At 47.5% G+C, this 57,671-nt stretch carries 48 protein-coding genes, 5 tRNA genes and 2 rRNA genes (1 of these 55 running past the window's edge); 26 read left to right on the top strand and 29 right to left on the bottom strand.

All coding sequences use genetic code 11. The features are described from left to right. Positions 1–2,525 carry the 5' portion of a cation-translocating P-type ATPase gene (locus T494_RS0108100; RefSeq protein WP_037344340.1) on the bottom strand. It extends 58 nt beyond the left edge of the window, so 2,525 of the gene's 2,583 nt are visible here — the first part of the coding sequence; the start codon lies at positions 2,523–2,525; its stop codon lies off the left edge, out of view. A gap of 185 nt (positions 2,526–2,710) precedes the next feature. Here T494_RS0108100 and T494_RS0108095 point away from each other — a divergent pair, with 185 nt between their 5' ends. The 5 genes from T494_RS0108095 to T494_RS0108075 all read left to right on the top strand — a co-directional run bounded on the left by T494_RS0108095 (position 2,711) and on the right by T494_RS0108075 (position 6,637). After that, positions 2,711–4,027, top strand: a complete 1,317-nt coding sequence (locus tag T494_RS0108095) for a Mur ligase family protein (RefSeq protein WP_242836414.1) — start codon at positions 2,711–2,713, stop codon at positions 4,025–4,027. Further along, positions 4,014–4,754 (top strand): glutamine amidotransferase, encoded by a 741-nt coding sequence (locus T494_RS0108090; protein ID WP_028505861.1) that lies wholly within the window; start codon positions 4,014–4,016, stop codon positions 4,752–4,754. The genes T494_RS0108095 and T494_RS0108090 overlap by 14 nt, the downstream gene beginning before the upstream one ends. Positions 4,755–4,764: 10 nt before the next feature. Next, a complete protein-coding gene (locus T494_RS12705; RefSeq protein WP_028505860.1) occupies positions 4,765–5,106 on the top strand; it encodes a hypothetical protein in 342 nt (113 codons plus the stop codon). 125 nt (positions 5,107–5,231) lie between these two features. Then, a complete protein-coding gene (locus T494_RS0108080; protein WP_028505859.1) occupies positions 5,232–5,714 on the top strand; it encodes a flavodoxin in 483 nt (160 codons plus the stop codon). A 98-nt stretch (positions 5,715–5,812) separates the two neighbouring features. Next, positions 5,813–6,637 carry a hypothetical protein gene (locus tag T494_RS0108075; protein ID WP_028505858.1) on the top strand — a complete coding sequence of 275 codons (825 nt, stop codon included), beginning with the start codon at positions 5,813–5,815 and terminating at the stop codon, positions 6,635–6,637. 42 nt (positions 6,638–6,679) lie between these two features. Here T494_RS0108075 and T494_RS13450 read toward each other — a convergent pair whose 3' ends face one another. Continuing rightward, positions 6,680–10,033 carry an EAL domain-containing protein gene (locus T494_RS13450; RefSeq protein WP_051540239.1) on the bottom strand — a complete coding sequence of 1,118 codons (3,354 nt, stop codon included), beginning with the start codon at positions 10,031–10,033 and terminating at the stop codon, positions 6,680–6,682. A 363-nt stretch (positions 10,034–10,396) separates the two neighbouring features. Here T494_RS13450 and T494_RS13445 point away from each other — a divergent pair, with 363 nt between their 5' ends. Continuing rightward, positions 10,397–12,685, top strand: coding sequence for a GGDEF and EAL domain-containing protein (locus T494_RS13445; RefSeq protein ID WP_051540237.1), 2,289 nt, complete (start codon positions 10,397–10,399; stop codon positions 12,683–12,685). Between the two features lie 155 nt (positions 12,686–12,840). Here the strand turns inward: T494_RS13445 and T494_RS0108060 are convergent, their stop codons facing one another. Beyond that, complete coding sequence (locus T494_RS0108060; RefSeq protein ID WP_028505857.1) at positions 12,841–12,996, bottom strand: rubredoxin; 156 nt, start codon at positions 12,994–12,996, stop codon at positions 12,841–12,843. A 137-nt stretch (positions 12,997–13,133) separates the two neighbouring features. On the opposite strand from T494_RS0108060, the gene T494_RS0108055 reads away from it, so the two are divergent. Further along, positions 13,134–13,856, top strand: coding sequence for a DUF3592 domain-containing protein (locus T494_RS0108055; RefSeq protein WP_028505856.1), 723 nt, complete (start codon positions 13,134–13,136; stop codon positions 13,854–13,856). Positions 13,857–13,998: 142 nt separating this feature from the next. On the opposite strand, the gene T494_RS14290 is transcribed toward T494_RS0108055, so the two are convergent. The 5 genes from T494_RS14290 to T494_RS0108030 all read right to left on the bottom strand — a co-directional run bounded on the left by T494_RS14290 (position 13,999) and on the right by T494_RS0108030 (position 17,387). Then, positions 13,999–14,124 (bottom strand): hypothetical protein, encoded by a 126-nt coding sequence (locus T494_RS14290; protein WP_278244661.1) that lies wholly within the window; start codon positions 14,122–14,124, stop codon positions 13,999–14,001. Further along, a complete protein-coding gene (locus T494_RS0108045) occupies positions 14,121–14,309 on the bottom strand; it encodes a FeoB-associated Cys-rich membrane protein (protein ID WP_028505855.1) in 189 nt (62 codons plus the stop codon). The genes T494_RS14290 and T494_RS0108045 overlap by 4 nt, the downstream gene beginning before the upstream one ends. A gap of 33 nt (positions 14,310–14,342) precedes the next feature. After that, positions 14,343–16,871: a ferrous iron transport protein B gene (gene feoB / locus T494_RS0108040; RefSeq protein ID WP_028505854.1), complete on the bottom strand. Its 2,529-nt coding sequence runs from the start codon at positions 16,869–16,871 to the stop codon at positions 14,343–14,345. 63 nt (positions 16,872–16,934) lie between these two features. Next, positions 16,935–17,156: a FeoA domain-containing protein gene (locus T494_RS0108035; RefSeq protein WP_028505853.1), complete on the bottom strand. Its 222-nt coding sequence runs from the start codon at positions 17,154–17,156 to the stop codon at positions 16,935–16,937. Between the two features lie 18 nt (positions 17,157–17,174). Beyond that, entirely contained in the window at positions 17,175–17,387 is a 213-nt protein-coding gene (locus T494_RS0108030; RefSeq protein ID WP_028505852.1) for a FeoA family protein, read from the bottom strand. Positions 17,388–17,994: 607 nt separating this feature from the next. Here T494_RS0108030 and T494_RS0108025 point away from each other — a divergent pair. Beyond that, on the top strand, positions 17,995–18,693 hold the full coding sequence (locus tag T494_RS0108025) for an ABC transporter ATP-binding protein (protein WP_028505851.1): 699 nt from the start codon (positions 17,995–17,997) through the stop codon (positions 18,691–18,693). 12 nt (positions 18,694–18,705) lie between these two features. Further along, positions 18,706–20,961, top strand: coding sequence for an FtsX-like permease family protein (locus tag T494_RS0108020; protein WP_028505850.1), 2,256 nt, complete (start codon positions 18,706–18,708; stop codon positions 20,959–20,961). Between the two features lie 57 nt (positions 20,962–21,018). Here T494_RS0108020 and T494_RS0108015 read toward each other — a convergent pair whose 3' ends face one another. Both T494_RS0108015 and bcp read right to left on the bottom strand, forming a co-directional pair. Next, the gene (locus T494_RS0108015) at positions 21,019–21,360 is read right to left on the bottom strand and encodes a phenylpyruvate tautomerase MIF-related protein (RefSeq protein WP_028505849.1); all 342 of its coding nucleotides are present in this window, start codon (positions 21,358–21,360) and stop codon (positions 21,019–21,021) included. Positions 21,361–21,380: 20 nt separating this feature from the next. Further along, positions 21,381–21,842: a thioredoxin-dependent thiol peroxidase gene (bcp, locus tag T494_RS0108010; protein WP_028505848.1), complete on the bottom strand. Its 462-nt coding sequence runs from the start codon at positions 21,840–21,842 to the stop codon at positions 21,381–21,383. A 150-nt stretch (positions 21,843–21,992) separates the two neighbouring features. On the opposite strand from bcp, the gene T494_RS12690 reads away from it, so the two are divergent. Next, complete coding sequence (locus T494_RS12690; protein ID WP_037344336.1) at positions 21,993–22,262, top strand: DUF4236 domain-containing protein; 270 nt, start codon at positions 21,993–21,995, stop codon at positions 22,260–22,262. Between the two features lie 17 nt (positions 22,263–22,279). Further along, the gene (locus tag T494_RS0108000) at positions 22,280–22,786 is read left to right on the top strand and encodes a hypothetical protein (protein WP_028505847.1); all 507 of its coding nucleotides are present in this window, start codon (positions 22,280–22,282) and stop codon (positions 22,784–22,786) included. A gap of 41 nt (positions 22,787–22,827) precedes the next feature. On the opposite strand, the gene T494_RS0107995 is transcribed toward T494_RS0108000, so the two are convergent. Further along, positions 22,828–23,346, bottom strand: coding sequence for a hypothetical protein (locus T494_RS0107995; RefSeq protein WP_155984066.1), 519 nt, complete (start codon positions 23,344–23,346; stop codon positions 22,828–22,830). 94 nt (positions 23,347–23,440) lie between these two features. On the opposite strand from T494_RS0107995, the gene T494_RS14340 reads away from it, so the two are divergent. Beyond that, on the top strand, positions 23,441–24,628 hold the full coding sequence (locus T494_RS14340; RefSeq protein WP_081777265.1) for an HAD-IIIA family hydrolase: 1,188 nt from the start codon (positions 23,441–23,443) through the stop codon (positions 24,626–24,628). Between the two features lie 45 nt (positions 24,629–24,673). On the opposite strand, the gene T494_RS0107985 is transcribed toward T494_RS14340, so the two are convergent. Then, entirely contained in the window at positions 24,674–26,191 is a 1,518-nt protein-coding gene (locus T494_RS0107985; protein WP_028505844.1) for an O-antigen ligase family protein, read from the bottom strand. Between the two features lie 73 nt (positions 26,192–26,264). Beyond that, positions 26,265–27,830: a ribonuclease Y gene (gene rny, locus T494_RS0107980; RefSeq protein ID WP_028505843.1), complete on the bottom strand. Its 1,566-nt coding sequence runs from the start codon at positions 27,828–27,830 to the stop codon at positions 26,265–26,267. Positions 27,831–28,606: 776 nt separating this feature from the next. On the opposite strand from rny, the gene T494_RS0107975 reads away from it, so the two are divergent. The 6 genes from T494_RS0107975 to T494_RS0107950 all read left to right on the top strand — a co-directional run bounded on the left by T494_RS0107975 (position 28,607) and on the right by T494_RS0107950 (position 36,739). Further along, a complete protein-coding gene (locus tag T494_RS0107975; RefSeq protein WP_155984065.1) occupies positions 28,607–29,035 on the top strand; it encodes a hypothetical protein in 429 nt (142 codons plus the stop codon). A 40-nt stretch (positions 29,036–29,075) separates the two neighbouring features. After that, entirely contained in the window at positions 29,076–31,022 is a 1,947-nt protein-coding gene (gene thrS / locus T494_RS0107970; RefSeq protein ID WP_028505841.1) for a threonine--tRNA ligase, read from the top strand. A 17-nt stretch (positions 31,023–31,039) separates the two neighbouring features. Next, positions 31,040–32,599: a sodium/proline symporter PutP gene (gene putP / locus T494_RS12685; protein WP_051540234.1), complete on the top strand. Its 1,560-nt coding sequence runs from the start codon at positions 31,040–31,042 to the stop codon at positions 32,597–32,599. A gap of 151 nt (positions 32,600–32,750) precedes the next feature. Next, positions 32,751–33,653: a ribonuclease Z gene (locus T494_RS0107960; protein ID WP_028505840.1), complete on the top strand. Its 903-nt coding sequence runs from the start codon at positions 32,751–32,753 to the stop codon at positions 33,651–33,653. A 248-nt stretch (positions 33,654–33,901) separates the two neighbouring features. Then, on the top strand, positions 33,902–35,263 hold the full coding sequence (gene trkA, locus T494_RS0107955; protein ID WP_028505839.1) for a Trk system potassium transporter TrkA: 1,362 nt from the start codon (positions 33,902–33,904) through the stop codon (positions 35,261–35,263). 12 nt (positions 35,264–35,275) lie between these two features. Further along, a complete protein-coding gene (locus T494_RS0107950; RefSeq protein WP_028505838.1) occupies positions 35,276–36,739 on the top strand; it encodes a TrkH family potassium uptake protein in 1,464 nt (487 codons plus the stop codon). 54 nt (positions 36,740–36,793) lie between these two features. Here T494_RS0107950 and T494_RS13440 read toward each other — a convergent pair whose 3' ends face one another. Then, on the bottom strand, positions 36,794–38,083 hold the full coding sequence (locus T494_RS13440; protein WP_028505837.1) for a hypothetical protein: 1,290 nt from the start codon (positions 38,081–38,083) through the stop codon (positions 36,794–36,796). Positions 38,084–38,371: 288 nt separating this feature from the next. Between T494_RS13440 and T494_RS0107940 the strand changes: the two genes are divergently transcribed. Further along, positions 38,372–39,967 (top strand): peptide chain release factor 3, encoded by a 1,596-nt coding sequence (locus T494_RS0107940; protein WP_028505836.1) that lies wholly within the window; start codon positions 38,372–38,374, stop codon positions 39,965–39,967. Between the two features lie 76 nt (positions 39,968–40,043). Here T494_RS0107940 and T494_RS0107935 read toward each other — a convergent pair whose 3' ends face one another. Then, positions 40,044–40,856 (bottom strand): N-acetylmuramoyl-L-alanine amidase, encoded by an 813-nt coding sequence (locus T494_RS0107935; RefSeq protein ID WP_242836413.1) that lies wholly within the window; start codon positions 40,854–40,856, stop codon positions 40,044–40,046. Positions 40,857–41,122: 266 nt separating this feature from the next. On the opposite strand from T494_RS0107935, the gene T494_RS0107930 reads away from it, so the two are divergent. From T494_RS0107930 to bioA, 6 genes are all read left to right on the top strand, one after another. Beyond that, on the top strand, positions 41,123–42,457 hold the full coding sequence (locus T494_RS0107930; RefSeq protein WP_028505834.1) for a hypothetical protein: 1,335 nt from the start codon (positions 41,123–41,125) through the stop codon (positions 42,455–42,457). Positions 42,458–42,680: 223 nt separating this feature from the next. Continuing rightward, positions 42,681–42,992 (top strand): heavy metal-binding domain-containing protein, encoded by a 312-nt coding sequence (locus T494_RS0107925; RefSeq protein ID WP_028505833.1) that lies wholly within the window; start codon positions 42,681–42,683, stop codon positions 42,990–42,992. A gap of 302 nt (positions 42,993–43,294) precedes the next feature. Then, the gene (locus T494_RS0107920) at positions 43,295–43,825 is read left to right on the top strand and encodes a biotin transporter BioY (RefSeq protein WP_051540230.1); all 531 of its coding nucleotides are present in this window, start codon (positions 43,295–43,297) and stop codon (positions 43,823–43,825) included. Between the two features lie 5 nt (positions 43,826–43,830). Further along, positions 43,831–44,799 (top strand): biotin synthase BioB, encoded by a 969-nt coding sequence (gene bioB / locus T494_RS0107915; RefSeq protein ID WP_197021142.1) that lies wholly within the window; start codon positions 43,831–43,833, stop codon positions 44,797–44,799. After that, positions 44,792–45,490, top strand: a complete 699-nt coding sequence (bioD, locus tag T494_RS0107910; protein ID WP_028505830.1) for a dethiobiotin synthase — start codon at positions 44,792–44,794, stop codon at positions 45,488–45,490. The genes bioB and bioD overlap by 8 nt, the downstream gene beginning before the upstream one ends. After that, positions 45,487–46,686 carry an adenosylmethionine--8-amino-7-oxononanoate transaminase gene (bioA, locus tag T494_RS0107905; protein WP_028505829.1) on the top strand — a complete coding sequence of 400 codons (1,200 nt, stop codon included), beginning with the start codon at positions 45,487–45,489 and terminating at the stop codon, positions 46,684–46,686. Before bioD ends, bioA begins: the two co-directional genes overlap by 4 nt. A 92-nt stretch (positions 46,687–46,778) precedes the next feature. On the opposite strand, the gene T494_RS0107900 is transcribed toward bioA, so the two are convergent. Continuing rightward, a complete protein-coding gene (locus T494_RS0107900; protein ID WP_028505828.1) occupies positions 46,779–47,294 on the bottom strand; it encodes a flavodoxin domain-containing protein in 516 nt (171 codons plus the stop codon). A gap of 17 nt (positions 47,295–47,311) precedes the next feature. Further along, positions 47,312–47,770, bottom strand: coding sequence for a MarR family transcriptional regulator (locus tag T494_RS0107895; protein ID WP_028505827.1), 459 nt, complete (start codon positions 47,768–47,770; stop codon positions 47,312–47,314). A gap of 252 nt (positions 47,771–48,022) precedes the next feature. On the opposite strand from T494_RS0107895, the gene T494_RS0107890 reads away from it, so the two are divergent. Further along, the gene (locus tag T494_RS0107890; protein WP_028505826.1) at positions 48,023–48,547 is read left to right on the top strand and encodes an S-ribosylhomocysteine lyase; all 525 of its coding nucleotides are present in this window, start codon (positions 48,023–48,025) and stop codon (positions 48,545–48,547) included. A 262-nt stretch (positions 48,548–48,809) separates the two neighbouring features. Here the strand turns inward: T494_RS0107890 and T494_RS0107885 are convergent, their stop codons facing one another. The 12 genes from T494_RS0107885 to T494_RS0107830 form a co-directional block, all read right to left on the bottom strand. Next, the gene (locus T494_RS0107885; protein ID WP_028505825.1) at positions 48,810–49,952 is read right to left on the bottom strand and encodes a nucleotidyltransferase family protein; all 1,143 of its coding nucleotides are present in this window, start codon (positions 49,950–49,952) and stop codon (positions 48,810–48,812) included. Between the two features lie 148 nt (positions 49,953–50,100). Next, the gene (locus T494_RS0107880) at positions 50,101–50,754 is read right to left on the bottom strand and encodes a class I SAM-dependent methyltransferase (RefSeq protein ID WP_028505824.1); all 654 of its coding nucleotides are present in this window, start codon (positions 50,752–50,754) and stop codon (positions 50,101–50,103) included. 2 nt (positions 50,755–50,756) lie between these two features. Beyond that, positions 50,757–51,197: a S24/S26 family peptidase gene (locus T494_RS0107875; RefSeq protein WP_028505823.1), complete on the bottom strand. Its 441-nt coding sequence runs from the start codon at positions 51,195–51,197 to the stop codon at positions 50,757–50,759. Further along, positions 51,190–51,597, bottom strand: coding sequence for a PqqD family protein (locus tag T494_RS13645; RefSeq protein ID WP_081777263.1), 408 nt, complete (start codon positions 51,595–51,597; stop codon positions 51,190–51,192). The genes T494_RS0107875 and T494_RS13645 overlap by 8 nt, the downstream gene beginning before the upstream one ends. Before the next feature lie 247 nt (positions 51,598–51,844). After that, entirely contained in the window at positions 51,845–53,575 is a 1,731-nt protein-coding gene (locus T494_RS0107865; protein WP_028505821.1) for a hypothetical protein, read from the bottom strand. A gap of 130 nt (positions 53,576–53,705) precedes the next feature. Beyond that, positions 53,706–53,781, bottom strand: a tRNA-Trp gene (locus T494_RS0107860). An 8-nt stretch (positions 53,782–53,789) separates the two neighbouring features. Further along, positions 53,790–53,863, bottom strand: a tRNA-Ile gene (locus tag T494_RS0107855). A gap of 78 nt (positions 53,864–53,941) precedes the next feature. Then, a tRNA-Glu gene (locus T494_RS0107850) sits at positions 53,942–54,013 on the bottom strand. A 164-nt stretch (positions 54,014–54,177) separates the two neighbouring features. Next, positions 54,178–54,250 (bottom strand) — tRNA-Lys (locus T494_RS0107845). Between the two features lie 8 nt (positions 54,251–54,258). Next, positions 54,259–54,375: ribosomal RNA gene (gene rrf, locus T494_RS0107840) — 5S ribosomal RNA — on the bottom strand. Between the two features lie 67 nt (positions 54,376–54,442). After that, a 23S ribosomal RNA gene (locus T494_RS0107835) occupies positions 54,443–57,277 on the bottom strand. A gap of 247 nt (positions 57,278–57,524) precedes the next feature. Further along, positions 57,525–57,598 (bottom strand) — tRNA-Ile (locus T494_RS0107830). Between the last annotated feature and the right edge of the window lie 73 nt (positions 57,599–57,671).

Below are 57,671 nucleotides of genomic sequence, written 5' to 3'. Positions count from 1 at the left end.
ATCACCAGCTGGGTACGTGTGAGAGCGAAGGTGAAAAACACTCCCTGCAAAACAGGCAGATATGTACACACAAACAGCACCAAAGCGGAGACTGCCACGGAAAATACCAGAAACGGATTTGAGAGAAGGTCCACGGAAAACAGCGTCTTGCGTTCCGACTTACACTCAAAAACGTGTATGAGCTGGCTGACAGTAAGGGTGCAAAGAGCAGCGGTGCGGGCAGCCTCAACAGAGCCGGAATACTTCAGCACCAGTGTGAAGCTTGCAAGGGTGCTCAGGGCGATAAACACACCTCTGATTATCATGCGCCACAGCAGACCGCCGCTGAAAAAGCTTTCGTCTGATTTCCTCGGAGCTGAGTGCATAAACGAATCCTCGGCAGGCTCAAGCCCCAGTGCCACCGCAGGCAAAGAATCTGTAACCAGATTTACAAGCAGTATCTGCACCGGCAGCAGTACCATAGGCAGCCCCATCACCATGCCTCCCAGCATGGTGAGCACCTCTCCGATGTTGCAGGATATGAGATACCTGACGAATTTGCGGATGTTGTGATATATGGTCCTGCCCTCCTCAACGGCATTGACCAGCGTTGCAAAGTTGTCGTCAAGCAGTATCATCTCCGCTGCCTGCTTTGTTACCTCCGTTCCCGATTCGCCCATAGACACCCCGATGTCCGCTTCCTTTATGGCGGGGGCATCGTTCACACCGTCCCCTGTCATGGCGCAGACGTGACCATGCTTTCTGAAGGCTCTGACGATACGCAGCTTGTGGGCAGGAGTCACCCTTGCAAATATGCTGCAATTCTCCACCATACCCTCCAGCTCCTCATCACTCATCCGGTCAAGCTCTGCGCCGGTGAGGATAAGCGAGCCTTTTTTATAGATACCCGTCTGCTCCCCGATCGCCTGTGCGGTAAGCTTATGGTCGCCGGTTATCATAACTGTCTTTATACCTGCCTTTGCGCAAAGCTCCACCGCAGACTTTGCTTCCTTTCTCGGTGGGTCCTCCAATGCGGCAAATCCAAGAAAAATACGCTTGTCGTCCCTTGTTTCCTCAAAGGCTATCACCCGAAGTCCCCTTGCACAATATGAATCGCACAGCTTTGCTATAGAAAGCCGCTGTCCGTTGTCAAGCATACGAGGTTCCTCGTCCGGGTATGTGAACATACACTCCGAAAGAATAATGTCACAGGCACCCTTTTTGTAGCTGAACGTACCCCGGGTGTCCTTGCAGATGACAGTCATACTGCGGCTTTGGCTGTCAAAGGGTATCTCGTCTGTCTTTTCTATGTCAAGCTTATCAGCAAACACCCCCATCTGTGCAGCAGCCGTTACAAGGGCAGCTTCGGTGGGATCCCCTTCGGCGTTATAGCTGATGTGCTTGCTGCCGCTGATACTCAGCCTGGCATCGCTGCACACACAGGCGCATTCCAGCAGCTTTTGCAGCGCAGTGCTGCGAGGGATATCATTTTCTCCTGACAGGTCGAACTGGTTTATCCCCTCCTGCGCAGTAACTATGTGGGTCACTCTCATACGGTTCCGGGTAAGGGTGCCTGTTTTGTCGGTACATATCACCGTGGCACAGCCAAGAGTTTCCACCGAGCGCAGCTTGTGTACCAGAGCCTTGTGTCTGAGCATCCTTCTCACCCCAAGTGCCAGCGCTATGGTCACCGTGGCAGGCAGCCCCTCGGGTATGGCGGCAATGGCAATGGTTATACCCGTCATTATCATTTCAAGCAGCGGCTCTCCCCTTAAAACACCTGCGACAAAAACGAGCACACAAACTCCCAGACATATCAATGCCAATACTTTACCAAGCTCACCCAGCTTTTTCTGCAGCGGTGTGGGCGGCTCCTCTATCTCCTCCAGCATGGCGGATATCTTACCCATCTGAGTGTTTTTACCTGTTGCAGTGCAGCTTATAACACCGCTTCCCTTGGTCACCACAGTGCCCATATAGCACATATATCCGCAGCCGGGAGAAGAAAAATCATTTTCTACCATGCGCTTTGTTTTTGCCGCCGGTTCCGACTCCCCGGTAAGCAGCGACTCGTTGCATTCAAGCCCCTTTGCGCTGACCACAAAGCCGTCACATGGCACTCTGTCCCCTGCCTTCAAGGATACAATGTCTCCCGTTACCACACGGGACGCAGGGATCTTTACAAGCTTTGAGTCACGGTAACACATTGCCCCCGGGGCTGTCATATCCTTTAGCTTTTCAAGCGTCTTTTCACACCGCCACTCCTGGAAAAATCCAAGAAAAGCGTTGACGATAACTATAAGCAGGATCGGTATCGCATCGGTGTATTGCCCCAGTATCACAGATACCACCGTTGCTATCATAAGTATTATCACCATAACATCGTGGAACTGTCCTGCAAATATTTTCACAGCCGAGTTCTTCTTTTTATGCTCAAGGACGTTTTCACCGTCTCTTGCCAGCCTTGCGGCAGCCTCCTGTGAGCTCAATCCGTCAAAGCTGTATGTTTGCTGTTGCGAAATGTCATTTTCCAGCAGCTTTACCATCTTATCCTTCCCCCTTGTTCAATGGGCTTGTGTTACAAGCATATTCACCAAAGACAAGTTATATTACAACCTCTGCACACTTGACATTTTACGCCGTTTGTTTTATTATATACTGGTAAGTCAAAATGAAGGGATCGTTTGAAAAAATGGGTTTAAAAAACGGTTTGACGATATTTTTCGGCAAAATGATGGTAAAGGTCCTTCGCCTTATCGGCAAGGACGCCGGCAACGCTCCGGGGCTTGTGCTGTGGACGCTGAACAAGGACTGCCTTAAAGCCTTTAAGGTGGAGTGTCCCATTATCGCCGTTACAGGCACCAATGGCAAGACCTCGGTGACCAACTATCTTAATCATATATTCACAAGCGGTGACAAAAAGGACCTTAAAATAATCACCAACAAACAGGGCAACAACCTTGACACAGGCATCTGCTCCCTGCTTCTGGGAGAGTGCGATTTCCACGGCAGAGTCAAGGCGGATTATCTTGTGCTGGAAACGGACGAATCCCATGTGCCTGTTATATACTCAAAGCTGAAGCTGGAAACTCTTGTGGTGCTCAACTTTTTCAGAGACCAGCTTGACCGCAACGGCGAGGTGGAGACCCTTATTTTAAAGGTAAAGAAGTTCCTTGAAACATATGAGGGAAATCTGGTGCTCAATGCCGACGACCCCAACGTTGCAAGGCTGGGGCTTGCCAATCCCAACAATAAAAATGTCCACTATTTCAGCGTTGAGCGTTACTCCGGTGCCACCGACCAGCCCTATGAGGTGGGCGAGGGCAAATACTGTCCTTTCTGCAACTCAAAGCTGGAATATGAATACTATCAGTATTCACACATCGGAAAATTCCGCTGTCCTAACTGCGACTTTGGCAGCGCAAGACCGGAGGTCGTTATAAAGGACGTTGACCTTCAGGCACCTTCCTTTGTCATAGACGGGGAGAAATACAAACCCAGTCACAACAGCATTTACTACATCTATAACCTTGGGGCAGTATACACTGCATCCAAGCTTTACAACATCTCCAAAGACGTGCTCCACGATACCTTTGAGCATTTTGAGGTGAACAACGGAAGACTTGAAGTGTTTGAGGTGGCAGGCAGCAAGCTGCTGGTCAACCTTGCGAAAAACCCTGTGGGCGCAAACATGACCCTGCGTGTGATGAACGAACATCCCGGGGAAAAGGAGCTGCTTTTTGTGCTTAACGACAACCTGGCAGACGGTCACGACGTTTCCTGGATATGGGACATTAACTTCTCTGTCTTCAAAGACGTTACAAGAGTGGTCACCAGCGGCAGCAGAGCCTACGATATTGCCATAAGGATAAAATGTTCCGGTTACGATCCGGATAAGATCGTGGTAAAGCCCGATCTTGACCGGGCAATGGAGAGCTTCTTCTCCACCGTGGGCGACAAGTTTGCCATTGCCAATTATACCGCTATCCAGCCCACAAGGGCAGCAATCAGAAGATATAAGGAGGGTACCGAAGATGCAAACGATTAAGCTTATGCATATGTACCCCAATATGCTGGATCTTTACGGCGACAGCGGAAATGTGGAGATAATAAAATACCGCTGCAAAATGCGGGACATCGACCTTGAGGTATCCTCACACGTTATCGGCGACGATACCGCAGACTTTTCCCGGTATGATATAATTTATCTGGGCGGCGGCGCAGACCTTGAACAGCAGATACTGGCAGAGGACCTGCTCAAATGCAAAGACGCAATTTCCGATGCCTACAAAAAAGGCACTTTCTTTCTTATGATATGCGGCGGATACCAGCTCATGGGACAGTATTACAAGGACTCCAACGGTGAGAAAATACCCGGGCTGGGGCTTTTCGATTACTATACCGCAGCATCTACCGACAAGGGAAAACGCTGCATCGGAAATATCGTTATCAAGGCGACTCTTGACGGTGAGGAGTATAATGTCATCGGTTTTGAGAACCACGGCGGTCAGACTCAGAATGTGACCTCGCCTTTCGGGACTGTACTTGCCGGCAATGGCAACTGCTTTTCCAGCAAAACTGAAGGCTATATGGAGCCCAGCGTAGTGGCGACTTATCTCCACGGACCGCTGCTTTCCAAAAACCCAAAGCTGTGTGACTATATCATAAACTACGTGATGACAAGAAAGACCGGGGAAAAATACACCGCACAGCCTATCAACGACAAGCTTGAGGAAGAATGCAGACAGCAGCTTTTTGAAAGGCTGCTGAAGTAAGGTGGACAGTATGCTATCTTTTTTCAGAAAAGCACCCAAGGACCCACTTCGCCAAAAGGTGAAGGAGCTTAAATGCAGACAGATACACTATGTTGACAAGGACTTTGATACGGTAGCTGCCAATATGGACAGCGACTGTAAAGCCATTCTTTCCCTTGTGCCTGTAAACTATTATGCGGTCAAGGAAAAATACATTATGGCAAAGGTCTACTCAAACAAGGACTTTACAGAGAATTATGCTGAGTTTTTCAGATACGACTCGGATAAGCTTGTAAGCTCCACAAAGCTTTTTCCCCTTGATAAGGTCACAGCCTCAAAGGCGTTTGCCAAGGTGGGCATAATCATAAAATAACAGCTGCCGCTCCATACCCGGGGAGGTTTTGTTTTAGCCTCAGCTGTGCTTGAAAAATTCATAATTATGTGTTAAACTATGAGCGTAGGATAAAGTGTTTATAATATAAAGGAGCGTGATTGTTCATGAATTCATTTGTAACATATTTCAGCGCAAGCGGCACCACTGCAAAGGTTGCAAAAAAACTTGCACAGGCTATCAATGCCGGCTCTTATGAGATAAAGCCACAGACTCCGTACACCCAGGCGGATCTTGACTGGCGTGACAAATCATCAAGAAGCTCCGTGGAGATGAACGACGAAGCTTGCCGTCCTGCTCTTGCGGACAATGACGCAGCAGCAGATATCGCCGCAGCAGACGTTATTTTTGTGGGCTTCCCGGTGTGGTGGTACAGAGAGCCGTCCATTATCGATACATTCCTTGAAGCATACGATTTCAAAGGCAAGACCATAGTTCCCTTTGTTACATCCGGAAGCAGCGGGATCGGCTCCACCGGCGTGCATATGCAGTCGGTTGTAGGCAAGGGTGCAAAGGTGCTCGAAGGCAAGCGTTTCTCATCAGGCGTAAGCGAGGATGAGCTGAAAAAATGGGCACAGTCCCTGGTATAAAAAACACGCCCGCAGGAAATGCGGGCTTTTGTTTTGCCGGAGTTGACACCTTAACATGGGTGTGATATAATTTCTAAAAACACAAAAGGGGTGATCAAATGAGCGAGCTTATAAAGTATACCTGTCCCAGCTGCGGCGCAAACCTCAGTCCTGCCCCGGGAGATAAGACTGTCAGCTGCCACTTCTGCGGCAGTACATTCTCCGCCTCTGCAATTACCGACAGGTATGAACAGCTTTCAGCTGAAAAGCTGGCAAAGTCCACCGCAAAATACAAAGCGGACCTTATAAAATACAGGGAGCTGCGCTCAAACACTTCAGCCCTTGCCGATGAGGTCACTTCCCTTTCCCAGACACCTACCGCCCTGCCCATATGGGCTTGGCTTATTATACCCCTTCACTTTCTGGCTGTGGTCTTTATTCTTATAACGATCAAGTTCGCATGGGACAACACGGCTGCTATGACATTTTCATTTATCGTCTTTTTTTCGGCTATCATTGTACTAATTGCCATGGACTTAAAAAAGAAAAAAATCAAACGCACAGCCGAGGAAACCAACAGACAGCTGCGGATCAAACTGGATATGCTCAACAAGGCAAGAGGCGAGCTGGAGGAGTTTGAGAAAGGCTTTGAAATTGACGCTATTCCGGAAAGCTACCGAAGCTTTGAAGCTCTTGACTATATCACAGATATTTTCAAAACAAAGCAGGCAAGTAAGCTTGGGGACGCATTCAGACTTTACGACAAGCACCGCCACTACAAAACAATGGAGGAGCTTCAGAGCCGTCAGGTGGAATTGCAGCAGCGTCAGCTGGAAATAATGGACGAGCTTGCAGCCTATGACTTTGACGATACCTACGACGATGACGACTTTACCCTGCACGAAGCTGTGCAGACCTTCAAAAAGCTGAATCAGGACCAATAAAAAAGATCACGGACCGCTCCGCCGGGAGCAGCCCGTGTTTTTTTATTGTTTGTAATCGAAAACAAGCTCTCGCTGTATCTCCTTGTCGTTGACCACGATCTTTCGCCTGCCGTTTACTATACGCACGTTCTCATCCTTTGCGTAGGTGTCCCTTCCGCAGGAATTATGCACCACCGCTCTGGTGTCGGTGCCAAGCAGTTCAACATCAGTCTGCTCGCTGTAACCGCCAAAGACAAGGGATTTTTCTCCTGCCATCTCTATCCTGAGCGATGCGTCCTTTGCCTTAACCATAGAGCCTGCGTTAAGCGCACCCAGCGCAGTGGTCCTGTCCGCACTCATATTTATATCAAGCATCGAGTCGGATAAATGCACCTGTGCCTGTTCGCCGGTCACCGTGCCCACAGCAACAACGTCCGTTCCTGTTCCTGAAATGGATACAGAGGATTTTGCAATGTTTACCCTGCACTTTCCTGACTGAGAACCGATGCCTGCACCGTGTACCGTGGCAAGCTCAATGGAAATATTGCAGGTGGTTATGTCAAGCTCGCTCTCGCCTGATGTAGTACCGATAGCGACCCCGTTTTCTCCCGTTGCTTTCAGCTCATACTGTCCACGGTTTATCTTTATGATTCCGCCAAGACCCGAGCCTATGCAGGTGCCGCATACTCCCCGGCAGCTTATATCCACAATACCGTCCTGTTCAAATACTATCTCTCCGTGCTGCTGGTCGGTGTGACCGCCGATGCCGGAATAGTCTGCACTGTTGACGGATATTTTAAGGTTTCCGCCGCCCTCAATAGTAAGCCTTGAATCCTTGGGAACGAGGATGCCGCCGTTGTTGAGAATGTTGTCGCCCTCGATGGAAAGGGTAACATCGCACCCGGAGGAAAGCTCGATGCAGGGGCGATTTTTCACGTTGGAAAAATATGCGCTTTCAAGGTCGATCCTGCCGATATACCCAGGTTCAACTATAACGTGGATATTGGTTTTTGCACCAGGTGTTCCGAATATGGAGAAGTCCTTGTATACCATGGTTCCTCTGCCCACAACAATATCCGTACATCCGTCCTTTGACAGGGAGACAAGTGATATTCTGTTTGTCTTTCCGGCAACATATATCTGCTTGGTGCTGCCGTCCAGACGCTCCTGATAGAAGGACTTTATCTCCCCCCTTACCTTCTCGTCTATCTGAGGGATAAGGTTTGCCGACGGCTTTGCGGTATAGTAGCCCTGGATAAGGTCTGCACCCAGGTGTATCACCGTGCGCAGCTCCTCCACTGTTTCAACGCCCTCTGCCAGTGCCATTATATTATTGTCATGGCAAAAACCGATTATCTCTCTGACAAAGTGCTGTTTTTGCGGCTTTGTATCTATTTCGCTGAGAAGTGCACGGTCTATCTTTACATAGTTGGGCATATACCTCAGCAGATTGTTTACATTGGAATAGCCTGTGCCGTAATCGTCTACCGCTATCTCCAGATGCAGTCTTGTGAAAAAGTCCTTTTGTTTTTTAAGCTGCTCATCGTCCAGCTCGGCTTCTTCCGTAAGCTCCACCACCACAACATCCGAATTCTTCCCCAGATACTCCTCAATGCGCTGGTACTCGACACTGTTCACCGGAACGCCCGGTATGCTGTTGATAAACACCTTGGCTTTTCCGATAATGTCCCTGCTCTTGCTTATTATTTCCAGCACGTTAAGGAATGTGGCAGTTTCAATGTCGCTGAGTCTGCTTTGCATATTGGCATATTTTATCATGTCAAGAGGGGATATGCGCTTTAATGTGTTTGAACGCATAAGTGCCTCGTAGGAATAAATGCTTGCATCGGAAACCTTGACGATAGGCTGGAAGTAGTAGGTAAGAAGATTGTCGTCAAGTATCTTTCCGACTAGGTCGTAGTCCTTCTTTTCCTCCTCGCTGAGGCTCTCATAAGCCGCACCGCCTGCAAACTTGCTGCTGCGCATTTTATCCAGCTTGTCTTGCAGATTGTTGCTTATCATCCTGCATCGCAGAGCTTCAAAGCCCCTGGATACAGTTGCTATCCAGCGGCGGTAAACATCGTCATAGCTCCGTGCCTTGCCACCGTAATTCACCGCAGCGTAGCCGTAGCACTCGTTTGCAAAAAACAGCGGAGTGAAAAAGCAAGCCTGCGGGTGGTCGCTTTTCTCAAACAGTCCCGGCAGCAGTTCTCTGGTGTCAAACACCGTATCCAGTCCGACAATACCGTCCTTGCGGTCGCTGTTATATCTTACGGCACATATCATTCTGTCGGGATAGCCTGTGTTTTTCACATGGATCCCCGCATCTGCGCCCATATGCTCCCACAGGGGGCACAGGCACAGATAAAAGCTCTGTGCATCACTTATCTGGTATGCATAGGAGTATATGACGCTTAAAAACTCCTGCAGGTCTGTCTGCGCCATAAGGTTTTCCGCAATGGAATTAAAAACAGAGTCGTAGCCCTCCTCGGATATTTCGGTACCCCACTTTTCTCTGTTGGCACTGTACTGGGGTATTGTCATTTCCGTGCAGCCGCAGGTCTGACCGATAACGAGTTTTGGTTTGTGTTCAAAAGGCGGAGTCTGCTTTCCGCTAAGACTGTTATGTATATAATCCGCAGCATAATGCCCCAGCTCCACCGCAGGAACAAGTGATGAGGTTATCGGCTTGGGGCTTGTCTGTCCCTCGTATGTAGAGTCATAGCTCACCACAGCCACGTCCTCGGGGACTCTTACCCCACGCTTTTCAAATGCCTTGCAAAGACCGATCGCCATGGCATCGTTTGCGCAAACTACTGCCTGTGGCAGCTCTCTGCCCTTGCCCATAAGCTGGTCTGCGCATACCTCACCGCTGCTGTACCAGAAGTCTCCGTAGATAGTCCTGTCCTCTCTTGGCTCAAGCCCGTGTGCCTCCATGGACGCACGGTATGCATTGGCTCTGGTTATGGAGTGCTTGTGCCAGCGTTTACCGGCAAGAAAAGCAATATCTTTATAGCCGTGTACCTCGATAAGATGATCCACCAGCTCCACCATGGCATTGTAGCCGTCAGTGAATACATACGGGAAATACGGGCTGTCTTGTTCCACAACAAGCACGGGCTTATCACCAAACTGCTCATGCAGCCTTTCTTCCAGCCCCTTTGCTGCCCCTGCCGTCTGTATGCTGTCTTCAAGGATCACCGCACCGTCATAGTCCTCAGGACGCATAAGCGCAAAGATATTAGACTCACCCAGCTCACGCTCGGCTGTGTCCTGGTACTTTCGGTACATGGAGAAAACACACGCATCAAGGTCATATTCAAATGCTCTTTCCAGGAATCCGCTTATGATATTGCTCTGATATCCCTCGTCGGCTTGTCCCACGAAAAGTGCTATCCGCTTTCTTTTTTCTGCCATAATCTTAACCTCAAATGTATAAAATGATCGAAAAAACGACTACAGTTTCTCACTGTAATTTTAGCACAAAAAAACATCCGATGTCAACGTTATTTTTGACGGTTTTTACTACTGTTTTTATAGCATTTTACCCACAGATCCATTTGCCTTCACGCTGCCGGCGGGGAGATTTTTTGCAGTTATTGATTTTTATTACATTTATCCTCTCCTCAGATTGTGCAAGATACCCAGAAAACGTTTTCGCATAGATTAAAATTTATGCACTTTTACGGCTAATTTGCAAAAATACATTTAATTATTAATAATTTGATGTTAAACTCAAAGAGAAGAGTTGTGACTATTGTTAAGAAAGGGAGGTGAAGTATGATGCGTACAGCTTTTGCAATGGTCTATGCTGCTATGATAATTCTGCTGACAGTTTTTGTTGTCATTGCTCATCGTACAAACAAAAGAAATATCGTATCCAACGCCGTTGCATGGCTTGATGCGGCGCTTATACCTCCGATCCTTGGAAATCTTCTTGTACTGCTTTCTTCCAGCCCCACACTTTCAGCTGTGGGTTTTTACTTCTACTTCCTTGGCATGGACGTGGTCATGCTGGCACTGACGAATTTTACCGTGAAGTACTGCGATGGCGGCGGCAAAGGGCAGAAAGTTCCAAAAGCCGCTTATGTTGCCCTTGGGGCTGATGTATTGCAGATGATGCTCAATCCCATATTTCACCACGCTTTCACCCTTGAAGAAATACTCGTGGAAGGTCGCCCCTACTACCGCTTTATTGCCCACTGGGGACAGACCGTACACCGTGTGGTAGATTACAGCATACTGGTGGCTATAATGGCGATATTCCTTATGATGTCGATCAAAATGCCCAAGGTATACCGTGAGAAATATGCTATAATCCTGCTATCCATGGTGGTTGAGTGTGTATGGCAAAGCTTTTACATTTTCTCCCGTACCCCTATCGACCGCTCAATGATAGGGTTCGGAGTTTTCGGGATATTGATTTTCTACTTCGCCATTTTTTACCGACCAATGCGGCTTCTTGACAATATGCTTGCCAATATGGCATCTGATATGCCGGAAGCCCTGTTGTTCTTTGACCCCAATCAAAGGTGCATCTGGGCAAACGACCCGGGCAAGAATCTTCTGAATATCCAGGAAGGGTCCTTTGACCATGTGCCGCAAAAGCTCAGGGAAATGTTCGGTGACCTTGAGCTTGACAGAGAAAACTGGGTAAGGCATAAGGTCATAGGATCGGGAGAAAACGCAAAGCATTATATCCTTGACAAGCACAGCATTTCATCAGATAAGAATGCAAACTCCGGCTCGTTCCTCAGTATTCGTGACAATACCAGCGACCAGCTTTTGATTGAACGGGAGAAATACAACGCTACCCACGATACCCTTACCGGACTTTACAACCGTGAAATGCTTTTCAGGAGCATCCAGAAAGAGCTGAAAGAGAATAAGGACACGACTTATTATATAATCTTTATCGACGTAAAGAACTTCAAGATAGTAAACGATATCTTCAGCAACTCCTTCGGCGACTTTACCTTGAAGCATATCGCAGAATGGATACGTGCAGATATGTCCTCCCGCTGCGTTTACGGAAGAATGGGTGGAGACAAGTTCGGTGTGCTTATGCCAAAATCCGAGTTTGACCCGGACCGTGTGGAACGTACCCTTTCCAATTATGTGGTCACCGACGGAAATATCGAGCACAGCCTTTTTATCCACCTGGGTGTGTACGAAGTCACCGAGGCGGACACCGATGTTTCGGTAATGTTTGACAGAGCGCACCTTGCTTTGACTACAATAAAGGACGAGTACAAAGCACATGTAGCATACTATGATGACGAACTGCGTGAAAAGGCAAAATGGAACCAGCATATTTCCACCCAGCTTCAGCATGCCATCACCAGAAATCAGATGGTCCCGTACCTTCAGCCTATCGTGGACGACTCCGGAAAAGTTGTTGGCGCAGAGGCTCTTGCACGCTGGAATCACCCGGACAGAGGATTTTTGTCTCCTGCATCATTTATCCCGTATTTTGAAAAGAACGGTCTTATCGTCGAGGTCGATAAACATATGTGGCGCAGTGCCTGCGAGATACTTTCACGCTGGCAGCAGATAGACAAGGAAATGTTTATATCCGTAAACATCTCCCCCAAGGACTTCTACTTTATGGACGTCAAAGCCGAGATACACAACCTTGTTGAGGAGTTCGGGATCGAACCTAAGCGGCTTCGCATCGAGATAACCGAAACAGTTATGATGAACGACATCGACGAGCGTATAAAGATCCTCAACGAGCTTCGCAATGAGGGCTTTATCGTTGAAATGGACGACTTCGGAAGCGGTTATTCCTCCCTTAATATGCTCAAGGATATACCTGTTGACGTTCTGAAGATAGATATGAAGTTCCTGGGAAGTTCCCAGGACAGCGACAAGGCTCAGACTATACTCCGAAATATCATAAGCCTGTCCGACGACCTTGGCATCTCCTCCCTCACAGAGGGCGTTGAAACAAAGGACCAGTACCGTATGCTTTCGGATATGAATTGTAAGATGTTCCAGGGATATTATTTCGCAAAGCCAATGCCTGTGGACCAGTTTGAGACCTACGTTCACAAGCAGGCACAATAAAATAACAATACCGTCTGCGGGCATGGCTCACAGGCGGTTTTTGCGTTCAATAAGGGGCATCGCCCCGTCATTCAAGCAAGACCGAGGCGGGACACAGGTCGTGATTATAAGAAAAAGGCACAGGGAATATCCTGCGCCTTGTTGTTGTTCAATTATTAAGCCGGGCTGAAATCTTCTTTGCCCACTCCGCACAAAGGACATACAAAATCCTCGGGAACGTCCTCCCACTTTGTGCCGGCAGCGACTCCTGCATCCACAGCGCCCTCCTGTGGATCGTAGATATATCCGCATACATTGCAAACATATTTCATTTTTTCACCTCCCTGTTTTTTTTACTATTATAACCTATGATGCTCGCCTTGGCAAGTATTTTTCAAAAATATATCCTATTCTCTTGAAATCAGCGGAAAAATAAGTTATAATATAACCGATAACGGAGGAGATCACAATGGCTTATAACGATTACGATGACGCCTTGAGAAGAGCCGAGGCTCATGAGCAAGAGCTTCAAAGGCAAATGGGTATGCAGGACGGTGTGAGCAGGGCACGACCTGCCGAGCCGATGAAACAAACATATATGCAAAACGGCGGCTACCCTCCCCAGGGAGGATATACTGCGCAGAATTACGGCGGACCTTACCGTGGAGCACAACAAAATGTCTATACGCCAAAGTTTGCAGCATATAAGATAAACGGAACACCTGTGCGCAGAGATCCCTCAGCCACAAAAAAACTGTGTACCATCTTTGCAGTGGTGTTTTTCATGATAAGTCTGGTACTTGCAGGGATAATGTTTCTCGTGGTGTGGTCCATGCGTGCAAGCTATGACCGCTGCACCGAGGAGGTCAGAGCCGTAGTTGTTGACAATATCAAGGGCAGCAAAGACGATAACGGACGTTATTCCTACTACCCGGTTTTCCAATACGAGTACGACGGACAAAGCTATAAAAAGAAAAACAGCATTGGAAATCGACCTGCCAAATATCAGATAGGCGATGTGGTACAGCTGCATATAAACCCGGCAGATCCCGGGGAATTCTACGATGAAAAGCAAGACGGTATAGTTATGCTTGCTGTGGGCTTGATCAGCGGGATCTTTTTCATAGTAAGCCTGATTTTCACAATAGCTGCAATAAAGATCAAAAGATCCATGCAAAACTCAATGATGTAATATTTTATAGCCCTTGCTTCGGCAGGGGCTTTTTTATGCCAAAAAAAGAGATCACGAAGCAGAAACTTTCTGCCTCGTGATCCGGTGTAATATGAAGAGGTCGTAAAAAATGAAAACCATTTTTAGCTTGTGAAATGTGCCTTTATTTGCAAGGCTCGCTCTTTTTGTCTGCGGCATACTTTTTTAGCCTGTGTCTTGCAGCAGAAAGTCCCTGCGCAAACAGACCTGTACACAGCAGGACAGCAGCGATCGCAAGTATTGTGATCATCTGCCCTTACCACAGCCGCCGCATCCGCCGCAGCCCATGGCGCAATGAGCGCATTTGCCGCCGCAAATCGGGGACTTCCCTTTCCTCTTGTCTTTTATCATGTTTCTTATTATGGCAAAAACTATTAAAGCAAGCAGGATACATACTATTATAGTACCGATGTTCGCCTCTATCCACGACAGCATTTTACTCACTCCCTTTAAACGATTTATGATCTGTTATTTGTTTTCCACTGCAAGTGCCTTGCTTTTCATTGTCAGCTTGGTGGATTCCTTATAAGGTCTTACAAGCATATAGATCATGCCGCAGAGGATTATTGCCGCAGCGATAATACCAAATACATTTACCTTTGCCCCGGACATAAAGATATTTCCGAACTGGGTTATCATAAGTGCGATCGCATATGCAAAGCAGCACTGATATCCGATAGCGAACCAGGTCCACTTTGCATTGTTCATCTCACGCTTGATAGCGCCGATAGCCGCAAAGCAAGGTGCGCAAAGCAGGTTGAACACGAGGAACGAGAAGCCTGTTATGCCTGTGAAGGAAGCTGCAAGCGCTTGCCATGTGGTCTGGTCTGAGCCGCCGTAAAGTGTACCCATTGTTCCGACAATGTTTTCCTTTGCAACAAGTCCTGTAACGGAAGCCACAGTAGCCTGCCAGTTGCCCCAGCCAAGAGGTGCAAATATCCAGGATACTCCGTTTCCTATCTTTGCAAGGATAGATGCGTCAAGCTGGTCTTCTTCCAGCATTGAGAAGCTTCCGTCAACAAATCCGAAGCGGCTTGTGAACCATACTACGATAGTTGAAAGCAGGATGATAGTACCCGCTTTTTTGATAAACGACCAGCCACGCTCCCACATACTTCTGAGCACGTTGCCCACCGTTGGAAGGTGGTATGCAGGCAGCTCCATAACAAACGGTGCAGGATCTCCCGCAAACATTTTCGTCTTTTTCAGCATGATACCCGAAACGATTATTGCAGCCATGCCGATAAAGTATGCCGATGTTGCGACCCATGCGGATTTGTGGAAAAGAGCACCTGCTATCATTCCGATAAACGGTACCTTAGCTCCGCAGGGGATAAATGTTGTTGTCATAATAGTCATTCGGCGGTCACGCTCGTTCTCGATGGTCCTGGAAGCCATTATTCCCGGAACGCCGCAGCCTACGCCTACCAGCATAGGTATAAACGATTTGCCCGAAAGACCGAACTTTCTGAATATCCTGTCAAGTACAAATGCGATCCTGGACATATAGCCGCAAGCCTCAAGGAATGCCAGCAGCAGGAACAAAACCAGCATCTGCGGTACAAATCCGAGAACTGCGCCAACACCCGCAATGATACCGTCAAGGATAAGTCCCTTTGCCCAGTCTGCTGCGCCGAGCTTGTCGAGTCCTTTTTCTGCAAGTGAAGGCAGAGAAGGTACGAACACGCCGTAGTCCTCCATTGCAGGAGCGTCCATATGTGGCTTGTAGCTCTTATCAAGGTACTGTGTTGCTGCATCTTCGAGGGCTTCCTTGTCAGCCTCCTCGGTCGTCGTTTCAAGAGTTTCCTCATCTTCGAGGGTGTACTCTACATTAGCATCGGCAGGCGTATCTGCAATCAGCTTATCAAGAGCTTCTTTTGCAGCGGCCTCGTCAAACTCCTCAGACTCGGTATCCAGAGTTCCGGAAAGCGCTTCGGCATCGCCGTACTTCTCTGCAAATGCAAGTATGATGTCGTTCGAGTCGCCGTACTTTTCTTCGGCATCTTCAAAATCGCTTGAACCGATGCCTACGAGATGCCAGCCGTCGCCGAACACGCCGTCATTCACCCAGTCGGTCATAGGCGTTCCCACTGCTACCATGGAGATATAGTAAACAAGGAACATTATAACTGCAAATATCGGAAGTCCGAGCCAGCGGTTTGTGACCACCTTGTCTATCTTGTCCGAAGTTGTCGCCTGACCGCTGTTTTTCTTCTTGTAGCAAGCCTTGATGACGCTTGATATGTAGATGTATCTTTCGTTGGTGATTATCGACTCGGCATCGTCATCCATTTCTTTCTCAACAGCTGCGATGTCTGACTCGATGTGTGCTCTTGTTGCGTCGTCGATACCAAGCTGTTCAAGAACTTTATCATCACGCTCGAAGAGCTTGATAGCGTACCATCTCTGCTGTTCCTCAGGCATTGAGTGAACGCAGGCTTCCTCGATATGGGCAAGTGCGTGCTCTACGCTGCCTGTAAAGGTGTTCACAGGGATTGTCTTTTCCCCGGATTCTGCTGCCTTTATAGCTTCCTGCGCAGCCTCTTTTATTCCAGTTCCTTTAAGTGCGGATATCTCCACCACCTTGCAGCCCAGCTGCCTTGCAAGCTCCTGTGTGTTGATCTTGTCGCCGTTTTTCTTCACAACGTCCATCATGTTCACAGCAACTACCACAGGTATACCCAGCTCTGCCAGCTGTGTGGTGAGATACAGGTTTCTTTCAAGGTTCGTGCCGTCGATTATGTTGAGGATGGCATCGGGTCTTTCACCCACAAGATAGTTTCTTGCAACTACCTCCTCAAGTGTATATGGCGACAAAGAGTAAATACCCGGCAGGTCCGTTACGGTCACCCCGTCATGACCCTTGAGCTTTCCCTCTTTCTTTTCCACCGTTACGCCCGGCCAGTTTCCTACAAACTGGTTTGAACCTGTCAGCGCATTGAACAGTGTGGTCTTGCCGCAGTTAGGGTTGCCGGCAAGTGCAATTCTTACACCCATTGCAATACTTCCTTTCCATTCAGCGGTTAGTTTTCTCTAACCCAATGTGAAAAATAATGCTCCTCACATTATTTCGATCATCTCAGCATCAGCCTTCCTCAGGGAAAGCTCGTAACCTCTTACCGTTACCTCCATGGGGTCCCCCAAAGGCGCCACCTTCCTGATATAAACATCAACATTCTTTGTGATGCCCATATCCATTATGCGCCTTTTTACTGCGCCCTCACCATGCAGCTTTACGACCTTTACGGTGCTGCCGATGCCGGCATCTTTAAGTGTCTTCATATTTTCCCTCCTGTATTGTTATATCATTATCTTGTTAGCCATCTGCTTGTCAATAGCTACTCTTGAATCCTTGACATTAACTATCATATTTCCGCCAAGGGTGTTTACCACAGTCACGGTACCGCCTACCACAAAGCCAAGGTCTGAAAGGTGCTTTTTCACCTCAGGTGTACCGCCTATCTTTTTAATGATATTCTCCTCTCCTGCTTTTGCAAAAGTCAAAGGCATCATATTTCCTCCCTCTTTATATGTAATTCACTTCCCATTATCCGGGCCATGACAATAAAAGTTAGTAACATCTAACCATATTGATTTTATCGCTTTTTGCCCTTTTTGTCAAGCCGAAATCACCGCCCAAAAGCAAAATCGTGAATTTCTACAAAGTGTTAGTGTTATCTAACAAAATGATTAGGCAAAACTAACTAACTTGCCTCAAAAGCAGAAAAAGTCTTGACATTTTTTCTGATATATGTTATGCTTTGACTGTAAAATAAAAAACTGTGAGGGAGTAGTAGCATTGCATTTATGCAGTGTGACAAGCCAACAATCCCGGCGTTACGCCTGGCTTGCCTTAAATCACGAGACTCATGTATCAAGCCTTTGATAAGCTGTACATGGAGTCATTTTTTATGCCCTTTACCGGTTACTGCTTATCGGACTGATACAGCAGCAGCCGGTTTTTTGTTTCTCATTTGCAAAAAACAGGTCTAACAGTATCGGTATTTTTGTAAAAAAAGCAGATTACAAAAAAAGGGTATTGACAAAACAAAAATTGTATGATATATTTCCCATTGAACATATGAGTACTTGTTCATACAATAGAAAGAGGGGAAGAAATATGTTTATTGAGATCAAAGGGATCAAAAAATCTTTCGGAAGCGGTGAGAGCCGTGCAGACGTGCTCAAGGGCATCGACATAGGCATAGATAAGGGTGAGTTCTGCGTGCTGCTCGGACCTTCCGGATCGGGAAAGTCCACCCTTCTGAACATTATCGGAGGTATCGACTCCGCAGACGAGGGTTACATTTCCATAAACGGTGAAAAGACCGCAGATATGAATGAAAAGGCTCTTACAATGTACCGCAGAAAGCATCTGGGCTACATATTCCAGATGTACAATCTTATACCCAATCTGAATATAAAGGAAAATGTGGAAGTAGGCGCATATCTTAGCGACAATCCTCTGGATGTTGACGACATACTGAAAACACTGGGATTGTACGAGCACCGCCATAAGCTTCCCAACCAGCTCTCCGGAGGTCAGCAGCAGCGAACCGCCATCGGAAGGGCTATTGTCAAGAACCCTGATATTCTCCTTTGTGACGAACCAACAGGTGCCCTTGACTACAACACCTCAAAGGAAATACTCCAGCTTATTGAAACAGTGAACCAAAAATACAACAGCACCATTATCATGGTTACTCACAACGATGCCATTAAGAACATGGCTGACAAGGTCATTAAGCTCCGTGACGGCGTGATAAGAAAGCAGTATGTCAACCAGACTAAGGTCGCCGCAGCCGACCTTGACTGGTAAGGAGGGAGAGATATGAGAAATCCTCTTTCAAGACGTATCTGGCGTGAGATAAAAGGAGAAACGGGCAAGTACGTTGTTATTTTCGTATTTATGCTGGCTCTTATCGGTGTTGCTTCGGGCTTCTTTGTGGCTGATGTAAGCCTTAAAGAGGCATATGACAACAGCTTTGAAAAGTACAACATCGAGGACGGCAACTTCAAGGTTGCACAGGTGCCCGATGGCGAGGTAATAAAGGCTATAGAGGAAGAAAACAAGCTCAAGCTCTATAACAATTTCTACTCGATGCAGGAAAGTGTGGGAGGCAGCCGTATACGTTTCTTTGTTGACAGAAAAGAGGTCAACAAGGTTTGCGTGCTTGAAGGCGAGCTGCCAAAGAACAGCGGCGAGGTCGCTCTTGACAGGCTTTACATGAAGAGCAACGAATTAGAGCTTGACGGCGATGTTGAGATAGGCGGCAAGGAATACAAGATAGTCGGTATTGTGGCACTTCCGGACTACTCGGGTATGTATGAGAACAACACAGACTTTATGTTTGACACGGAAAAGTTCGGTGTGGGTATTGCGGTACAGGAGGACTATGATAAGTTCTGCGAAACAAACATCCACTACTCGTACTCGTGGAAATATGACAGCGCTCCTGCTGACAGACTCGGCAAGGAGGCTATTGACAGGGCAACAGATATTTCAAAGGCTCTTTCACAGAAGGTTCAGCTGCTTGACTATATCCCCGGCTGCATAAACAACGCTATCAATTTTGCAGGAAACGATGTAGGTCACGACAAGATAATGATGATGGTAATGCTTTATATGCTTATTGTTATCATCGCTTTCGTGTTCGCTGTTACTACGGGAAACACTATCGTAAAGGAAGCAAATGTTATTGGTACGCTGCGCGCATCGGGCTACACAAAGGGCGAGCTGATAAGACACTACATGGCGGCTCCGATAATCGTTCTGCTGGTTGCGTGCGTAGTCGGAAACATTCTTGGCTACACGGTATTCAAGGAGTTTATGGCTGATGCATACCTGGGTTCGTACAGCTTTGTTTCGTACACAACGGTATGGAATCCGGAAGCTTTCATTTACACTACGATTATTCCGCTGATACTGCTTTCGCTCATCAACTTTATTATGCTCGCGCGCAAGCTCAGCCTTTCACCGCTGAAATTCCTGCGCCGTGATCTTAAAAGGCATCAGCGCAAAAAGGCTTTCAAGCTTAAAACAAGCATAGGTATTATGAAGCGTTTCCGCCTAAGAGTCATCTTCCAGAACATTCCCGGATACATCACGATATTTGCGGGTATTTTCTTCTCAAGCGTAATACTGCTGTTCTGTCTGCTGTTCAACCCTTTGCTTGACCAACTCAGAGAGGACACGCTCAACAATATGATCGCTCAGCACCAGTATGTGCTTAAAGCACCTGTTCCGACGCAGAACGAAAAGGCTGAAAAGTACGCTGTAACAGATCTTGAAACTACGGGCAGGGATTTTACTGAGGAAATAGCGGTTTACGGATTTGTTCCGTCAAGCAGGTACTTCCACGAAAAGCTCGGTGACGGCAAGGCGGTGATTTCAAACGCTTACGCTGACAAGTACGGTCTTGAAGAGGGCGACAAGATAACGCTCAAGGACAAGTACACCGAAAAGAAATACGAATTCAAGGTAGACGGAGTTTACACTTACCCGGGCACGCTGGCTATATTCACGGGACTTGACGATTTCAACGAGATTTTTGAAAAGAGCGAGGATAACTTCTCGGGCTACCTTTGTGATGAGGAGCTTGACGACATAGATCAGAGGGCTATTGCTGCGCACATCACAAAAGACGATCTGACAAAGACGACTCGTCAGCTGAAACGTTCCATGGGAAACATGATGTCAGTCTTCCTCGTTGTCGGAGTTGCAGTCATTGTTCTGGTAGTTTTCATGCTGGCAAAGGTCATCATCGAAAAGAACAGCCAGTCGATCTCTATGACGAAGATCCTCGGCTACAACAAGCGCGAGATAGGCGGCATTTACATTCACACAACAACGATAGTTACTCTGGTGTCGATAGTTGCCTGCTTACCGATAACGTCATTTGCGCTTGACAAGATATGGCGTGTCATGATGATGGAATATTCCGGCTGGATAGCTCCTGATATCCCCCTGTCGGCATACATCACAACAGTTATCCTGGCAGCTGCCTCCTATCTTGTTACGACCTTCTTCCTTAAAATGAGGATAAACAAGATACCCCTTGACGAGGCTCTTAAAAACGTGGAATAAAGGACAACAAAAAAATCCCCGCCGCAAAGGCAGGGATTTTTTGTTTGTCCGGGTATATCAGAAGTTCGAGCCGTTCCAGCCCCAGTTGGGTGTTTCAAAGTATTTCACATACACCCTGTCCGCAGGCACCCCTGCGCTTGACGTAACAATATCCGTTATCTGTCCGGTAAGGTTGTCGTATGCGCTTGGTGATGCGCTTCCGAAAACACTGACCTCAACCATAGCCGCCGGTGCGTCGCTGCCCTTGAACCAAAGGTCATAGTCAGCCTCGATCCCCACCATGAGCCAGCCCTCGGATTTGCCGGGTATAGCAGTTATTGCCCTGCCCAGTGCGCTTTTGATGTCCTGCTTTTTGTCCGCCGAAAGGGAAGCGTTTGTTTTTACATTGATAAATGGCATAATAATTCCTCCTGTATATCTTATTCGCCCTTGAGATAAGCAAGTATCTCAGCGGCGTTGGTGTCCGGTTTTACCTTGGGCATCACCTTTTCGATGCTGCCGTTTTCATCGATAATAAATGTGGAGCGCACCACACCCATACTTACTTTGCCGTAGTTTTTCTTCTCCTGCCATACGCCGTAAGCTTCTATCGCCTGCCTGTCAGGGTCCGAAAGGAGAATAAACGGCAAGGAGTATTTTTCTGCAAATTTGACGTGTGACGAAACGCTGTCCTTGCTCACTCCGATAACCTGAACATTGAGCTTTTTAAAGTCGCTGTATGCCGCTGCAAAGGCGCACGCCTGCCTTGAACAACCGGGCGTATTGTCACGGGGATAAAAATACAGCACCACCTTTTTGCCCTTAAAGTCCCCCAGTGAGACCTGTTTTCCGTCTTTGTCCGCCAGAGTAAAATCAGGCGCTTTGTTTCCAACTTCAAGCATTTTATCATTTCCCTCCCGATATTATTTTTATCAGTATAACACATTTTTCTCCGAAGCGCAACGTTTTTTTGTGTGTTGACGAAAAGCACGGAATGTGTTATACTGAAAAGCGGAGAAATAACATGAAATTGATCGAAAGGGGTATGAAATATGGGATTCAGATTCAGAAAGAGCATCAGCCTTGGCGGCGGAACAAAACTGAACATAGGCACTAAGAGTGCCAGCGTTTCGTTCGGCACAAAGGGCGTGCGCAAGACCATAAGCACATCCGGCAGGGAGACGACAACATTCAGTATCCCCGGCACGGGAGTATCGTATGTAGATTCCAAGAAGTCATCTTTACTGGGCGGACTTTTCGGAGGATCAAGCAAGAAAACGGCTGCAAAAAAGACAACTTCCAGAAAGACGACAAAGAAATAACGTGGGGTATTTTCAGCATGAAGGCTTTAAAGCGCACGCACCTTATTATCCTGTTTTTGTGTCTTGCTCCGCTGCTTATCGGGCTGGTGTGGTTTATCATCAGGTACGAAAGCCTGCCCGACCCTATGGGTATTCACTTTGGTTTTAACGAGAAAACCCACGAAAGCATTTTTGACGTTGTGGATAACAAGATATTCGGAATATATCCGTTCGTTGCAGGTTTCGGGCTTATCGGGCTTTTGAGCCTGTGCGGCTTTTTTGTAAGGCGTGTTAAACCGAACAAAAAGGTCACCGAAAAGGGCAACACCGTAATGCAGCAGTTTGTGCTGTTCTTCGTTGATGCCCAGAACATCATCATCTCGATATACTTTACCGTGTGGACATACTGCATAATCAACCAAGAACCAAAACCAATGGGACAATGGGGCAAGCCGCTGGCGTTTATATGGGCACCGCTGCTGCTGTTGTTCCCGATAGCTGTGGTAGTGCTGCGGATAGTTTTCAGAAAGAAAAAAGAGCAATAAAAAATCGGGTGTACCTTGTGCCAAAAGGTATGCCCGATATTTTATAGTATCCCAAGTACAAAAAGCCAGTGCAGAGTCATTCCCACAACGCCAAGTCCCATAAGCAGCGTCCCTGCGGCAACAATGACCATGCTGTGGCGGTCAAACACAAGCCGCTTTTTTCCAAGCCTTGCTATGCGGACAAAGCACTCACTTTGGCGGTATATCCTTTTTCTCATCACCGACTCAGCCGGGAACCAGTTGCGCAGTCTTTCTCCGTCCACCTCATAAAAAGCGAACCGGGACAGCATCTTGTTCTTCCCGTCCTCACGGGTCTCCTCCCCGTCTTTGCCCCCGTCCTTATCTATCCCCAGCAGCTTTGCAGGGTGCTTTTCCGAGGCGAAAATAAGCAGAAGATCGCAAAACACGAAAAACAATGCACACAGACAGGTGAGCACAGTCATTATTATCTGAAGTATGGACAGCAGAGTGGTTATGTCCACACCCAGCATATACAGCAGCCCGAAAACTATGACCGCCCCGATAATAAGCTCCACGACCTCACCTCTTCTCACGTCCAAGTATACCACAGCCCACCGGTCAAGTCAACAGTTGACACAGCCGCCCTCAACGTGGTATCATATTGTTAACGATAAAGAAAACAGGTGAATTTAAATGACTCTGGAAAAAATCATATCCGGCGACGAGCGAACAGACCGGATAAACGAAATATACACCGACTCCTTCCCTGCCGACGAACGCTTCGGGCTGGATATTATCCTGCGCCTTGCCGCACAGGGCAGCCTTGAAGTTTATGCGGTCATGGAAAATGGCATTACCGCAGGCATGGCAGTGTGCTGCATACACCGTCAGACGGCGTACATCTGCTATCTTGCCATTGATAAGAATATGCGTGGCTGTGGACTGGGCAGCAGTGTTGTATCCCGGCTTTGCAGCCTGTATAAAGGTAAACAGGTGGTCCTTGAAATAGAGACCCTTGACCCCTGCGCCGAAAACTACCCCCAGCGCAAACGCCGTGAAGGGTTTTATCTCCGCCTGGGCTTTCACCACACAGACAGATATATCCGCTATTGCGGCGTGACCTACGAGCTGCTTTTTACAGGGACGGATAAATTTGACCCCGATGATTTTGACAAGCTTATGCAGACCCGCAGAGGGGGCAGCTTCCAGCCTGTGATGTTTGACGCAAAAGCATACACCACCTACATTTTCGACCTGGACGGCACCCTGCTTGATACCCTTGACGACCTTACCGCCAGCACCAACTTTGCCATGCGCACCGTGGGCTGCAAGGAGCACACAAAAGAAGCTGTCTGCGGCTTTGTGGGCAACGGCATCAAAAAGCTGATACAGCGTGCCCTTCCGCCGGATGCTTCCCCAAGCACCTTTGACAAAGCGTTTGAAGGCTTCAAGACCCATTATGGGGAGCATTGCTTTGATTCCACAAAGCCATACCCCGGCATTTTGGACATGATGAAAAAGCTTACCGAACAAGGCAAAAAGATAGCCGTGGTTTCCAACAAAGCGGATTTTGCAGTAAAAAAGCTTTGCCGTGACTATTTCGGCGACCTTGCCCGGGTAAGCATCGGAGAAAAGGAGGGCGTTCGTAAAAAGCCTGCCCCGGACACAGTCCTCACCGCTTTGGCACAGCTCGGCTCAACGCCCGAAGAAAGCGTTTATATCGGTGACTCAGACGTTGACATACAAACTGCCCTTAACTCGGGCATGGACTGCATAAGCGTGCTGTGGGGCTTTCGCAGCGAGGAATTTCTTACCCGATGCGGCGCAAAGGTGTTTGCACAGACTCCCGGAGAAATAAGTCTGCTGACACTTGTCCACTGACACAAAACAAAAGCGGAGCATCAAGCCCCGCTTTTTTCATGTCCGTTATTTCTTAGCCTTACCCTTTTTCTTGCCCACGCCGGCCTTTGCTCCGAAGTAGCTCCAGCCCATACCCGTAATAAGCATAAAGTAAGGTGTACTGTAATTGTTTCCGCTGTTGAAGAACGCCTGTATCATATAAGCTATGACCGCAGCCATAAGACCTGCTGCCACCCAGCTCACATTCTCCTCGTCCTTGAAATGCTTTTTAACTGCCTTGCCCAGCTTGACCACCGTAACGATAAGGAACAGTCCGTACAGTCCCAGACAGATAACTCCTCTTTGCATACCCACATCAAGATACTGGTTGTATACACGGTCAGCGGTGAGCTTCAGCTCGAACATCTCCGACCAGTTATCCGGTCCCACACCCACAACAGGGTGCTGCTGTATCACATACGCACCGTCACTCCACATATACTCATATATCCACTGGGATTTTTCCTCTCTGGGGTTTCCAACGGACAAACGGTGGTTGGTCTCTGTATACATTACCTGTTCGTCCTTGAGCTGAGCCGCTCCCGTGGTGTAAAGCACAGCCGCACAGCCTACTGCCGCTGCCGCAGCGCAAAGGGCAAGCACCACAGGGATCTTCTGCTTTTTGACCCCTGCCTTGACACAAGCTATAACAAGGGCTGCAACCACAGCTGCACCTGCACCCACAGCACCCACCAGTGTCTTTGTCAGCACCGCCGCCGCAGTACAGCTTATAGCGGTAACACCGTAAAACGCCTTTTTCTTTCCGCTTTTTACAAGTGCAAATCCTGTGAGAGTAATAGCAATTACCAGTGTCATCACCGCAGCAAGTGCAAATGGAGTTATAAGGAGTCCGCTTGCAGCGTAACCTTTTTCATAAATACCCTCGCTGGTAGCGATCTCACCTGCTCCGGGTGTTGCACCGAATCTGACAAACAGGTCCTTGAACTTGTTTGGCATAACGTCGTAAAGTGCAGGTATGCTTTGCAGTATTCCCACAACAGCATTGAGCAGACCGAGTGCCGCCAGAAAATCGGTAAATCTCTGCCGCCATTTATCTCCCGTTACTGCCATGCCTGCTGCAAAAAAGCCCCAGTATGCCAGAATTGTCAGCAAGCCCTCCGACCTGTCAAGATATCCGAAAAAGCAGGTGCTTATGTTTCCCGATGCAAACATAGACCAGGCAGAAACTGCTATAATGAATGCCGGGATAAGCAAAAGCTTGTTATCCTTTATTACTATTTCCTTTTTCATTCTTCCCACAAGGAAGAACCAGAATCCGATAAGTCCTGCGCCCACAACAAGAATGCTGGCATAATGTGCGATCAGATCATCGGCATAGTGAGTAATATTATCCTCGTCCACATAGTCAAACGTATGCTTGAGTATGGTGAAAGGAATATTTATTGCAGCCAGCACCGCTATGGCGATAATACTGTAAAGACCGCACAGCTTGAACGTCTGCTGCTGATTCATATTAAGTATAAAATCAGATTTTTCCGTGGTCCCGAAAAGGTGCTTTCGCTCCCTGGATTTTTGCTCTGCCATAAGACCAAGCCTCCAATACTAAAATATGCCTGCTAAAAAAGCGGACAATAATAAAAATTGTCCGCCTTGTTTTTTACTTTGCGTACTCCACCGCTCTGCTTTCACGTATAAGGTTGACTTTGATCTGTCCGGGATAATTCATCTCGTCCTCTATACGCTTAGCTATCTCACGGGCAACAAGTACCATTTGTTCGTCGTTGATCTTTTCAGGCTGGATCATTATTCTGACTTCTCTGCCCGCCTGAATTGCAAAGGATTTCTCTACGCCGTCATAAGAGGTGCAGATCTCCTCAAGCTTCTGAAGCCTTTTGATATAGTTTTCGTAATTTTCGCTTCTTGCCCCCGGTCTTGCTGCGGATATGGCATCGGCAGCCTGTACCAGTGCAGCCACAACGGTGCGTGTCTCAACATCTCCGTGATGCGCCTCGATAGCATGTATAACATCGGGGCTTTCCTTATATTTCTTACATACATCTACGCCTATCTGAACATGAGACCCTTCGATCTCATAACTCAATGCCTTACCTATATCGTGAAGCAGACCTGCTCTTCTTGCCAGATTTGCGTCAACACCAAGTTCAGATGCCATCATTCCCGCAAGGTGTGCCACCTCGATAGAATGATTAAGAACATTTTGCCTGTAACTGGTTCTGAAGCGGAGCCTTCCCAGAAGCTTCACCAGCTCATGGTTAAGTCCGTGAACGTTAGTCTCGAGAACGGCTCTTTCACCCTCCTGCTTGATCTTCAGCTCGACCTCACGTCTTGCCTTGTCAACCATTTCCTCGATCCTTGTGGGGTGGATCCTTCCGTCCTGAATAAGTTTTTCAAGTGCTATCCTTGCGATCTCTCTTCTCACCTGGTCAAAGCATGAGACCGTGATAGCTTCCGGAGTATCGTCAATTATCAGGTCTACACCTGTAAGAGTTTCTATGGTTCTAATGTTTCTTCCCTCACGTCCGATGATCCTTCCCTTCATGTCATCGTTGGGGAGAGGGACAACTGATACTGCGGTCTCGGATACCTGATCCGCCGCACATCTTGCGATCGCCAGGGATACATACTGTCTTGCCTTTGCATCGCATTCTTCCTTGATCTGTGCTTCATAATTGTTCACACGAACTGCCTTTTCGTGTACCAGATCCTCGTCGAGCTGGCTAAGGAGATATTCCTTTGCCTGATCCACAGTAAACTGTGAGATCTTTTCCAGCATATCAAGCTGCGACTTCTTGATCCTGTCAGCCTCAGCCATCTTTTCGTCAGCCGACCTCAGCTTGTTCTGCAGAGTTTCTTCCTTCTTTTCAAGATTATCCAGCTTTTTATCTATGGATTCTTCCTTCTGCTGGATCCTGCGTTCCTGTCTTGAAACCTCAGTCCTTCTTTCTTTGAGCTCTTTTTCGGTTTCCTGGCGTGATTTATGTATCTCGTCCTTTGCTTCCACCAAAGCTTCTTTCTTTAAAGTTTCCGCTGTTTTTTTAGCATCCTCGACAATCCTCTCCGCTTCCTTTTCCGCCGAGCCTACTGCCGCCTCTGCCGTTTTTTTACGGTAACTTATGCCTTGCTTAAAACAAATGATTCCACTGATACCTGCGCCAAGAACAAGAGCAACTACACACAACAAGATCGTTATTCCTGTGCTCATTGTATAGTTTTTCCTCCTTCTTGAAGTTGATACCTGCTGCGATCTGTGTAAAAACACTGTTTTTATCACCAAAAAGCAGGGTATCACCAATATTAAATTGTAAAGATACAAATTAGCAAAATTATTTTATAGAAAAGACAAGCCATGCTTATCCATTTTAAAAAATTATAATGCATGGTATTATTGTAATACAAAATCACTGAATTGTCAAGGCGTTTTTTGTTTGAACGCACGAAAAATCCAATTATTTTTTACTTTTTTCTTGACACTTTCACCTCAAGGTGATAAAATAGTTAAGGTAAATAGTGCAAAAAGCGTTGACCAAGGAAGCCAAAGTGCAAAAAGGGCACCAGAGAATTTCCCGTTTGGTGTGAGGGAAATGCCCCGGCACAGAGGACACCGCCTTGCGAGCGTGCGTTAATCCGCACCGCCTGACCGGCGTTATCGGGTCACGAGGGAGAAAGGGTCTTTCTCCGAACACGGGTGGAACCACGCAATTACAGCGTCCTGCGAGCATCTCGCAGGGCTTTTTTTATTTAGTTTGATGTTTATTGTCAGCACACAAGATCGTCTCCTGCATTGTCGAGGATTCTCTCTTGAAAAGGCTGTTTTCGGGCTTCGTTCTTAGCCCTTACTCATTTTTCGTAAAAAGGGACTTGTTCCCTTTTTGCGAAAAATCAATAAAAGGTTTAGGAAGGGGGTTCGGGGGACAACCCTTCTCCAAAAGGGTTTCCCCCGATAATGCAGGAGGTGAACAGGCATTGGGAGCGAACAATATGGGCAGTAACCGAACCCGGGATCTTACAAAGACTGCCAACCAGAACGAGGTATACTATTTTGACCCCAGGACCTTGCGCAACAAAAAGCGCATTGCCGGAGTATGCTTTACCGTTGCCATGCTCAGCCACTGCGTGTCCTGCTTTCTGATCTATCTGGCGGTGACACAGAAAATATCCTATTATGAGGGTGTGCTGTTTTTCATCCCCGTGTGGATAATAGGCTATTGGGGCGGCACATTTTTCTCCCGTGTCCTGGACGTAAAGCTTCCCGACGGGAGCAAAAAATGCATAATCAGCGAGTCCACAAGAAAAACGCTGAACAACGTGGTGTTCTTTCTGGGAATACTCCTTGTGGCGGTGTGGGGCTACTTCTACATCACCCACTGTCTTATGGTGGAAAAGAACACCCAGCTTACAAACCAGTAAACAATAACAATACTATACACTATTAAACGGAGGATTCATTATGATAAAACTAACACTTAAAGACGGCTCGGTCCGTGAGATCGAAAAGGCAATGCCCGCAAGCGAGATAATAAAGGGCATCGGAATGGGACTTTATAAGGCTGCCTGCTGCGTAAAACTGGACGGCGAGGTCTTTGACATGAGGACTGTGGTCGATCACGACTGCGAATTCGAGGTCATGACTTTTGACTCAAAGGCAGGCAAGGAGACTTTCTGGCATACGGCTTCCCACCTTATGGCACAGGCTGTAAAGAACCTTTACCCCGAGGCAAAGCTTGCAAGAGGTCCTGCTACCGAGACAGGCTATTACTATGACTTCGGCGTGGACAAGCCGTTTACACAGTCCGACCTTGATAAGATCGAAGCTGAGATGAAAAAGCTGGCAAAAGAGGGCTATGAGCTTGAGCGCTTTGAGCTGCCTGCCAGCGAGGCTGTAAAGCTGATGCAGGACAGAGGCGAGGACTACAAGATAGAGCTTATCCACAAGCACGACGACAAGGGCGAAAAGCTGTCCTTCTACAAACAGGGCGACTTTGTTGACCTTTGTGCAGGTCCTCACATCATGAACGTTTCGGCTATCAAGGCAACAAAGCTGCTCTCCTGCACAGGTGCCTACTGGGGCGACGCAGCGGACAACAAGCAGCTTTGCAGAGTTTACGGAGTTTCCTTCCCCAAAGCTTCAATGCTGGATGAGCATCTGAAAATGCTGGAAGAGGCAAAGCTCCGTGACCATAACAAGCTTGGAAGAGAGCTTGAATATTTCACAACAGTTGACTACATTGGTCAGGGACTGCCTATCCTGCTGCCAAAGGGATCAAGAGTTATCCAGCTGCTGCAAAGATGGGTGGAGGACGTTGAGCAGGCAAGAGGCTGCCAGCTGACAAAGACTCCTCTGTTTGCAAAGAGGGACCTTTACAAGATCTCGGGACACTGGGACCACTACCGTGACGGTATGTTCATTATGGGCGACCCGGACGACGAGGAAAAGGATTGTTTTGCTCTGCGTCCGATGACCTGCCCGTTCCAGTATCAGGTATATCTTAACAGGCAGCGTTCCTACCGTGATCTGCCTATGAGGCTCACAGAGACTTCTACCCTTTTCAGAAACGAGGACAGCGGTGAGATGCACGGTCTTATCAGAGTGCGCCAGTTCACCATCTCCGAGGGTCACTTCATCATTCGCCCTGACCAGCTGGAAGATGAGTTCAAGTTCTGTCTTGACCTGGCAAAGTATTGTCTTGAAACGGTGGGACTGCTTGAAAACTGCACATTCCGCTTCTCCCAGTGGGATCCGGCTAACCCCAAAAACAAGTACGAGGGCACCGCTGAGCAGTGGGAGTACGCACAGGCTGCCATGAAAACTATCCTTGACGACCTGGGGCTTGACTACGAAATAGGCATCGACGAGGCTGCATTCTACGGTCCTAAGCTGGATATCCAGTACAAGAACGTTTACGGCAAGGAAGACACGCTGGTAACTATCCAGATAGACATGCTGCTTGCCGAGAAATTCGGTATGTACTACGTGGACAAGGACGGTCAGAAGAAGCTGCCTTATATTATCCACCGCACGTCGCTTGGCTGCTACGAGAGAACCCTTGCTTACATGATAGAGCACTTCAACGGCGTTATGCCTCTGTGGCTTGCTCCCGAGCAGGTAAGACTGCTGCCAATAGGCGAGGCTCATGTTGAGTATGCCCGGAAGCTGGCTGAAAAAATGACCGCAAGAGGCATGAGGGTCACAGTAGATGCCGACGACATCAACATCGGCACCAAGATAAAGAAATCACGCCTTGACAGAATACCTTATATGTTCATCATCGGGGACAAGGAAGTGGAAAGCAACACATTGTCTGTGCGTTCAAGAAAAACAGGCGAGGAATCCGGCGTAGCTGCCGATGATATGCTGGCAAGGCTGTACGAGGAGATCGACACAAAGGCAAAATAAAGGAAGGTTTGAAGAAAATGTCATCAACGGTCTGGATAATCATAGCATTTGTGTGCTATCTTATGGGAATGCTGCTGATCGGCGCATCCTATATGAGAAAAACAAAGAACTCGGAAGACTTTTTCCTGGGCGGAAGAGGGCTTTCCGGCTGGGTGGCTGCCCTTTCGGCACAGGCTTCGGATATGTCCGGCTGGCTGCTTATGGGACTCCCCGGTGCAGTCTATGCCCTGGGAACGGGACAGATCTGGATAGCCGTGGGCTTGTTCATAGGAACGGCACTTAACTGGATATTCGTAGCCAAGAGACTGCGCCGCTACACCATAAGGGCCAACAACTCCCTTACCCTGCCCAAATACCTTGAAAACAGGTTCCACGACAAGCACCGCATACTTCTTCTTATTTCATCGGTAGCTATTCTCATATTCTTCCTGGTATATACCGCATCGGGTCTTGCCGCAGGCGGAAAGCTGTTTAATTCCATATTCGGCATAAACTATAAGCTCTGCCTTACCATAGGTGCTCTGGTCATCCTGTCCTATACCTTTATGGGCGGCTTTATGGCGGTGTGCGTCACCGACTTTATCCAAGGTCTGCTTATGCTGATCGGTGTTATAACCGTGCCGATAATAGCGTTTATGCTTGTGGGCGCAGGCAACGTTATGGACAATATAACCTCCTCGGGAGTCGATTCAAAGGCTTTCTTTGACGTTTTCTCCGACGCAGGCGGAAAAAGCTATTCCTTTGTGGACATAATCTCTCAGCTGGGCTGGGCACTGGGCTACTTCGGAATGCCTCATATTATCGTAAGATTTATGGCTATCAAGAATGAAAAGGAAATCAAAAAATCCAGAGTCATCGGTATATGCTGGTGTGCACTTTCTCTGGCATTTGCCTGCATTATCGGTATTGTGGGCAGAGCTTATCTGGCGGACGTTCTTGAAGGCGCAGACACCGAAAAGGTGTTTATCGAAATGATACGCAAGGTGTTCAACGAGGACATAGGCATTGCCTTTATCGGCGGAATTTTCCTTTGCGGTATCCTGGCTGCCATAATGTCCACCGCCGATTCGCAGCTTCTTGTTACCGCTTCCTCCGTATCCGAGGACATTTACCACTCCGTTATAAACAAAAAAGCCTCGCCAAAGGGTGTCCTGCTCGTTAGCCGTATCACAGTGCTTGTGGTGGCTGTTGTAGCCTACTTGATCGCCCTTGACCCTGACAGCAGCGTTATGGGACTTGTTTCCGACGCCTGGGCAGGACTTGGAGCATCCTTCGGTCCCATCGTGCTTATGTCCCTTTACTGGAAGCGCACCAATCTTGCAGGTGCCGTGGCAGGTATATCCTCCGGCGCATTGACCGTTATAGTCTGGGACTACATCAAATTCGGTGGCAAGACCCTTGCCGAGTCCACAGGGCTTTATTCCCTGGTCATCGGATTTGCAATAAGCCTGTTTTGCATCATTGTGGCAAGCCTTTGCACCAAGGCACCCACCCAGGAGATGCTGCGGGAGTTTGCAGACGTTAAAAACGGCGTAAATTGCGGCTGCGACCAACAGCCCGCGGAGACACAATCCTGATAAAGCTTTGAAAATACGCACCTTTCCGATAATGTGGGAGGGTGCGCTTTTGTTTTATGCAAATTTACACTTTTTGCCTTGACAAAGACAGGCTTTTGATTCATAATAATACATAGGTAACTATGATCTGAAAAGGAACGAGGGTGATAAAATGATAGACGTATGTCTGGCAGGCACAGGTGGAATGATGCCCCTGCCCAACAGGTGGCTCACAAGCCTTTGGGTGGAGTATAACGGAAAGGCTGCTATCGTTGACTGCGGCGAGGGAACACAGATAGCCCTTGCTCAGCACGGCTGTAAGCTCAACAAAATAGGCGCTATCTTCATCACCCACTTTCATGCCGACCACATCTCCGGGCTTTCCGGACTGCTTTTGTCCATCGGAAACACGGGGAAAAAGGGATATATCACCATTTACGGCTGCAAGGGACTTGCAAGGATAATCAAGAATCTTTGCTGTATCTGCCCCCTGCTCCCATACGGAATTGATATTGTGGAGCTGGACAGCTCAAAGCCCAACACCATGCACTGGAACGATATGGTGGTAAACACAATACCCCTGCACCATGGGATACCCTGTATGGGCTATTCTTTCAGACTGGACAGAAAGCCCGTTTTCAACCCCAATAAGGCTAAGGAACTGGGTGTGGACGTTAAATACTGGCGACAGCTCCATGGCGGAGAAAGCGTTACCGTGGGAGATAAGCAAATAACCACCGACATGGTAACAGATGCCGCAAGAGACCCGATCAAGATAACATATATGACCGACACAAAGGCGTTTGAGGGTATGGCTGAGTTTGCCAAAGGCTCCGACCTGCTTATCTGCGAGGGAATGTACGGCGACGACGAGCTTCTGGACAAGGTGAGAGAGAAGGGTCATATGGTATTCTCCCAGAGTGCGGATATTGCCGTAAAATCAGGCTCAAAGGAGCTCTGGCTCACCCATTACAGTCCCGCTATGCCAAACCCGGGTTATTACGAAAAACGCACAAAAAAGCTGTTTGCCAATGCGGTGATAAGCAAGGACGGACAGAAGAAAACACTTGGATGATCTATATGCCCTGTGTGCCCAAAAGGTACCCGGGGCATTTGTGGTTTTCTCCCTTTATGTGTAAACGGTCAGGATTTATATTAGATAACAAAAATTTACGCTTTTAGTGCCATTTCTTTGTCAACTGTACAATATTGACAATCCTACGTGGCGGTGATATAATAACTGTGTATTTATAAAGGGGGGAACTGTTGATTTCCGCCTTTGAGAAGGAGGGAATGTCTGCCGGGTGCAGGCATGGAATAAATATGAAATTTGTTGTTATCGGTGCGGGAAAGATAGGTGCTACCCTTTCCGAACAGCTGGTTGAAGAGGGTCACAGCGTTATCGCCGTGGACAGTAACCCCGAAGCAGTCAAAAAGCTGCTCAACTCCCAGGATATAATGTGTATCGAGGGCAACGGTGCAACTGCCGGCGTTCAGATCGATGCAGGAGTCAAGGGCTCCGACATGCTTATTGCCACCACCGCCCACGACGAGCTTAATATGGTGTGCTGTATGCTGGGAAGACAGCTTGGTGCAAAAAAGACTATCTGCCGTGTTAGAAATCCGGAGTATCTTGACCAGATAGACATAATCAAAAACCAGCTGGGACTTGCTCTTATCATTAACCCCGAGCTTTACACCGCCCAGGAGATAGTTAACGGACTGGTGTTCCCCACCGCCTCAAGACTTGAGGTCTTCGGCAAGGGCAAGGTGGAAATGGTTGAGCTGAAGCTTTCCGAGGGCTCACCTTTCATCGGTCTGACGCTTGCGGAGATATACAAAAGACTGAAACTGAAATTTCTTATCTGTGCCGTTCAGCGTGAACATGGCATTTTTATACCCACCGGTGACTTTGTGCTCCACGCCGACGACAGAATAAATATAGCTGCCACCCATTCGGATATCGAACGTTTCTTCCGTGAGAACGGACTTGTAAAGACTAAGATAAAATCCGTGATGATAGTGGGCGGCGGAAGGATCGGCTTTTATCTTGCAAAGCAGCTTTCCGCAATGGGAATGCGTGTCAAGGTAATTGAAAAGGACTACAACCGCTGTACCGAGCTTTGCGACGAGATACCCAAGGCTACGATAATCCATGGTGACGGCACCGATCAGGAGCTGCTCCTTGACGAGGGCATAAGGGATGTTGATGCGTTCGTTGCACTTTCCGGACTTGACGAGGAAAACATTATCATGTCCCTTTACGCAAAGAACAACTCCGAAGCAAAGACTATCACAAAAATAAACAGGGATTCATATGTTGATATGGCAAGAATGCTGGGGCTTGACACCCTTGTAATGCCAAAACTGCTCACCACAGCCACCATTCTCAGCTATGTAAGATCTCTTGAGAATGCGTCTTCCGAAAGCCGTATTGAATCTCTCTACCACCTTATCGGCAACCAGGTGGAGGCTATCGAGTTCAATATCAAGGAGGCTATCCCCGGACTTACCGGTGTGCCTCTTAAAGATATAAAGATCAAAAAAGACATACTGATCTGTGCAATAATCAAAAAGCGTCAGGTCATTATCCCCAGCGGTAATGACACCATAGAACTTGACAACTCAGTTATTATTGTCACCAAGGATCAGCGTTTCTCGGAACTGAGAGATATACTGGAATAGGAGAAGATCCCTTTGAACAAGAAAACTGTGCTCCATATGCTGTCGCAGATGTGCACCCTTGAAGCGGTGCTTATGCTCATCCCGGCAGGTGTGGCGCTGTATTACCATGAAATGCGCACCTTCAGAGTGTTTATCATAGTAGCCCTGTCAGTGGCTGCGATACAGGTGCCGATATTTCTTTTCACACGTCAGAAGAAAATGGACGTTAACTCCCGTGACGGAATTGCGGTAGCAGCTCTGGGCTGGATAGTAATATCCTTATACGGCTGCCTTCCCTTTTATGTCAGCGGCGAGATTCCAAACTTTATAGATGCCCTTTTTGAAAGTATCTCCGGCTTTACCACCACAGGCTCGTCTATCCTCACCGATGTTGAGACGATGACAAAGGGTATGATGTTCTGGCGATGCTTTACCCACTGGGTCGGCGGTATGGGAGTTCTGGTGCTTACGGTAGCGATACTGCCGTCGGACAAGAAGTCCTCAAGCCTTCAGCTTATGAGAGCTGAGTGCCCGGGACCTACCGTTGAAAAGCTGGTGCCTAAGGGAAGGTCATCTGCGGCGATCCTTTATGCAATATACACCGTTCTTACGCTTATCATGATAATCTTCCTGGTGGTTGGAGGAATGCCTCTTTACGACAGCGTCTGCACCGCCTTCGGAACATCAGGAACAGGTGGCTTCGGTATCAGAAATGCAGGACTCGGTTATTACAATTCTGCTTACATTGAAGGCGTTGTAACAGTGTTTATGATGCTTTTCGGAATAAACTTCAACATTTACTTCTTCATAATAATGAAGCGCTTTTCGGATATTTTCAAAAATTCCGAGTTCAAGGTTTACCTTGGCATAATCGCCACTTCTATCGGTCTGATCTGTGCAAACACCATGGCTTACGGCGTTTACGGAAGCTTCTCCAAAGCTTTCAGATACTCCTCCTTCCAGGTCAGCTCCATAATGACCTCCACAGGCTTTGCCACAGCTGATTTTGACCAATGGCCGGAGCTTTCCAAAGTCATACTTGTAATACTTATGTTCGTGGGTGCCTGCGCAGGCTCCACAGGCGGCGGATTCAAGGTCTCAAGACTGATAATCCTTGTGCGTACCGCAAAACGTAATCTTCGCAAAATGCTTCACCCAAAATCGGTGAACGTGGTCAAGTCCGACGATAAGACCCTAAATATCGAGACCGTCCACGGAGTCAGCGGATACCTTATACTTTATATCCTTATTTTCTTTACCTCCCTGATAATAATCTCCCTGAACAACCTTGATTTCACCACCTCGTTCACATCGGTGACCACCTGCTTCAATAACATCGGACCGGGACTTGCCAAGGTAGGTCCAATGTGCAACTTTGCACATCTCTCCGACCTTTCAAAAATAACCCTGAGCATGGATATGCTTCTGGGCAGACTTGAATGTATACCCATAATAATGATGCTGGCACCGTCAATGTGGATAAAGAAGCTCTATTGATAAAAGACATAATAAACCCTCCCCGTTTTACCGGAGAGGGTTTTTTGTTGTGCTTTATTTCTGTCCGTTCATTCCACCCAGGAGTCTTTCCAGATCCTCTGCGCTTGGAAGTGCAACTTCGTCCATTGTTCCCGAACCTGCAGGATCCTGCGGCGGCTGAGGCGGCTGGGGTGCAGGAGGTCTTACTCCCGGTGCAGGTCTCAGATTCTGAGGAGCTGCATTGGGTGAAGGTCTGAATTGCTGCTGTGGCATTCCCTGTGGTGAACCCATCGGTCTTTGCTGCTGGGGCATTCCCTGAGGTGCGCCCATTGGTCTTGGCTGTTGCGGTGCTCCCTGAGGTGCGCCCATTGGTCTTTGCTGCTGGGGCATTCCCTGAGGTGCGCCCATTGGTCTTGGCTGTTGCGGTGCTCCCTGGGGTGCGCCCATCGGTCTTTGCTGCTGAGGCATTCCCTGTGGTGCGCCCATCGGTCTCTGCTGCTGAGGCATTCCCTGTGGTGCCCCCATCGGTCTTTGCTGCTGAGGCATTCCCTGTGGTGCCCCCATCGGTCTTTGCTGCTGAGGCATTCCCTGAGGTGCGCCCATCGGTCTTTGCTGCTGGGGTGCTCCCTGAGGAGGTACCGGCGGCTTGTTGAACTGAGCAAAGAAATCGTCTGTGTTCACCGTACCCATGCCCGAACCGGAGGACGAGGACGAAACTGTGGAGGAGGAACCTCCTGTGAGGAACGCACTGCCAAAGTATCCAAGTCCCAGTATAAGCCCTGTGTATGTGATTATCTGAGAGAATGGCTTTAACGCCACCATATTGAATTCCATATCCGACGGCAGTCCGCTTCCGCCCAGAGCTTTTCCAAAGGTCTTGAAAAGCTCCGACATCAGGTTGAACGCTGCCTCGATCTCATCATAGTCCTTTCTGTTCACCATCATCGGATACACTATCACTCCGATGGCTCCCGCCACCAGAACAGCTCCGATAGCGATCTTCGCTCCCGAACCGCTTGATTCTGCAAGGATAATACCCAGAATACCCGCCACAATATGTATCACGGACAAAGCTAATATAGCATAGGAATACGTTGTAGATTTTCCGTACCATTCGTCAAAGGTTTTGAACATGGCACTTCTTGAATCGCTGGCGCTGTTTGTTCTGGGAGTTGAATACCCGTACTCATTTCCGCCGGAAGAGCTCTCCATCTGTTCGTAATATGTCTTGAGCTGACCCATGGTCTTGTTGGTCTTTTTGGAATTTGAAAGTCCGATAAGGCCAAATACAAGTGTGACGATACCTGCCACAATAAGCAGAAGGCTTATGGACCTGAATGCTTTAACACCGTTATCTCCGGACATTTGTCTTTCCTCCCGTTTCTCCCGTTTTACAGGGTAACTATCCCCTGACTGTACAACTCAAATTATATCACATAACAGTTGATTTTTCAATAAGATTTTCTCAGCCCGAGTATTTTTATGCACATTTCATATTCTAAACGTTCATATTTTGTCTGTTCCTACAAAAACTGCCTTATCAGTACCCATGATTTCCATAGTGTAAAATTTCTGTCACAGCTTGAAAAAAACGGCTTTGTGTGTTATACTAAATGGGTATGTGAAATATGGGACTACACAGGAGGAATATATTTGAAAACACTTGAGCAAGAGATAAAAAGGCGCAGAACGTTCGCCATAATATCCCACCCGGACGCAGGTAAGACAACCCTTACCGAAAAGTTCCTGCTTTACGGCGGTGCCATCGCCCAGGCAGGTGCGGTAAAGGGAAAAAAGAATTCCCGCCATGCTGTCTCCGACTGGATGGAGATAGAAAAGCAAAGAGGTATCTCGGTAACCTCATCGGTAATGCAGTTCCAGTATAAGGACTTTTGCATAAATATCCTTGATACACCGGGACACCAGGACTTTTCCGAGGACACCTACCGTACCCTCATGGCGGCAGACTCTGCGGTAATGGTTATCGACGCATCAAAGGGCGTTGAGGCGCAGACAAGAAAGCTTTTTAAGGTTTGCGTTATGCGCCATATCCCTATCTTTACCTTTGTCAATAAAATGGACCGAGAGGCAAGAAACCCCTTTGACCTTGTGGACCAGATAGAAAACGAGCTTGGGATAAAGACCTATCCCGTCAACTGGCCTATCGGCTGCGGAAAAGAATTCAAGGGTGTTTATGACAGAGACAAAAAGCATATCATCTCCTTTGAAGCCAATAACGGACAGCATCAGGTAGCCGCTACGGAGGTAGACCTTTCCGACCCGTCCCTTGACGAGCTTATAACCCCCTGGCTCCACCAGACCTTATCCGACGACATCGAGCTCCTTGACGGCGCAAGCTATGAATTTGACATTGATGCCGTGCGCAAGGGCGAGCTTTCCCCTGTGTTCTTCGGCTCTGCCCTGACCAATTTCGGCGTTGAGCCTTTCCTTGAGAACTTCCTTGAGATGACCACATCCCCTACCCCGAGAATGTCCTCCGAGGGTATCGTTGACCCCTTTGACCCTACGTTCTCCGCTTTTGTTTTCAAGATACAGGCGAATATGAACAAGGCGCACCGAGATAGGATAACCTTCCTGCGTGTGTGCTCCGGAAAGTTCGATAAGGAAATGGACGTTCTGCACGTTCAGGGCAACAAGAAAATGCGCCTTTCCCAGCCACAGCAGATCATGGCGCAGGAGCGTGAGATAATCGACGAGGCGTATGCAGGGGATATAATCGGCGTGTTTGACCCGGGCATCTTTGCCATCGGTGACACCATATGTGACCCCAAGAAAAAATTTGAGTTCGAGCCGATACCAACCTTTGCTCCCGAGCACTTTATGAGAGTCCGCCAGAAGGATACCCTTAAAAGAAAACAGTTCGTAAAGGGTGCCACCCAGATCGCCCAGGAGGGAGCTATCCAGATCTTCCACGAGCCTGATACAGGTATGGAGGAGGTCATCGTGGGCGTTGTTGGCGTGCTGCAGCTTGAAGTTTTCGAGTACAGAATGAAGAACGAATACAACGTTGACCTGCTCAAAGAGAGCCTTTCGTATTCCTATATCCGCTGGATAGATAACAAGGACCTTGACCCCAAGACCCTCAAGCTTTCCAGCGACACCAAGCTGGTAAAGGATTTCAAGGACAACTACCTGCTGCTTTTCACAAGCGAGTGGAATATCCGCTGGGCGCTTGAAAAGAACGAGGGCTTACAGCTTTCGGAGTTTAACCGAGGCGAATTACAGTAATACCGCAAAAATAAACAGGAGCGTTGCTGCTCCTGTTTTTTTGTCCCCGTCGCACAGTGATCATAAGCTCCCGGTTTTACTCTTTCGGCATACTAATAAGATACTCCTGTGCCCCGGTGAAGATAGTAAAGGCAACCTTTTTCTGGTAGTCTGCGCTCTCCAGCAGCTTTGCCTCCTCGGGGTTTGACAAAAATCCGCACTCTATCATCACTGCCGTGTTCTTTGTGTTGTGTATAAGATACATCTCGTTTCCCACCGGCTTTGTCTCACGCATATTCTTGGGCTGCAAAAGCCCTGTGAACTGGGCTTTCATGCACTCTGCAAGCCGCTGCCCCTCGGTGCTGTCCTTGGGGTAGAACATCTGCGCTCCGCTGTATCTGGGGTCGGTAAACTGATTCTGATGCACCGAAAGAACAAGGGCATTGTCATAGCGGTCCATTATCTCCAGACGGTTCTTCATATCCGAAAGCTTCTGCTTTGCTATTCCCTCAACGCCGTTGTCATGGATAGACCTGTCGTCTTCACGGGTGCAGACCACATCAAACCCGGCAATGTCAAAGCAGTCACGCAGCGTCTGAACAATGGCAAGGTTTATCCCCTTCTCCGCCACTCCGTTCACCGATACGCAGCCTCCGTCTATGCCCCCGTGTCCCGGGTCCAGAACTACTACCTTCCTTTTGCTGTCTGCCCCGGCTGCTCCTGCCGCAGGGACATCTGTACCCCCTTTGCCCGAAAGCATCCATATAAGTGCAAATATACCAACCATTAAAATGCAGGCTCCGCTCTGTACCTTTCTCATCATGTCATATCTCTCCTTCATCCCCCATGTTCCGCAGCGGTCTATTCCCCTGCAGCCCGTAGTGCCTCTGTGGCGGTTATATAGTGACAAATCGCTCCTCCCCCTCCTTCTTTTTTATTGTATTCTCATGCTTATCAAATAATTCCCCCACCATGCCGATATGCCCTGTTTTTCCCTTTTTACAGCCCTTTATACACCCTTTTCAGTTATTTGTGCAGTCCTCACAAAAAATCAAAGCCAAATTTGTTATCGGTTTGTTTCCTTCCTGTTGTTTTTTTGTTGACATACTAATAAAAATATTGTATAATATTCTTTAGTAAATTTTATCTAATATATACGAAAGGTTTGGATCTCCTATGGCAAAAAAGCAAGAAACAATTCCTGAACAGGTAGTCAGACTCTATAAAGAGGGCTATGATCTGGATCGCATAGCAAATATCATGCAGATGAGCAAGGTAGGCGCAAGAGGCGTGCTCGAAAAGTATATGCCCGACTATGAAAATTTCCACCAGCCACCTGCTCCCACCGAAGAACCCTCACAGGAAAAAGGTGTTATCGGAAGAATATCAAATCCGTTCAAAGGCAGAAAGAAAAAAGACGAGAGCACAGCTGCTTCAGCTGTGAATCTGAACCTTAACTATGATGAAAACGGATTTATCGACAAGCATACCGAATCTATCGCAAAGATGATCCGCAGAGGTGATTCCGATAAGAGGATCGCTGAGTTCTTTAACTGCTCTGTATCCGATGTAAAGGCAGTAAAACAGGTCCTGGATCAGCAGACTGATCTTGCAAAGACCGCTCCTGCCGATACTTCTGCCAAGCAGGCTCATGAGGCTGAGGAAGAGGTCTTTAATCCATTCATGCCGGAAAAGAAAAAGCATGAGAGCGAGGCTCAGCAGACGCAGCCACAGCAGACCGGCGGATATGATCCCTATGCACCGGATGCACCGCTTGATCCCTATGCAGTGCCTTACGATCCCACAAATCCGTACGATCCCAACGCACCGCTTGATCCCTATGCAGTGCCTTACGATCCCACAAATCCGTACGATCCCAACGCACCGCTGGATCCTTATGCAGTGCCTTATAACCCCAATGAAGCTGAGCAGGAATATGTGCCGAACATAAAATTTGAAGACGATGACGGGCTTGAGGAAATGCCTTCTATCTCTACGGATAATCTTGTGTTCGCCGAGCCGCCTGTTACACCTTCCACCGACGCTATCGATGCCATTGCCACAGAGGATATATCCTTTGATATGGATGCGATCGACAATGCCGATGAAAATATTTCATTTGAATTGAAAGAGAGTGACGCAGAAATGACCGCAAGTGAAAAGATGAAAATGTTTGCTAAACAGCAGATAGATGAAAACAACGCAAAGCTGGAGGCTCTTAATAAGGAAAAGGAAAGCACAGCTAAGGAGCTTGCAAGCGTAGAAGCAGAACTTTCCACCACTAAGGCAGTTATCGACGACTGCGAGAGCCAGATCTCACAGCTCAACATTCAGCTTTCGGAGATCAATGCAAAGCTCACAGATCTGCGTTCAAGACTTTCCGAGAACCAGATCAACGAGACAAAGCTTCTTGATACTGCCGTTAAGAACAGAGCAGCTGTCCAGGATATTGAAAACTCCATAAACGAGATCATGAAGGATAACTCCGAGTATGAGGCATTCCTGAAGTAAGAACGAACCCCCTTCTTCAAACCGAAGGGGGGTATCTTTTAAATCGGAGCAAAGCCAGATGTAAGCGTACAGGTCACCTGCTGCCATGAGAGGACCTGACCGCAGCAGCTTTAGCTCCTCAGAAAGTCAGTGAGGGATCGTACCCCCTCCACCGAATGACGTATGTGATCCGCCGCCTCAAAGAGGCATGGGTAACAGGTTATATATTAAAGGAGGAAAAACAATGCTGGTAACTACAACAGAAAATATCCCCGGAAGAGAATATGAGATCCTTGGTCTTGCAAAAGGTTCCACAATCCAGTCCAAGCACGTAGGTAAGGATATAGGTGCAGGGCTCAGAAACCTTGTGGGCGGCGAGGTAAAGGCTTATGTTGAAATGATGAACGAGGCACGTGATATCGCAACCCAAAGAATGATCGAAAATGCATCACAGATGGGCGCAGATGCAGTTGTTTCCATGAGATACGGCACATCTGCAATTATGACAAGCGCAGCTGAGGTAATAGCTTACGGAACGGCTGTTAAGTTCAAGTAATAATAAAAATCACCGATCCGGGAATTTTAAACGCTCCCCTTTTGTTAGGTTAAAAATGGTATATTTATTATACCACACCGTCTGACAAAAGAGGGGCTTTTTATATTGTATTATCTACTCTTTATCCACAGTAAAATACACGCCGATAACCGATAGTTGTCGGCTAAATAGGAATGTCGGGAGAAACCGCCTGCAAATTGTCAACTACATTTGCAGCAAAAGGTTGACAAATTGCCCCTTGAGTATTATACTCTATATGGAGAGGAGTGGATACTATCACAAACACCAATAGAATAAACAGCATGGTGATGACTGCGCTGTTTACGGCTTTGATAACAGCAGGGGCATACATCCGCATCCCTGTTCCCGTGTGCCCGTTTACCCTGCAGTTCCTTTTTACAACACTTGCAGGGATCGTACTGGGCAGGAATAAAGGTGCCGCCGCAGCAGCCCTTTATGTTCTTGTGGGACTTGCAGGATTACCTGTATTCACAGGCGGTGGAGGGATAGACTATGTATTTCAGCCCACATTCGGCTATCTTATTGGCTTTATTGCAGGCTCGTATCTAACCGGTCTTATTGCCCACAGCAGCAAACCTACCACCGCACGCCTGCTTGTCGCCTGCTTTTCAGGGCTTGCCGTGGTTTATGCCTTGGGAATGATCTACTATTATCTGATAAGCGCATTTTATCTCCACGCTCCGATCGGAATAGGCTCACTGTTTTTGTACTGCTTTGTTCTTGCGGTGCCGGGAGATATTGCGCTGTGTATATTGTCTGCGGTGCTGGCAAAACGCTTGATGCCCGTACTTCACAAAAAAGGAGCAGTATAATGGATATTGAAAATATGACCCGTCAGATAATTGAAGGAAAACGACTTACACGGTCTGATGATCTGAGTTTCCTTCTGAGCACAGAACTTAGCGAGCTTACCCGATGTGCCGACAGTCTTAGAAAGCATTTCAGCGGACACCATGCAAACCTTTGCAGCATTATAAACGGCAGAAGCGGACGGTGCTCTGAGGACTGCAAATTCTGCGCCCAGTCAGCTCACCACTGCACAGGGATCCGGGAATACGGTTTTCTTGATAAAGCCAGGATCCTGGCTGAATGTAAACATAATGAACAGCAGGGGGTGCATCGCTTTGCTATCGTTACTGCGGGACGCAGACTTAGCGGCGACGAGTTTGAAAAGGCACTTGATACCTACCGCACACTTTCCCGTGAAAGCAAGGTGGGCTTGTGTGCCTCGCTGGGACTGCTTGAGGAAAAGCAGTTTTTAAAGCTGCGTGAGGCAGGAGTAACGAGATACCATGCCAACATCGAAACTTCAAAACGCAACTTCAAAAACATATGTACCACCCACACCTTTGAGGATAAGCTGGAGTGTATCCGACGGGCAAAAGCAGCCGGATTTGAGGTCTGTTCCGGAGGAATAATCGGTATGGGCGAAAGCTGGGAGGACAGGATAGACATGGCGCTGACCCTCAGTGAGCTTGGCGTAAGCTCAATACCGATCAATGCCCTGATACCCATCAAGGGTACGCCGCTGGAAAACATACAGCGCATCACCGAGCCTGACATACTGCGTACCGTGGCAATTTTCCGCTTTATCGTTCCACAGGCGGATATACGCCTTGCAGCAGGTCGTGATCTTATGACAAACTGTGGTGAAAAAGCTTTTCTGTCAGGTGCAAACTCAGCTATCACAGGTGATATGCTCACCACTTCGGGCAACCGTATCCGTGAGGATATTGCAATGCTTGACAGCATAGGCTATTCGACCGGGAGGGAAAATGATGAATAAGGGCATCTTTGTAACAGGGACAGCAACAGATATCGGAAAGACATATGTCACTGCCCTGCTTGTAAAAAAGCTTCGTGAAGCCGGCTGTGATACCGCCTATTTCAAAGCAGCAGTCAGCGGAAACCGGCGTGATGAAAAGGGCAGCCTGATCCCGGGAGATGCGGCATTTGTAAAGGATATTTCCGGCATTCCCCAGCCCCTGGACACCATGTGTCCCTATGTCTACGAGAACGCCGTATCTCCACATCTTGCCGCCAAAATAGAGGGTGATCCCACAGAGCTTGAAAAGGTGGTGTGGTGCTATGAAAAGCTCTGCGGTGAATATGAATACGTTATCTGCGAAGGCAGCGGAGGCATTGTTTGTCCTATACGTTATGACGAGAAGATAATAATGCTTGAGGATATTATAAAAGCTCTTGATCTGCCCACGATAATTATTGCCGACGCAGGTCTTGGAACGATCAACAGCGCAGTGCTTACCTGCCATTACATGAAAGCGCAGGGACTAAAGATCCGTGGGCTGATACTCAACCACTTCCACAAAGGGGACATAATGGAGGAGGACAACAAGTTTATGTGCCGGCAGCTTACCGGACTGCCTGTTATCGCCTGCATAGGTGATGGCGATACCGATATACATATCCCGGCAGAACAGCTTAAAAGAATATGCACCTCAGGAGGAGAATTATGATCTGGTATCCATATGCTCAAATGAAAACCCTTGATGCTCCCGTTAAAATCGAAAAAGCACAGGGAGTACACCTTTATACACAGGACGGTCACGACCTTATTGACTCGGTTTCTTCATGGTGGAGCGTTATCCACGGCTACAATCACCCTGAGATCAACGCAGCTATCAGACAGCAGCTTGATAAGTTTGCTCACGTTATGCTTGGGGGACTGACACATGAACCTGTGCAGAAACTGTCAGACAAGCTGGCTCAATGGCTGCCCGGAGACCTTGATTACTGCTTTTTCTCCGACTCGGGAAGCGTAGCTGTGGAAGTTGCGCTGAAAATGGCTTTGCAGTTCAACACAAACCGAGGCTCTGACCGTGACATGATACTCGCACTTGAACACGCATATCACGGAGATACCTTCAAGGCTATGGAGGTAGGCGACGACGAGGACTATCATTTTGCATTCGGAGCAAACAGCGAGAAAAAGCATGGCGTTATCCATATTCCCACACAAATCCCCGCCCTTGAAAACGCCTTCACAGAATACGGCGAACGGCTTACCTGCTTTATCGTGGAGCCTCTGCTGCAAGGTGCAGGCGGAATGCGTATGTACGATGTCAGCTTCCTTGAAAGGGCAAGGCAGCTGTGTGATAAGTATGATGTACTGCTGATCTTTGATGAGGTGGCGACAGGCTTTGGACGTACAGGAAACAGATTTGTGGCTGACCTGGTGCTGCCTGATATCCTTGTGCTTGGCAAAGCACTGACAGGCGGATATATCGGTCACGCCGCAACGGTTGCAAACCGCAGAGTATGGGAAGGCTTTATGAGCGACGATCCCACCCACGCATTCATGCATGGACCCACCTTTATGGGCAACGCCCTTGCCTGCTGTGCGGCACTCAAATCTATTGAGCTGTTTGAGCGTGATGATTATCTTTCAAAGATCCGCACAATAGAGGAGATAACCCGCCGTGAAATGGAAGGCTTTACAGATCCGAGAATAAAGCAAATTCGGATCATGGGCGGCTGTGTGTGTATCGAAGTTTACGACCCGAAAGTGCTTGAGGGATTTAAGAAATTCGCATACGATCACGGCGTTTTCAGCAGGACATTCCTGCGGTATATGTACGCAATGGTCCCCTATGTGATAAGAGAGCCCGAACTTGTTACTATACTTGATACAATGAAAGCATGGTTCAGATAAACCGTCCATTATTTAAAAGCTATCCGCAACTGACCTTATGATAAAAGACAGCCGCCCGATCTGACCGGACGGCTGTTTTGAGCTATATTCCCTTACTTTAAAATGAACTCGATTAGCGGCTTGATATTCTCTTTATCGGAGAAATCAACAGGTGTATCGTATGCATCAAGCATTCCCTGCTCGTCCTCGGTGCGCTGCTTTGTCTTTTGCAGCTTTACCTTCAGCATTTTCATCAGTACCTTGTCCTTTGCAGTCAGCTTGCTGAAATCAAATCCCCCCCGCAGATAAAAATGTCCTATCTTTTTCTGCTGTTCCGATGTCAGCACCCTGTCCCAGAAAGGCTGCATCTCATGCTCCCTGCCGGGATTTGAGCCTACCGCAAACAAAGCGATCTTTTTGCCCGACAGCTTGTCAAGATTCTTGGTGATAAGCTTTACTCCGTTGAATCCCCCTGCGTACATACCGCCGCCGTAAATTATCCTATCATATCCAATGATGTCGGAAAGCTCCGGGTCCTCTTTTATATCGCAGCCCAACTCCTGTGCTATCCACTTTGCATATCTTTTTGTGTAGCCTGACTTGGATCTGTAAGCGACTATCGTTTTCATATTGTCTTCTCCTCTCTTTATCCATCGTTTTCCTTCTTCAGTTCGTTAAGCCTGTCACACAGCTTTGCAAGGGCAGAACAGAAAGCGGTAGTTTCCTCCTCGGTCAAGCACTCAAACAGTTTGAATACGAACCGCTGATCCTGTCCGTCTTTTTTCGTGCGGAGATGCTCGGCAGCCTCGGTCTTAACAAGGCGGATAGCCCTCTTATCCTTCTTATCCGCAACGACCTGCAAAAAGCCCTTGTCAATAAGACGGTCAACGATCTGCCGCATACTCTGATGTGTAACCCCCGAAAGCTCGGATATCTGCTTTAGTGTCGGCGGTTCGGGAAACGCATCTATCATCGTTATCGCAAGCCATTGCTTTGCGGTGATGTCCTCAAAACCGCTGTCCATTATCGCCTGCAAACGATTGGCACAGATAAAGATATTCACATAAGCAATAAGCCTCTGATCCATTTTTTCAAAGTCGTACATAAGCCTCTCCTTAATATGTAGTATATTACCTATATATGCAGTATACTACATATTTTCCTGTTTGTCAATAGCAACTCCTTTTTCCGAACAAAGAAACAACTTGGTTTTCAGCAAATATATCCGCTTAATTTGACATAGCCGTCACAATAGGGTATAATGTTTTTAGTACAGGTTTTTAGGCAATGACGTAATTTAACATCCTCTGCTTTGCAAACGCCTGTAAATAGCCACGATCTGAAAGGAGAAACAACTATGGATCTGATCCCCAGCTTTTCCGTTGACCACACCAGGATCATCCCCGGGATATTTACCAGCAGAGTAGACACCCTGGGAGACCAGATGGTCACCACCTATGATGTAAGAGTAACCAAGCCAAACACAGAGCCTGCCGTGGACGTGGCAGCAATGCACTCCCTGGAGCACATCATCGCCACATTCCTGAGGAATGACCCCGACTGGAAGGATAATATCATCTACTGGGGCCCTATGGGATGCCTCACGGGATTTTACCTTATCTTAAAGGGAAACCGTGAACCAAAGGAAATATACGATCTCATCCTCAGTGCCTTTAAGTCAGTTGAGAACTCCGCCGATGTCCCCGGGGCTTCACCTGTCAACTGCGGCAATTATCTGATGCACAACCTTGAAATGGCTAAGTGGTATGCACGCAGATTTGCTGATTATCTGACTGAAAATGCAGGCAATGCGGAGATCTTTGAGTATCCAAGATCTCAGCGGCTTGTAACCGAAGACGGTCGCCAATTCTTTGATTCCTGAATAAAAAAGCAAGCCGTTAAGCTTATTGAAATGCCCCCTTCCGTTAGATTTCTAATTGGTATATTTCTATTATACCACATTGTCTAACAAAAGGGGAGCATTTCATATCGCTTGGCGGCTTGTTTTTTTCAGTTATATCCCATGGATCATTATTTTTAAACAGACAAAAAGCACAAAAAAGAATTAGCTCAGCTGTGGGATTTGTTTTACGTAATAATATAGATTATTCTGTCAACTCGCTGTCCGGAACATCTCGGCATTTTCAGCTTTTGTGCTTCATCAGAACTTTGATCTCGCTTATGCTCTTTTTTCTCTTGCTCGTTATTCCTCTCAGCAACCGATAGAAAAACAGCAGCGGCAGCCGATATTTCTTCTCATAGAACCACGGATAAAAGCTCTTCATTGCTTCGTATCTCGTGTCTTTTTCGCTTATCGGTACTGTCAGCCTGCCAAGCGTATATTTTATCTTGGCGAGCTTGCCGCTTCCGTGCTTTGCAACCCTGTTATTGACCAAGTTTTCAAGTGTGCCGTAGGTGCCGCTGAAAACGATATACCTGAGCATTTCCTTATCCTCGTCTGTCAGCTTTTTCCCACCGAAAAGGTGCATCGCAAGGCTTCGGCTTTGCCTTTCAAATTCTGCTATGCCCAGCTTTTCGCACTCGCCCTCTATGTACTCCATATCGAGCTTGTCGCCCGGCTTAGTCAGGTACACATTGGTGTCAAGCACCGACCGCAGCCCTGTTCCGCCGTTTGAATAGTGCTTATATTCGTGAGCGGTCATGAATATATAAAAATCCTCATCGCTGAAATGATATCCGAAGTTGTTGTCCTCGTCCTTGATAAGCCTGTCCTTGACGTTCCTGTAGTATTCAAAAATTCTGTTATCATTATGATTGATGATCGACGTGTGCATTTCAAAATTGCTGACAGGCTTCTTGAAATATACATCGTGGTTGCCATGCCCGAAACGCTCACAGGCAAAGCCCATTGACTCCATTATCTGCTTGACGTCCCGGGCTCTGGCGCTGTCAAAGAGGATATCGTTGTCCGACATCTGGCGCATACCGTACTTGGGGTACAGGTCCTTGAGCAGCGAGCCCTTGAGGGGCATATACCATATCTGCGCCGCTTCAAGCCGTTCAAAAAGCTGCGCTCTGTCAATATCCATCTGAGCATTTTTACGCATAGCCTTGCCCTTAGCCTGGGTGAAGCGCTCATCATTGACTCCTGCCGATTCGAGAGACATTGCGCAAATCGCCGTCAGAAGATGCTTATTCGCAGCTTCATATACAGCCGTGATATCCATTTTCCGCACTCTTGCGTCGCCGGGTATTTTGCCGTTCACACCGCAGTACGCAAGGTAAATAACGTCCTTGATCGCCTTGATATATTCTCGCCTATCCATTTTTTCAATTACTCCGTTCTATTTAATTCAAGCACCACCGCTCGCACCATTTAGTGCCTGAACGAGCATCAGTGCGGCGATGTACCATTTTTCTTTTTCGCAGCGGCATAGAGCAATTTTATTGCATTGTTATTCATGGAGTATACTCTCAAAGCGAAAAGCCCTGCGGACATCTGTACATATACAGTCCATGACTTTTATATATCATTTCTCGTCTTACCCTTGTCCAGCCCTTTCTGTTTTCAAGGTAGTCACCGCTTTGTGTGTCCCACCAATAGAAGAACCTGACGGGATGAGTAAGATTTTTTTCAAGCATATTGATAAAACTGTGAAAGGCTTCCGTTTCAAAGGGTCTGCCGAGGAATAAGACCGTATAGCTGTTATAGTCATGCTCAAAGGCATTTCCGTGGATGATACTGATCTTCTTATATCTCTGCGCCCAGCTCTGTGCGTATTGTGCAACATCCTTATTGAGTTCTATCCCTGTCAGTGAGCAGGGATAATTTTTGCTTACCAGATATGCAAGCACCCTGCCCTTGCCGCAGCCCACATCAATAAAAGAATCATTTTCATCTAAGCTCTCACCCTCAAATATCTTGTCCAGTGCCCAGTAGCAGGTGGCTTCACTGCCTGTTGCACCCATAGTTTCTCTGTATAAAGAGGGGACATATTTTACAAGTGAACAGCCGCATATTTTCTTGTCTTTTCTGCCGTCAAAGAAATGCACCAATCGCCTGTGCGCACCAAGATATTTTCTTCTGACAAATCGCTTCAGCGATCTTTTTTTTGTCTTTGTCTGCATAACTATTTCCTTTTTATCATTCTTCCAAGTTTATTGATTACGTGAACAATAAACGCCCTCACCGGGAACAGATCGCACCACAGGTGAACGTATAGTCTGTACTTTGTATCGGTCACCTTTATCTCTTTGCCGTTGCGGATAACAGCGGTAAGCAAGCCTATGATATGCCTGTCGGTTATGCCGTATTCCTTGCTCCAGCGGTTATCTCCGCATATAACGTAGTCATGCTTTCTGACCTTTAAAATACGGTGCAGCACATACTGTCCGCTGTCACGCTTATACAAAGGAACATCATACTTTTTAAGCCTGTGTTTTGGCTTTTTACTGATAACGAGCAGATCTCTGTCCTGTTTTATCAGCGGCATCATACTGTCGCCCTTGTTGGTATAGATAAGCTTGCCGTCACGGGCTATGACTTCCTCGAAGGTCTGATTATTACCCATCAATAGCACCGATCTTTCTGAGCTCTGTGATCATCTTCTTCACGTCACGCTCTATGGCACCCTCAGGGGCATCGTACTTTTCATGCATTTTCCTGATGATCTCAGCCTCTGTGGTGTCGGTCTTTAACAGCTCCAGCACATCGCCTGCTGTCTTATTACCCTTTACAAGCCCCGAGAACTTAGCACTTCCTGTGGCAACGAGCATTGTCTCGTCTCCTGCGTCGTGTACGATAAAATCCTTTTTCAGCTTCATGGTTATTATCCTTTCATTGAGTTGTAAGCGACTCAGCCGCTTCAAGTTCCATATTACAGCCCAGCCGGTGCTTGCGTTGTATTTCGTTCCGTAGGCCATTATACCACAGTCTGAACATTTTATCAAGTATTTGTCATCATTCTCCATGACCGCTGTTTCTTCAAGCTCGTTCCCGGAGTTATCGGGGGCGCACTATCCCCTCGCAGGTCTTTGTCATATTGTTTTCCTCACACAAACGAAAAAAAGGCAGGCAGCCATTTGGCTGCCTGCCGGGAAAAAGAAGGTTAGAATGGTTCTGTTTCTGGGTTACATGATGTAGAAATAACATCTTCTACATTAAATGTAATAACCTCAAGTTCAACACTTGTATACTCTCTTCATTTCCCTCCTCTTTTTATGAAATGTAATCCGTCGCTTTAGCATTGAACAAATACAACGCTCTTGCGAGGTCTACATTTTTCTGTGTTGTAGCTTTAGATGCTGCATATGCCCAAGAAAGAGCACTTCTTGTAGTAGAATAGGTTGTTGTACCATCAGAAATGGTAAATACGTGAGATTTATTCAAATCTAAAGAACCTATCTCTCTGACTACAAATGCATTGTCATTCAGTTTAACAGTTTTGCCATCAATTTTAAATGTAAATTTAGATGCATCATATCCACTATTGAATTGAACTTTGAGTCTAAATGTTGTAACATCCCTACACTCTAATGTCATAGCTACTTTAGCTATGCCTTCAGGGAGTGAGCCACTTTCTGTCATTGCGTATTCACTCAATGCATTCTGAAGTTCTTCCTTTGATAACTGATTAAACTCTTCACTGAAGTTTAAGTTTGTATAATCACCGGACTGGAAATACTTCTGTGCAGCAATTCCATAATCACGCGTCGCTTTAGCTAAAGCAACCATCTTTGGATTAGTTGATTTAGAAATCGCAAGATCAAGATAATCAGACAAACTCATAGTATATCCATCATCATAGTTTGCGTTATTAGAATCAGTCAATGGAATAAGAACATCATCTTTATTATACACCTTAATGTTGACATCATCATGCATCTCAATTGCCCTATACGGTACAGCAATTTTATACTGTTTTTCCTCGCCAACTGTACGATATGTAAGCTCAGATACAGCTAACTTTGTTTCTTCACCATTCTTTGTGAATACTACATATCCTTCATTTTCAGGATCAGTTATAGAATCCGGAAGCGTCATATAAACATTCAGCTTTATCTGTCCGCCAAGATCAGCAGTTCTTGCTTTAACAGTTGCAACTCCAGTCTCCTTAACTTCCCAAGTAACCTTGATATCATCAGATATGACTTCAAGTGTTGATGCATCGGAAACTGTGAGCTTATAGGTCTTTGCAACGTTGATCTCTTCAGGACCCTTGACGATTGCGATCTCGCCGCTAAATTTGTTGCCGTTCTCGTCTATTGCATCAAATACAGGTGATACGAATTCGTCTCCGCCGCTTGTCTTGATGTAGCTGGTCTTTGCCGTTACACTTACAAGCTTAGCTGCTCTGATTGTAAGCGTAGGATTTCCTTCTATCACAAGCTCGTAGTTGTCACCAAGAAGTGTCTCAATGTCCTTAATTGCTTGTGTATCAGCGGTGATCGCTGTGCCGTTTTCAACACCTGTTCCGATGTCGATAACTTCCGGAAGTGTGATTTTGTCGCTTTCAACGATACCTGAGATTGTAACGCCAACCGTTCCGTCGGTGTAGCCTGCAGGCTTAATAAGGTCTTCTGCTTTCAGAGTCACAGTAGCTGTTGCCTTATTGATCGTGAATTCCTTCATAGCAGGATCTGCTGTGAAGTTATCACCCGTTGCAGTAGCTGTTACTCTGTAATTTCCTGCAGCCTTAGCTTCGGTTACTTTTTCCCAAGATTCTACATTGCCTTCACCGACTACCCTCTTCTCGAACTCGTAGGTTACAGTGATGTCGTTGTCTTCGATAACTTCTTCATCAAGTACGGTTTCGCCGTTCTTCAATGTAGCTGTCACTGTGGTTGCAGTACCGTCATAAGCTCTTGCTGCGATCTCAGGGATCTCAACAGTCAGAGTAGACTTGATTATCTTCCAGTCCTCAATAGTAAAGCTGCTCCAAAGTCTCATACCTCTATCTTCTGCCTGTCCATCAGAGGATGAACGTGATCCAATCTTACAAAGCAAAGCAGACAGCTTAACGGCTGCCTGCTTTTAACCATGATAAAAAAGTCCGCAAACAAAGTGTTTGCGGACTTAGTGGCAGGGGCAGAAGGTTTCGAACCCTCGGCACGCGGTTTTGGAGACCGCTGCTCTACCAGCTGAGCTATACCCCTGAATATAATGGACCATCGGGGACTCGAACCCTGGACCGACCGGTTATGAGCCGGTTGCTCTAACCAACTGAGCTAATGGTCCATATTAAAAAAATATACAAGCCATACTAAATTATAGCTTGTATCCGTTCTGCCCAATATGGTCAAGGCAGATTAAAAATGACCCGTGGGAGAATCGAACTCCCGTCGCCGGCGTGAGAGGCCGGAGTCTTAACCGCTTGACCAACGGGCCTTGCTTTAATTTTACAAAACAAACATCATACTTCATTCCGAGTTTGCGAAGCAAACTCGCAAGGTTTTTTAATGCGGCGATAAAAATCGTAAAAATCCTGTGTGAGCTTTGCGCGTGCGAGCACAAGGATTTTTATTGATTTTTACGAGCATTTAAATACCGAGTGCACCATCGGGGACTCGAACCCAGGACCCACTGATTAAGAGTCAGTTGCTCTACCATCTGAGCTAATGGTGCATATCCAATGTCGGCGACGACCTATGTTTCCGGGCCGTTACCAGCCAAGTATTTTCAGCGATGATGAGCTTAACTTCTGTGTTCGGCATGGGAACAGGTGTGACCTCATCTCTATAGTCACCGACTTGGAAATATTGAAGACCGGGTCTTCAAAATTGAATAACAAAGCAAAGCGAAGAAACAATCTGTAATTTGGTCAAGCCCTCGACCGATTAGTACTTGCAAGCTAAATACGTCACCGCACTTACACTTCAAGCCTATCAACCTTGTAGTCTTCAAGGGGTCTTACTCTGTAAACAGATGGGATATCTTATCTTAAGGACGGCTTCACGCTTAGATGCCTTCAGCGTTTATCCGATCCGCACATAGCTGCCCAGCTGTGCCACTGGCGTGACAACTGGTGCACCAGAGGTGCGTCCATCCCGGTCCTCTCGTACTAGGGACAGCGCCTTGCAAATATCCTACGCCCACGACAGATAGGGACCGAACTGTCTCACGACGTTCTGAACCCAGCTCGCGTACCGCTTTAATTGGCGAACAGCCAAACCCTTGGGACCGAATTCAGCCCCAGGATGCGATGAGCCGACATCGAGGTGCCAAACCTCCCCGTCGATGTGGACTCTTGGGGGAGATCAGCCTGTTATCCCCAGGGTAGCTTTTATCCGTTGAGCGACGGCATTTCCATTCACATACCGCCGGATCACTAACTCCAACTTTCGTTACTGCTCGAACCGTCATTCTCGCAGTTAGGCTTGCTTTTGCGTTTACACTCTGACGCATGGTTTCCATCCATGCAGAGCAAACCTTTGAGCGCCTCCGTTACTCTTTAGGAGGCGACCGCCCCAGTCAAACTGCCCACCTAACAATGTCCCCCGACTTGATTCAAAGCCGCAGGTTAGAACTTCAGCACTCCAAGAGTGGTATCCCAAGGTCGACTCCGCACAAGCTGACGCCTGTGTTTCACAGTCTCCCACCTATCCTGTACATGAAATACCAAAATTCAATATTAGGCTACAGTAAAGCTCCATGGGGTCTTTCCGTCTAGTCGCGGGAAACCGGCATCTTCACCGGTACTACAATTTCGCCGGGCGGGTTGTTGAGACAGTGCCCAGATCGTTACACCTTTCGTGCGGGTCAGAACTTACCTGACAAGGAATTTCGCTACCTTAGGACCGTTATAGTTACGGCCGCCGTTTACCGGGGCTTCAATTCAATGCTCTCACATCTCCTCTTAACCTTCCGGCACCGGGCAGGTGTCAGCCCCTATACGTCATCTTTCGATTTAGCAGAGACCTGTGTTTTTGCTAAACAGTCGCCTGGGCCTATTCTCTGCGGCTTGATTGCTCAAGCACCCCTTATCCCTAAGTTACGGGGTCAACTTGCCGAGTTCCTTAACAACCCTTCTCCCGTTGGCCTTAGAATCTTCTTCCTATCTACCTGTGTCGGTTTGCGGTACGGGCACCTGGGATATACACACAGCTTTTCTTGCCTCCCGCTACGGCTACTTCCCTACTTGTTTTCGGTCCCTTACGACCGGATCAACCATTCTCCGGCTAGTCGCTTTGAAAGTGTCCCTGTGTTTAAATCCTTCGGTGGCTACGGAATTTCAACCGTATGTGCATCGGCTACGCGTTTCCGCCTCACCTTAGCCCCCGGCTTACCTTGAGCGGACGAACCTTCCTCAAGAAACCTTAGATTTTCGGCCATTATGATTCTCACATAATTCTCGCTACTCATTCCGGCATTCTCACTCGAATAAGATCCACCAGCGCTTCCGCTCTGACTTCACCCCTTATTCGACGCTCTCCTACCACTGCACCATAAGATACAATCCCAAGCTTCGGTACATTGTTTAGCCCCGTTGAATTTTCGGCGCAGAGTCACTCGACCAGTGAGCTATTACGCACTCTTTTAATGAATGGCTGCTTCTGAGCCAACATCCTGGTTGTTTATGCAACTCCACATCCTTTTCCACTTAACAATGTTTAGGGACCTTAGCTGTGGGTCTGGGCTGTTTCCCTTTTGACAATGAGACTTATCTCACATTGTCTGACTCCCGTGAATCAATTGTCTGGCATTCTTAGTTTGATAAGGTTCGGTAATCTTTCGACCCCTAGCCCATTCAGTGCTTTACCTCCAGCAATCTGTCACGAGGCTAGCCCTAAAGCTATTTCGGAGAGAACCAGCTATATCCGAGTTCGATTGGAATTTCTCCGCTATCCACATTTCATCTCCGGTCTTTTCAACGAACGTGAGTTCGGTCCTCCATGGAGTTTTACCTCCACTTCAACCTGAACATGGATAGGTCACTCGGTTTCGGGTCTATTGCATGCGACTTAATTCGCCCTGTTAAGACTCGCTCTCGCTTCGGCTCCGCACCTTAAGTGCTTAACCTTGCCACATACAATAACTCGCCGGACCATTCTACAAAAGGTACCCGATCACGCATTGACGCGCTCTCGGTGCTTGTAAGCATAGGGTTTCAGGTTCTTTTTCACTCCCCTCCCGGGGTTCTTTTCACCGTTCCTTCACAGTACTATCCGCTATCGGTCATCAGGTAGTATTTAGGCTTGGAGGATGGTCCCCCCACCTTCCCACGGGATTCCTCGTGTCCCGCGGTACTCCGGATACAGCTCGCTGCTCTTCACTTCGCCTACATGACTCTCACATTCTTTGGTGTGCTTTCCCACACACTTCGACTCGATCAAAGCAATGCTAAATGCTGTCCATACCCCAAAGGTATTTCTACCCTTGGTTTAGCCTCTTTCCCTTTCGCTCGCCACTACTCAGGAAATCTCGGTTGATTTCTTTTCCTCGCCCTACTTAGATGTTTCAGTTCAGGCGGTTCCCCTCATATACCTATTTGATTCAGTATATGATGTATGTGCATACACATACGGATTGCTCCATTCGGAAATCTGCGGATCAAAAGATACTTGCTCTTCCCCGCAGCTTATCGCAGCTTATCACGTCCTTCATCGGCTCCTGATGCCAAGGCATTCCCCCTACGCTCTTTTTAGCTTGACCACTTCTACAGAATTATGTTTCCTCGTTTGAAGTTTTGCTAAATTGTAGGTTTCCCGACTAATTCTTTTTCTTAGTCGTTTTCCTCATTTGCATACTTTACTTTCTTTGTTATTCAATTTTCAAGATCCAGTCTTGTAACCCTTTCGGATCACAATGGGCACAATGTGGATGAGTCCACTTGTTTTTCACAAGCTTCCTTTTCCTACATTCTGTCACTTTTTCATCAGCAAGTTTTACCTCACTGTGATGGGCACAAGTGGACTCGAACCACCGACCTCACGCTTATCAGGCGTGCGCTCTAACCACCTGAGCTATGCGCCCATTTTGAATTTGCCTTTAGGCAAATTCAAAACGGGTGAGTTTGACTTCAAGGTCAACGACCTTGATTTGCTTC

It is taken from the genome of Ruminococcus sp. FC2018 (assembly GCF_000621805.1).
Classification (GTDB): Bacteria; Bacillota; Clostridia; order Oscillospirales; family Ruminococcaceae; genus Hominimerdicola.
This window is presented reverse-complemented; position numbering and strand designations above follow the sequence as displayed.

Excerpts from the sequence above, each read along its gene's own strand:
- T494_RS0108080 (WP_028505859.1), top strand. The coding sequence starts at position 5,232 with ATGAATTCATTTGTAACATATTTCAGCGCAAGCGGCACCACTGCAAAG.
- T494_RS12690 (WP_037344336.1), top strand. The coding sequence starts at position 21,993 with ATGGGATTCAGATTCAGAAAGAGCATCAGCCTTGGCGGCGGAACAAAA.
- T494_RS13450 (WP_051540239.1), bottom strand. The coding sequence starts at position 10,033 with ATGGCAGAAAAAAGAAAGCGGATAGCACTTTTCGTGGGACAAGCCGAC.
- T494_RS0107895 (WP_028505827.1), bottom strand. The coding sequence starts at position 47,770 with ATGTACGACTTTGAAAAAATGGATCAGAGGCTTATTGCTTATGTGAAT.
- T494_RS0107900 (WP_028505828.1), bottom strand. The coding sequence starts at position 47,294 with ATGAAAACGATAGTCGCTTACAGATCCAAGTCAGGCTACACAAAAAGA.
- T494_RS0108090 (WP_028505861.1), top strand. The coding sequence starts at position 4,014 with ATGCAAACGATTAAGCTTATGCATATGTACCCCAATATGCTGGATCTT.
- T494_RS0108025 (WP_028505851.1), top strand. The coding sequence starts at position 17,995 with ATGTTTATTGAGATCAAAGGGATCAAAAAATCTTTCGGAAGCGGTGAG.
- T494_RS0107985 (WP_028505844.1), bottom strand. The coding sequence starts at position 26,191 with ATGGCAGAGCAAAAATCCAGGGAGCGAAAGCACCTTTTCGGGACCACG.
- T494_RS0107890 (WP_028505826.1), top strand. The coding sequence starts at position 48,023 with ATGGATCTGATCCCCAGCTTTTCCGTTGACCACACCAGGATCATCCCC.
- thrS (WP_028505841.1), top strand. The coding sequence starts at position 29,076 with ATGATAAAACTAACACTTAAAGACGGCTCGGTCCGTGAGATCGAAAAG.
- T494_RS12705 (WP_028505860.1), top strand. The coding sequence starts at position 4,765 with ATGCTATCTTTTTTCAGAAAAGCACCCAAGGACCCACTTCGCCAAAAG.
- T494_RS0108055 (WP_028505856.1), top strand. The coding sequence starts at position 13,134 with ATGGCTTATAACGATTACGATGACGCCTTGAGAAGAGCCGAGGCTCAT.
- T494_RS13440 (WP_028505837.1), bottom strand. The coding sequence starts at position 38,083 with ATGTCCGGAGATAACGGTGTTAAAGCATTCAGGTCCATAAGCCTTCTG.
- T494_RS0108095 (WP_242836414.1), top strand. The coding sequence starts at position 2,711 with ATGATGGTAAAGGTCCTTCGCCTTATCGGCAAGGACGCCGGCAACGCT.
- T494_RS14340 (WP_081777265.1), top strand. The coding sequence starts at position 23,441 with ATGACTCTGGAAAAAATCATATCCGGCGACGAGCGAACAGACCGGATA.
- T494_RS0108000 (WP_028505847.1), top strand. The coding sequence starts at position 22,280 with ATGAAGGCTTTAAAGCGCACGCACCTTATTATCCTGTTTTTGTGTCTT.
- T494_RS0107875 (WP_028505823.1), bottom strand. The coding sequence starts at position 51,197 with ATGGGTAATAATCAGACCTTCGAGGAAGTCATAGCCCGTGACGGCAAG.
- T494_RS0108060 (WP_028505857.1), bottom strand. The coding sequence starts at position 12,996 with ATGAAATATGTTTGCAATGTATGCGGATATATCTACGATCCACAGGAG.
- T494_RS0107975 (WP_155984065.1), top strand. The coding sequence starts at position 28,607 with ATGGGCAGTAACCGAACCCGGGATCTTACAAAGACTGCCAACCAGAAC.
- bioD (WP_028505830.1), top strand. The coding sequence starts at position 44,792 with ATGAATAAGGGCATCTTTGTAACAGGGACAGCAACAGATATCGGAAAG.
- T494_RS0107865 (WP_028505821.1), bottom strand. The coding sequence starts at position 53,575 with ATGAGACTTTGGAGCAGCTTTACTATTGAGGACTGGAAGATAATCAAG.
- T494_RS0107885 (WP_028505825.1), bottom strand. The coding sequence starts at position 49,952 with ATGGATAGGCGAGAATATATCAAGGCGATCAAGGACGTTATTTACCTT.
- bioA (WP_028505829.1), top strand. The coding sequence starts at position 45,487 with ATGATCTGGTATCCATATGCTCAAATGAAAACCCTTGATGCTCCCGTT.
- T494_RS0108015 (WP_028505849.1), bottom strand. The coding sequence starts at position 21,360 with ATGCCATTTATCAATGTAAAAACAAACGCTTCCCTTTCGGCGGACAAA.
- T494_RS13445 (WP_051540237.1), top strand. The coding sequence starts at position 10,397 with ATGATGCGTACAGCTTTTGCAATGGTCTATGCTGCTATGATAATTCTG.
- T494_RS0107880 (WP_028505824.1), bottom strand. The coding sequence starts at position 50,754 with ATGCAGACAAAGACAAAAAAAAGATCGCTGAAGCGATTTGTCAGAAGA.
- trkA (WP_028505839.1), top strand. The coding sequence starts at position 33,902 with ATGAAATTTGTTGTTATCGGTGCGGGAAAGATAGGTGCTACCCTTTCC.
- feoB (WP_028505854.1), bottom strand. The coding sequence starts at position 16,871 with ATGGGTGTAAGAATTGCACTTGCCGGCAACCCTAACTGCGGCAAGACC.
- T494_RS0108020 (WP_028505850.1), top strand. The coding sequence starts at position 18,706 with ATGAGAAATCCTCTTTCAAGACGTATCTGGCGTGAGATAAAAGGAGAA.
- T494_RS13645 (WP_081777263.1), bottom strand. The coding sequence starts at position 51,597 with ATGGAGAATGATGACAAATACTTGATAAAATGTTCAGACTGTGGTATA.
- T494_RS0107960 (WP_028505840.1), top strand. The coding sequence starts at position 32,751 with ATGATAGACGTATGTCTGGCAGGCACAGGTGGAATGATGCCCCTGCCC.
- T494_RS0108035 (WP_028505853.1), bottom strand. The coding sequence starts at position 17,156 with ATGAAGACACTTAAAGATGCCGGCATCGGCAGCACCGTAAAGGTCGTA.
- T494_RS0108075 (WP_028505858.1), top strand. The coding sequence starts at position 5,813 with ATGAGCGAGCTTATAAAGTATACCTGTCCCAGCTGCGGCGCAAACCTC.
- T494_RS0108045 (WP_028505855.1), bottom strand. The coding sequence starts at position 14,309 with ATGCTGTCGTGGATAGAGGCGAACATCGGTACTATAATAGTATGTATC.
- T494_RS0107920 (WP_051540230.1), top strand. The coding sequence starts at position 43,295 with ATGGTGATGACTGCGCTGTTTACGGCTTTGATAACAGCAGGGGCATAC.
- T494_RS0107930 (WP_028505834.1), top strand. The coding sequence starts at position 41,123 with ATGGCAAAAAAGCAAGAAACAATTCCTGAACAGGTAGTCAGACTCTAT.
- rny (WP_028505843.1), bottom strand. The coding sequence starts at position 27,830 with ATGAGCACAGGAATAACGATCTTGTTGTGTGTAGTTGCTCTTGTTCTT.
- bcp (WP_028505848.1), bottom strand. The coding sequence starts at position 21,842 with ATGCTTGAAGTTGGAAACAAAGCGCCTGATTTTACTCTGGCGGACAAA.
- T494_RS0107925 (WP_028505833.1), top strand. The coding sequence starts at position 42,681 with ATGCTGGTAACTACAACAGAAAATATCCCCGGAAGAGAATATGAGATC.
- T494_RS14290 (WP_278244661.1), bottom strand. The coding sequence starts at position 14,124 with ATGATCACAATACTTGCGATCGCTGCTGTCCTGCTGTGTACAGGTCTG.
- putP (WP_051540234.1), top strand. The coding sequence starts at position 31,040 with ATGTCATCAACGGTCTGGATAATCATAGCATTTGTGTGCTATCTTATG.
- T494_RS0108030 (WP_028505852.1), bottom strand. The coding sequence starts at position 17,387 with ATGATGCCTTTGACTTTTGCAAAAGCAGGAGAGGAGAATATCATTAAA.